General features: G+C 70.2%; 51 protein-coding genes, 1 tRNA gene and 2 pseudogenes (1 of these 54 running past the window's edge). 26 read left to right on the top strand and 28 right to left on the bottom strand.

Annotation, left to right across the window (positions count from 1 at the left end):
* Positions 1-86: 86 nt before the first annotated feature.
* Positions 87-1,232 (bottom strand): ALF repeat-containing protein, encoded by a 1,146-nt coding sequence (locus ACWCXB_RS11065; RefSeq protein ID WP_450721370.1) that lies wholly within the window; start codon positions 1,230-1,232, stop codon positions 87-89.
* 596 nt (positions 1,233-1,828) lie between these two features.
* On the opposite strand from ACWCXB_RS11065, the gene ACWCXB_RS11070 reads away from it, so the two are divergent.
* The gene (locus ACWCXB_RS11070) at positions 1,829-2,323 is read left to right on the top strand and encodes a hypothetical protein (protein ID WP_450721372.1); all 495 of its coding nucleotides are present in this window, start codon (positions 1,829-1,831) and stop codon (positions 2,321-2,323) included.
* A 79-nt stretch (positions 2,324-2,402) separates the two neighbouring features.
* Entirely contained in the window at positions 2,403-4,535 is a 2,133-nt protein-coding gene (locus tag ACWCXB_RS11075; protein ID WP_450721374.1) for an FG-GAP-like repeat-containing protein, read from the top strand.
* A 116-nt stretch (positions 4,536-4,651) separates the two neighbouring features.
* On the opposite strand, the gene ACWCXB_RS11080 is transcribed toward ACWCXB_RS11075, so the two are convergent.
* A complete protein-coding gene (locus tag ACWCXB_RS11080; RefSeq protein WP_450721376.1) occupies positions 4,652-5,305 on the bottom strand; it encodes a hypothetical protein in 654 nt (217 codons plus the stop codon).
* Positions 5,306-5,405: 100 nt separating this feature from the next.
* Complete coding sequence (locus ACWCXB_RS11085) at positions 5,406-7,463, bottom strand: RICIN domain-containing protein (protein WP_450721378.1); 2,058 nt, start codon at positions 7,461-7,463, stop codon at positions 5,406-5,408.
* 603 nt (positions 7,464-8,066) lie between these two features.
* On the opposite strand from ACWCXB_RS11085, the gene ACWCXB_RS11090 reads away from it, so the two are divergent.
* The 3 genes from ACWCXB_RS11090 to ACWCXB_RS11100 are packed head-to-tail and all read left to right on the top strand — an operon-like array spanning position 8,067 to position 10,591.
* Entirely contained in the window at positions 8,067-8,804 is a 738-nt protein-coding gene (locus ACWCXB_RS11090; protein WP_450721380.1) for a pyridoxamine 5'-phosphate oxidase family protein, read from the top strand.
* A 36-nt stretch (positions 8,805-8,840) separates the two neighbouring features.
* Complete coding sequence (locus ACWCXB_RS11095; protein ID WP_450721382.1) at positions 8,841-9,950, top strand: DUF2330 domain-containing protein; 1,110 nt, start codon at positions 8,841-8,843, stop codon at positions 9,948-9,950.
* Positions 9,923-10,591: an O-methyltransferase gene (locus tag ACWCXB_RS11100; RefSeq protein WP_450721384.1), complete on the top strand. Its 669-nt coding sequence runs from the start codon at positions 9,923-9,925 to the stop codon at positions 10,589-10,591. Before ACWCXB_RS11095 ends, ACWCXB_RS11100 begins: the two co-directional genes overlap by 28 nt.
* Here the strand turns inward: ACWCXB_RS11100 and ACWCXB_RS11105 are convergent.
* On the bottom strand, positions 10,518-11,795 hold the full coding sequence (locus ACWCXB_RS11105) for a serpin family protein (protein ID WP_450721386.1): 1,278 nt from the start codon (positions 11,793-11,795) through the stop codon (positions 10,518-10,520). The two genes, ACWCXB_RS11100 and ACWCXB_RS11105, sit on opposite strands and share 74 nt — an antisense overlap.
* 11 nt (positions 11,796-11,806) lie before the next feature.
* Between ACWCXB_RS11105 and ACWCXB_RS11110 the strand changes: the two genes are divergently transcribed.
* Both ACWCXB_RS11110 and ACWCXB_RS11115 read left to right on the top strand, forming a co-directional pair.
* On the top strand, positions 11,807-12,133 hold the full coding sequence (locus ACWCXB_RS11110; protein ID WP_450721388.1) for an antibiotic biosynthesis monooxygenase family protein: 327 nt from the start codon (positions 11,807-11,809) through the stop codon (positions 12,131-12,133).
* 50 nt (positions 12,134-12,183) lie between these two features.
* Positions 12,184-12,663: a GNAT family N-acetyltransferase gene (locus ACWCXB_RS11115; protein WP_450721390.1), complete on the top strand. Its 480-nt coding sequence runs from the start codon at positions 12,184-12,186 to the stop codon at positions 12,661-12,663.
* A gap of 91 nt (positions 12,664-12,754) precedes the next feature.
* On the opposite strand, the gene ACWCXB_RS11120 is transcribed toward ACWCXB_RS11115, so the two are convergent.
* Entirely contained in the window at positions 12,755-14,065 is a 1,311-nt protein-coding gene (locus ACWCXB_RS11120; protein WP_450721392.1) for a phytase, read from the bottom strand.
* Between the two features lie 298 nt (positions 14,066-14,363).
* Positions 14,364-16,451: a DHA2 family efflux MFS transporter permease subunit gene (locus ACWCXB_RS11125; RefSeq protein ID WP_450721394.1), complete on the bottom strand. Its 2,088-nt coding sequence runs from the start codon at positions 16,449-16,451 to the stop codon at positions 14,364-14,366.
* Positions 16,452-16,664: 213 nt separating this feature from the next.
* Between ACWCXB_RS11125 and ACWCXB_RS11130 the strand changes: the two genes are divergently transcribed.
* Positions 16,665-17,594: a peptidoglycan-binding domain-containing protein gene (locus tag ACWCXB_RS11130; RefSeq protein WP_450721396.1), complete on the top strand. Its 930-nt coding sequence runs from the start codon at positions 16,665-16,667 to the stop codon at positions 17,592-17,594.
* Between the two features lie 165 nt (positions 17,595-17,759).
* Positions 17,760-18,431, top strand: a complete 672-nt coding sequence (locus tag ACWCXB_RS11135; RefSeq protein WP_450721398.1) for an HAD-IA family hydrolase — start codon at positions 17,760-17,762, stop codon at positions 18,429-18,431.
* 256 nt (positions 18,432-18,687) lie between these two features.
* On the opposite strand, the gene ACWCXB_RS11140 is transcribed toward ACWCXB_RS11135, so the two are convergent.
* Positions 18,688-19,272 (bottom strand): TMEM165/GDT1 family protein, encoded by a 585-nt coding sequence (locus ACWCXB_RS11140; protein WP_450721400.1) that lies wholly within the window; start codon positions 19,270-19,272, stop codon positions 18,688-18,690.
* 718 nt (positions 19,273-19,990) lie between these two features.
* Between ACWCXB_RS11140 and ACWCXB_RS11145 the strand changes: the two genes are divergently transcribed.
* The 5 genes from ACWCXB_RS11145 (at position 19,991) to ACWCXB_RS11165 (ending at position 26,265) form a co-directional block, all read left to right on the top strand.
* Entirely contained in the window at positions 19,991-20,644 is a 654-nt protein-coding gene (locus ACWCXB_RS11145) for an HNH endonuclease family protein (protein WP_450721402.1), read from the top strand.
* A 106-nt stretch (positions 20,645-20,750) separates the two neighbouring features.
* Positions 20,751-22,514, top strand: coding sequence for an alkaline phosphatase D family protein (locus ACWCXB_RS11150; protein WP_450721404.1), 1,764 nt, complete (start codon positions 20,751-20,753; stop codon positions 22,512-22,514).
* Between the two features lie 67 nt (positions 22,515-22,581).
* The gene (locus tag ACWCXB_RS11155; RefSeq protein WP_450721729.1) at positions 22,582-24,648 is read left to right on the top strand and encodes an FAD/NAD(P)-binding protein; all 2,067 of its coding nucleotides are present in this window, start codon (positions 22,582-22,584) and stop codon (positions 24,646-24,648) included.
* Positions 24,649-24,704: 56 nt separating this feature from the next.
* Positions 24,705-25,184, top strand: coding sequence for a DoxX family protein (locus ACWCXB_RS11160; protein WP_450721406.1), 480 nt, complete (start codon positions 24,705-24,707; stop codon positions 25,182-25,184).
* A gap of 433 nt (positions 25,185-25,617) precedes the next feature.
* The gene (locus ACWCXB_RS11165) at positions 25,618-26,265 is read left to right on the top strand and encodes a DedA family protein (RefSeq protein ID WP_450721408.1); all 648 of its coding nucleotides are present in this window, start codon (positions 25,618-25,620) and stop codon (positions 26,263-26,265) included.
* Here ACWCXB_RS11165 and ACWCXB_RS11170 read toward each other — a convergent pair.
* The gene (locus ACWCXB_RS11170; RefSeq protein WP_450721410.1) at positions 26,231-26,482 is read right to left on the bottom strand and encodes a DUF2277 domain-containing protein; all 252 of its coding nucleotides are present in this window, start codon (positions 26,480-26,482) and stop codon (positions 26,231-26,233) included. The genes ACWCXB_RS11165 and ACWCXB_RS11170 overlap by 35 nt on opposite strands.
* 276 nt (positions 26,483-26,758) lie before the next feature.
* On the bottom strand, positions 26,759-26,983 hold the full coding sequence (locus ACWCXB_RS11175) for a hypothetical protein (protein WP_450721412.1): 225 nt from the start codon (positions 26,981-26,983) through the stop codon (positions 26,759-26,761).
* A 53-nt stretch (positions 26,984-27,036) separates the two neighbouring features.
* Here ACWCXB_RS11175 and ACWCXB_RS11180 point away from each other — a divergent pair, with 53 nt between their 5' ends.
* On the top strand, positions 27,037-27,675 hold the full coding sequence (locus tag ACWCXB_RS11180) for an HAD family hydrolase (RefSeq protein ID WP_450721414.1): 639 nt from the start codon (positions 27,037-27,039) through the stop codon (positions 27,673-27,675).
* Positions 27,676-27,743: 68 nt separating this feature from the next.
* Complete coding sequence (locus tag ACWCXB_RS11185) at positions 27,744-28,202, top strand: protein-tyrosine phosphatase family protein (protein ID WP_450721416.1); 459 nt, start codon at positions 27,744-27,746, stop codon at positions 28,200-28,202.
* A gap of 167 nt (positions 28,203-28,369) precedes the next feature.
* Here the strand turns inward: ACWCXB_RS11185 and ACWCXB_RS11190 are convergent, their stop codons facing one another.
* Entirely contained in the window at positions 28,370-28,735 is a 366-nt protein-coding gene (locus ACWCXB_RS11190) for a hypothetical protein (RefSeq protein WP_450721417.1), read from the bottom strand.
* A gap of 274 nt (positions 28,736-29,009) precedes the next feature.
* Between ACWCXB_RS11190 and ACWCXB_RS11195 the strand changes: the two genes are divergently transcribed.
* Positions 29,010-29,840 carry a S1 family peptidase gene (locus tag ACWCXB_RS11195; RefSeq protein WP_450721730.1) on the top strand — a complete coding sequence of 277 codons (831 nt, stop codon included), beginning with the start codon at positions 29,010-29,012 and terminating at the stop codon, positions 29,838-29,840.
* A 231-nt stretch (positions 29,841-30,071) separates the two neighbouring features.
* Here the strand turns inward: ACWCXB_RS11195 and ACWCXB_RS11200 are convergent, their stop codons facing one another.
* From ACWCXB_RS11200 to ACWCXB_RS11210, 3 genes are all read right to left on the bottom strand, one after another.
* The gene (locus ACWCXB_RS11200; protein ID WP_450721419.1) at positions 30,072-30,566 is read right to left on the bottom strand and encodes a DUF6083 domain-containing protein; all 495 of its coding nucleotides are present in this window, start codon (positions 30,564-30,566) and stop codon (positions 30,072-30,074) included.
* A 245-nt stretch (positions 30,567-30,811) separates the two neighbouring features.
* Complete coding sequence (locus ACWCXB_RS11205; RefSeq protein ID WP_450721421.1) at positions 30,812-31,852, bottom strand: CPBP family intramembrane glutamic endopeptidase; 1,041 nt, start codon at positions 31,850-31,852, stop codon at positions 30,812-30,814.
* A 374-nt stretch (positions 31,853-32,226) separates the two neighbouring features.
* The gene (locus ACWCXB_RS11210; protein ID WP_450721423.1) at positions 32,227-32,457 is read right to left on the bottom strand and encodes a response regulator transcription factor; all 231 of its coding nucleotides are present in this window, start codon (positions 32,455-32,457) and stop codon (positions 32,227-32,229) included.
* Between the two features lie 234 nt (positions 32,458-32,691).
* On the opposite strand from ACWCXB_RS11210, the gene ACWCXB_RS11215 reads away from it, so the two are divergent.
* Positions 32,692-33,204 (top strand): hypothetical protein, encoded by a 513-nt coding sequence (locus ACWCXB_RS11215; RefSeq protein WP_450721425.1) that lies wholly within the window; start codon positions 32,692-32,694, stop codon positions 33,202-33,204.
* 153 nt (positions 33,205-33,357) lie between these two features.
* On the opposite strand, the gene ACWCXB_RS11220 is transcribed toward ACWCXB_RS11215, so the two are convergent.
* The 4 genes from ACWCXB_RS11220 to ACWCXB_RS11235 form a co-directional block, all read right to left on the bottom strand.
* Positions 33,358-33,588, bottom strand: coding sequence for a response regulator transcription factor (locus tag ACWCXB_RS11220; protein ID WP_450721423.1), 231 nt, complete (start codon positions 33,586-33,588; stop codon positions 33,358-33,360).
* A 1,627-nt stretch (positions 33,589-35,215) separates the two neighbouring features.
* Positions 35,216-36,244 carry a hypothetical protein gene (locus tag ACWCXB_RS11225; RefSeq protein WP_450721427.1) on the bottom strand — a complete coding sequence of 343 codons (1,029 nt, stop codon included), beginning with the start codon at positions 36,242-36,244 and terminating at the stop codon, positions 35,216-35,218.
* A gap of 523 nt (positions 36,245-36,767) precedes the next feature.
* A complete protein-coding gene (locus tag ACWCXB_RS11230) occupies positions 36,768-37,112 on the bottom strand; it encodes a hypothetical protein (RefSeq protein WP_450721429.1) in 345 nt (114 codons plus the stop codon).
* Positions 37,113-37,183: 71 nt separating this feature from the next.
* Positions 37,184-37,579, bottom strand: a complete 396-nt coding sequence (locus tag ACWCXB_RS11235) for a hypothetical protein (RefSeq protein WP_450721431.1) — start codon at positions 37,577-37,579, stop codon at positions 37,184-37,186.
* 620 nt (positions 37,580-38,199) lie between these two features.
* Between ACWCXB_RS11235 and ACWCXB_RS11240 the strand changes: the two genes are divergently transcribed.
* On the top strand, positions 38,200-38,475 hold the full coding sequence (locus ACWCXB_RS11240) for a hypothetical protein (RefSeq protein ID WP_450721433.1): 276 nt from the start codon (positions 38,200-38,202) through the stop codon (positions 38,473-38,475).
* 435 nt (positions 38,476-38,910) lie between these two features.
* On the opposite strand, the pseudogene ACWCXB_RS11245 reads toward ACWCXB_RS11240, so the two are convergent.
* Positions 38,911-39,297, bottom strand: a pseudogene (locus ACWCXB_RS11245) (YdcF family protein); the annotation flags it as partial.
* 1 nt (position 39,298) lies between these two features.
* Between ACWCXB_RS11245 and ACWCXB_RS11250 the strand changes: the two are divergent.
* Positions 39,299-39,739: pseudogene (locus ACWCXB_RS11250) on the top strand (tyrosine-type recombinase/integrase); the annotation flags it as partial.
* A gap of 68 nt (positions 39,740-39,807) precedes the next feature.
* On the opposite strand, the gene ACWCXB_RS11255 reads toward ACWCXB_RS11250, so the two are convergent.
* Positions 39,808-39,882 (bottom strand) — tRNA-Val (locus tag ACWCXB_RS11255).
* Positions 39,883-40,145: 263 nt separating this feature from the next.
* On the opposite strand from ACWCXB_RS11255, the gene ACWCXB_RS11260 reads away from it, so the two are divergent.
* The 3 genes from ACWCXB_RS11260 to ACWCXB_RS11270 all read left to right on the top strand — a co-directional run bounded on the left by ACWCXB_RS11260 (position 40,146) and on the right by ACWCXB_RS11270 (position 42,523).
* Positions 40,146-41,537 carry a hypothetical protein gene (locus ACWCXB_RS11260; RefSeq protein WP_450721435.1) on the top strand — a complete coding sequence of 464 codons (1,392 nt, stop codon included), beginning with the start codon at positions 40,146-40,148 and terminating at the stop codon, positions 41,535-41,537.
* A gap of 191 nt (positions 41,538-41,728) precedes the next feature.
* Positions 41,729-42,298 carry a DUF4383 domain-containing protein gene (locus ACWCXB_RS11265; RefSeq protein ID WP_450721437.1) on the top strand — a complete coding sequence of 190 codons (570 nt, stop codon included), beginning with the start codon at positions 41,729-41,731 and terminating at the stop codon, positions 42,296-42,298.
* A gap of 9 nt (positions 42,299-42,307) precedes the next feature.
* Entirely contained in the window at positions 42,308-42,523 is a 216-nt protein-coding gene (locus ACWCXB_RS11270) for an FmdB family zinc ribbon protein (RefSeq protein ID WP_450721439.1), read from the top strand.
* Between the two features lie 26 nt (positions 42,524-42,549).
* On the opposite strand, the gene ACWCXB_RS11275 is transcribed toward ACWCXB_RS11270, so the two are convergent.
* From ACWCXB_RS11275 to ACWCXB_RS11285, 3 genes are read right to left on the bottom strand one after another with little or no spacing between them, the layout of a single operon-like run.
* Positions 42,550-43,476, bottom strand: a complete 927-nt coding sequence (locus ACWCXB_RS11275) for an HAD family hydrolase (RefSeq protein ID WP_450721441.1) — start codon at positions 43,474-43,476, stop codon at positions 42,550-42,552.
* Positions 43,473-46,001 (bottom strand): phosphoribosyltransferase, encoded by a 2,529-nt coding sequence (locus tag ACWCXB_RS11280; protein WP_450721443.1) that lies wholly within the window; start codon positions 45,999-46,001, stop codon positions 43,473-43,475. The genes ACWCXB_RS11275 and ACWCXB_RS11280 overlap by 4 nt, the downstream gene beginning before the upstream one ends.
* 38 nt (positions 46,002-46,039) lie before the next feature.
* Positions 46,040-47,203, bottom strand: a complete 1,164-nt coding sequence (locus ACWCXB_RS11285) for an HpcH/HpaI aldolase/citrate lyase family protein (protein WP_450721445.1) — start codon at positions 47,201-47,203, stop codon at positions 46,040-46,042.
* Positions 47,204-47,413: 210 nt separating this feature from the next.
* Here ACWCXB_RS11285 and ACWCXB_RS11290 point away from each other — a divergent pair, with 210 nt between their 5' ends.
* Positions 47,414-48,295 carry a TerD family protein gene (locus ACWCXB_RS11290; protein ID WP_450721447.1) on the top strand — a complete coding sequence of 294 codons (882 nt, stop codon included), beginning with the start codon at positions 47,414-47,416 and terminating at the stop codon, positions 48,293-48,295.
* An 81-nt stretch (positions 48,296-48,376) separates the two neighbouring features.
* On the opposite strand, the gene ACWCXB_RS11295 is transcribed toward ACWCXB_RS11290, so the two are convergent.
* From ACWCXB_RS11295 to ACWCXB_RS11320, 6 genes are all read right to left on the bottom strand, one after another.
* Entirely contained in the window at positions 48,377-49,117 is a 741-nt protein-coding gene (locus ACWCXB_RS11295; protein ID WP_450721449.1) for a TerD family protein, read from the bottom strand.
* Positions 49,118-49,365: 248 nt separating this feature from the next.
* Positions 49,366-50,490: a DUF475 domain-containing protein gene (locus tag ACWCXB_RS11300; RefSeq protein WP_450721451.1), complete on the bottom strand. Its 1,125-nt coding sequence runs from the start codon at positions 50,488-50,490 to the stop codon at positions 49,366-49,368.
* Positions 50,491-50,553: 63 nt separating this feature from the next.
* A complete protein-coding gene (locus ACWCXB_RS11305) occupies positions 50,554-51,129 on the bottom strand; it encodes a TerD family protein (protein ID WP_450721453.1) in 576 nt (191 codons plus the stop codon).
* 130 nt (positions 51,130-51,259) lie between these two features.
* Positions 51,260-51,835: a TerD family protein gene (locus ACWCXB_RS11310; RefSeq protein WP_450721455.1), complete on the bottom strand. Its 576-nt coding sequence runs from the start codon at positions 51,833-51,835 to the stop codon at positions 51,260-51,262.
* A 140-nt stretch (positions 51,836-51,975) separates the two neighbouring features.
* A complete protein-coding gene (locus ACWCXB_RS11315) occupies positions 51,976-52,434 on the bottom strand; it encodes a peroxiredoxin (protein WP_450721457.1) in 459 nt (152 codons plus the stop codon).
* 105 nt (positions 52,435-52,539) lie between these two features.
* A complete protein-coding gene (locus ACWCXB_RS11320) occupies positions 52,540-52,977 on the bottom strand; it encodes a DUF3052 domain-containing protein (RefSeq protein WP_450721459.1) in 438 nt (145 codons plus the stop codon).
* 362 nt (positions 52,978-53,339) lie between these two features.
* On the opposite strand from ACWCXB_RS11320, the gene aceE reads away from it, so the two are divergent.
* Complete coding sequence (gene aceE, locus ACWCXB_RS11325) at positions 53,340-56,087, top strand: pyruvate dehydrogenase (acetyl-transferring), homodimeric type (RefSeq protein ID WP_450721461.1); 2,748 nt, start codon at positions 53,340-53,342, stop codon at positions 56,085-56,087.
* A 51-nt stretch (positions 56,088-56,138) separates the two neighbouring features.
* Positions 56,139-56,249: the 5' portion of a potassium channel family protein gene (locus ACWCXB_RS11330; RefSeq protein WP_450721463.1), read on the top strand. Its footprint extends 702 nt past the window's final position; 111 of the gene's 813 nt are visible here — the first part of the coding sequence; its start codon is at positions 56,139-56,141; the stop codon falls past the right edge of the window.

Here is a 56,249-nt window from a genome sequence, read left to right on the forward strand (position 1 = left end):
ACGGTGCCGGTTGCCGAAGCGCTCGCCGGCTTCCCGCAGGTCCCGACGGAATTGACCGACGGACTCTTCGACGTGGACGACGACGCCTATGCGCCCGCGCGCGCGGCCGAGGCCTTGGAGGCGTCCTTGGAGGCGGCGATGGCGGCGTTGTAGGCGCGGGACGCGGCGTTGCCGGCCGCCGCGGCTGCGGCAGCGGCGGCCTGCGCGGCCTCGGCGGCGCGGCTGGAGGCGGCCTGGGCGGTGCGGGAGGCGGAGATCGCGGTGGAGGCGGCGTCGGCGGCACCGCGTGCGGCGCTCGCGGCGCTGTTCGCCGCCTTGGCCGACTTGGTCACGTCCTGCTGGGCCGCCCGCGCCTCGTCGGCCGCCTTCAGAGCGGCGGCCTTGGCCTTCTCGGCGGCCTCCTTCGCGCTGTTGGAAGCGGCGACCGCCTGCTCCGTCTTGAGCTGCGCCCGCTTGCCTTCCCGCTCCACGATCTCGACCAACTGCTCGATCGTCGCGGCCTCTTCGTCGCGAGCGCGGGCGATGTACTGGCCGGAGATGAGGAACTGGTGGATCGCCTCGGGCGATCCGTCGTTCAGGGCACGCTCCGCGTACTTCTTCACCTCCGGGGATGCGGTGCCGAGGATGGAGAAGACCTTCATCCGCTCGTCTTCCGCCTGTGCGGTGTGCTGGGTCGCTGCCAGGAACGTCCTCAGCGCCGCCGGGGTGTTCAGATCCAGTGCCTTGGTCGCCTCCCGCTTCACAGCGGTACCGCTGTTGTTCATGACGGTCAGCACCGCCGCCCGCAGATCCTCCTGGACCGACGCGCGGTAGCCGTCACGCAGATAGGTGGCGACCGCGTCATCCCCGGCGGCCAGTGCCGCGCCGGCCGTACTGCCGACCGCCCTGCCCGCGTAGGAGAGGCCGCCGAGGATGGCGAAGCGGTTGTCCTCCGCCTCCGCGGCGGGCAGTTCCTGGGTGAGGAATGCGGTCACCGCAGCCGGGGTGCCGGCGAGGGCGGCGGCTGCGGCCTCACGGACTGTGCGGCCTCCGGTCTTGTACGCCCATACGGCCTGGCCCCGCTCGGTGGCGGGCAGACCGTTGTCCGTGCCACCGGTGTCGGTTCCTGCGGCATGGGCGGGTGTGGCAGTCAGGGTGACGATGGAAGGCAGGGCGGGGACGGCGGCCGCCCCGGCGAGGGTCGTGAGTATCCGGCGTCTGCTCCACAGCGACGGTGACAGCGACGGTGACAAGGTGTGCATCCTTTCCGTAGGGAATACGGCCCGTGCCGACACGAATACGGCGCCCAACCGCCCTTCCTGGACAGTGGAATTGGGCCGTCGTTTCGAATCTGGCCGTACAGGCGGGCACACATTACCCGGTCGCCACTGATTCGCTATCCATTTCTCGGTAAGGGAGTTGGCGCCGCGGATGCCGTGATGTGCGCCGGGCTCCGCGCGTCCTGCACATGACGCCAGGTCTGTTACTCAGTCATTACAAAAGTCCGTACAACCCTCCGAATGGAGTGACGGAGGTCACAAAGGCGTCAACTGGCGCCTACCGCAACGCTGTTCACCGACTGGACAGGACGGCCGAACAAGGGTTTAGATCATGGGGATTGGAGCCACGGAGCACGGGTGAAAGTTCATTCCCGTTCGTGCCGCATGCCGAATTGGGGGACTCGGCGACCAGTTGAAGCTCCCGCTCGGGAGTTGGGGGGTCCATAAATCTCCGGTCGCCTTCACGCCCGTTTTGAATCACGTTCCGGCCGCTCGAACAACACCGACGAATTAGGACTGTCATGAAGGCACGCACCGCAATGGAAGCGAATCCGCAGCGGAAGAGATTGATGTGGCGCGCTCTGGGCATTGCGGCCGCGGGCGCCCTGGCGTGGGTCGCGGTCGGCGGGGCGGCGCCCACCGAGCGGGGCACCGCGTCCGAGGCGCTCACCTACGTCGCCGACGAGGCCCCCGGCTTTGCCGTCGAGGACTTCAACTACCCGCAGGCCGACAAGATCCTCGCGGAGAAGGGGATCACGCTCAAGCGCGGCGACGGCCACATCGTCCTCGCCGACTGCGCGAGCCAGACCGGCCTGCTCGAGGTCTGGGCCCGCAGCAAGGACAAGATCTGCTTCCGTGTCACCGGCGACTCCGGCTGGCTGACCCTGGAGATCCCCTCGGTCTACGGCATCAAGGGCAACGACTACGCGACCGAGGTCGACATGACCGTCGGCACCGAGGAGAAGTCCTTCGACGTGGCCCAGAACACCTGGACCCCGGTGGGCGAGAGCGCGGACCCCGAGGGTCGCGAGCACATGCTCGTGGAGATCAGGACCTCCAAGTAGCCCCTGTCCGCGGTCCCATCAGTCGTGCTGCCGCCCGGTGACCACCGGCGCCGCAGACTCTCACCAAGGAACACAAGCCATGGAACGCACCAGACCCATCCGCCTCACCGCACTGGCCGCGGCCCTGATCGCCGGGCCCGTGGCGCTGTGCACGGCGCCCGCGCACGCCGTCACCGGCACCCCTGTCACCGACAACGCCTACGCCTTCACCGCGAGGATCGAGATCGGCGACAGCGAGGACACCCTGCGTGCCTGCTCCGGTGCGCTGGTCGACGCCCAGTGGGTGGTGACCGCCGCGTCCTGCTTCACCGGCGGGCTCACCGAACTCGCGCCCGGCAAGCCTGCCGAGAAGACGGTCGCCACGATCGGCCGCGCCGATCTGACCGGCACCGGCGGCCACGTCAGCGAGATCGTCGACCTCGTGCCCCGCGCCGGCCGTGACCTGGTCATGGCCCGGCTGGCCACGCCGGCCACCGGCATCACCCCGGTGGCCATGGCCACCACCCCGGCAGCTCAGGGGGACACGCTCACGGTCGCCGGATACGGCCGTACCAAGACGGAGTGGGCGCCCCTCAAGCTCCACACCGCCGACTTCGCGGTCAACTCGGTCAACGGCACGGACGTCAACATCGCCGGCAAGACCGCCAACGACGCGATCTGCAAGGGCGACACCGGTGCCCCGCTCCTGCGCGTCACCAACGGCACACCCCAGCTCGTCGGCGTCAGCAGCCGTTCCTGGCAGGGCGGCTGCTTCGGCACCGACGCCGCCGAGACCCGCACCGACGCCATCGCCACCCGCGCCGACAACATCACCCTCGGCAACCGCCTGACCGCGGGCCAGCAGCTGCTCCCCGGTGACAGCCTCGTCTCCGCCATGGCTCGTCTGACCATGCAGAGCGACGGCAACCTCGTCGTCGCCTCCGCCGCCGGCAAGACCCTGTGGTCCACCGGCACCGCGGGCAACGCCGGGGCCAGCGCCAAGCTCGACACCACCGGCAACCTCATCGTCCGTAACGCCGCCGACACCGCGACCCTGTGGGAGTCGAAGACCACCGCCACCGGTGGCACCGCCGTTCTGCAGGAGGGCGGCGACCTGGTCGTCCGCGACGCCCAGGGCGCCTCCCAGTGGTCCAGCAACAGCGCCCCGCGCCACGACTACAACGGCGACGGCCGCAGCGACATGGGCGCCTGGTACGACTTCACGGCAGGCACCGACGCCACCTACACCTTCTTCGGCAACACCGACGGATCCATCAGCAGCTGGCTGAAGTCGTACTCGTCCCCCGTCGGCGCGTGGGAAGCCAAGAACCACAAGCTCGTCACCGGCGACTTCAACGGCGACGGCCGCGGTGACATCGTCGCCGTCTACGGCTACAGCGACACGAGCGTCAAGATCTGGACCTTCCTCGGCAAGCCCGACGGCGGCTTCGCCAACCCCGTCCAGGCCTGGAGCGGTCCGGCCGGCAGCTTCCACATCAGCTACATGACCCCGCAGGCCGGCGACTTCAACGGCGACGGCCGCGACGACATCGCCGTCTGGTACGCCTACGCCGACGGCACCACCAAGCTGTGGACCTTCACCTCCACCACCCAGGGCACCTTCAACGCCCCCGCCTCCTCCTGGTCCGCCCCCGCCGGCACCTGGACACGCAGCCGCGCCAAGATCATCACCGGTGACTTCACCGGCGACGGCCGCGACGACCTGAGCGTCTTCTACGGCCAGGGCGACAACTCCGTCAAGACGTACGTCTTCAACGCGCAGCCCAACGGCGGCTTCGCGGCCCCCGCCGTGTGGTGGGAGAGCGCGTCGCTCGACTGGAACCGGACCTACCCGCACTCCGGTGACTTCAACGGCGACGGCCGCGACGACGCCACCATCTGGTACGACTACGCCGACGGCAGCGACAAGACCTCCACCATCCTGTCGGAGAACGTCGACGGCAAGGACCGGTTCGGCTCCGCCAAGGTCACCCTCAACAGCGCGCCCGGCAACCTCGACGTCAAGCGCCTTCAGTTGATCGTCGGTGACTACAACGGCGACGGCCGCGACGACCTGGCCATCATGAACCACCAGGCCGACGACGCCGTCAAGATGTGGACCTGGACCGCACGTCCGGACGCCATGTTCAACGGCGCCGTGGCCGGCTTCACCGCCCCGGCGACCAGCTGGGTCTACGGCTCCACCAAGTTCGCAAACACCTACAACTACTAGCAGCACCGGAGCCAGCGAGGGCCCGGCGGCACCCGCCGCCGGGCCCTCGCACGCCTTGCTCGGGCAAGCCCGAAGTGCCCCCGTCACCGTCCAGTAGCCCCGAAACCGTCGCCGGGTCAGCGTGCGGCCCGCGCCCGAGCGCGCCGGGTACGCCATACGAGACCGGCCCCGGCCGCACCCACCAGCAGGACTACGCCCGCCACCAGGAAGGTGCCGGCGCCGGTCCCCGTACCGGAAGCAGCGGACCGAGCCGGGGCGGCAGCCGCGCCGGTCCCCTCCCCGCCTCCGGGGCGCTCGGGTTCGGTGCTCTTGGTGGTCCCGGGCTTCGCCGTGCCCGGTACGGCCGAGACGCCCGGCTTCGCCATGCCCGGTACGGCCGTCGGCGAGGCAGGGGTTCCCGGAGACACCGTGATCTCCTCCTCGTCACGGCCGAGCCCCGGATAGCCCGCTTCCACGGTGACCTTCCAGCGCCCGGGCGGCAGCGCCTCGGCGGTGGTCCAGCCGGTCGTCGCCGCCGGGTCGCGGACCAGCTTCCAGGGGCCGATGGTCCTTCCGTCGGCGCCGACCGCGTTCACCGTGGCGGCGACCCGCTCGTCGACCGGGTCGTTGTCGTTCTCCCAGACGACGATCGTCCGCACCCGGCCGAATTCGTGTCCGGTGATCTCCACCTTCAGGGTGTCACCGTGGGCCTGGGCCCCGGTGGCTGTGGTCAGGGAAAGGGCCGATCCCGCCAGGGCGGCGGCTACGGCCATGAGAAAGGCTCGGCGCATGACATGTGCTCCATGGAGGGTGAGTAGGGGTGTGGCGCGGTGAGGACGGCCGGCGGGCAGCAGGCCCGCCGGCCGTCCTCTGCGATGCGTGGCCAGAGGCTCAGGACGCCTTCTGGACCGTCCACACCTGGGCCGGTGCGCCCGCCCCGTTCTGCAGCTCGATCAGCCAGGACCCGTAGTACGGGCGGTTGCTGACGCCGAGGACGTAGCCACTGTCGCCGGCGGTCACCGTGACCCCGCTGCCGCTGCCGGCGATCCTCCACCGCTGGGCTGCGATGTCGCGGCAGGGCTGCTGCGCCACCCACATACCGGGGGCGGGGGCGCCGCCGACCTGGAGGCACTTGCCCGAGACGGCGGAGCGGATGCGGCTGTAGCCGTTGCCCGCGCTGTCGAAGTACCACTGCTGCTGGGCGTATCCGTTGCGCTGCGAGCCGACCAGGACGGTGTTGTCCGCGCTCCGGCCACCCCAGATCTCCGCGGCTGCCCCGGTCGCGCCGTTCATGAGCAGGTAGCGCGAGCCGGGCGTGGGCGTCGTACCGCCGCCACCGCCGCCCGCGGTACGGAACGAGGTCGCCTTGCCCCGGCCGCTGTCCCGGCCGGTGGTGTCACGCACCGAGACCGCGACGGTGTAGTCCGTACCCGGCTTCAGGTTGTAGATGCGGACACTGGTCGTCTGCACCCAGCCCAGGGCCTGGCCGTTCAGGAAGATCTGGTACCAGACCGCGCCGCTGACGGGCCTCCAGCCGGCGACGGCGGAGTCCGCGGCGATCTGGCCGACCGTGACCTCGGGTCCCGCGCCGGATCCGTTCGTCGGGGTGGGCTGCGGGGTGGGCCCCGTGGTCGGGGTCGGGCCGGGGTTCGGGGTGGTCCCGGTGGCGGCCCTCATCAGGAACTGGTTGTCGGCGATGTTCCAGTGCGTGGCCAGATAGCTGCCCGGCCTGGGGTTGGTGTGGAAGTAGTCGTCGTGGTTGCAGTCCAGACGGTTCTCGTACTCCCCGGCCTGGCAGATGCTGCGCATCCTGGGGTAGTACGGGCTGTCCGAGTAGCACATGACGTCCCACTCGTCCGTACAGTGCGCGCCCTGGCTGGTGTTGGGGGCGCTGTTGTTCACCGCACCGAGGTTGTGGCCGAGTTCGTGCGCCGCGGTGTGTCCGCCCCAGCAGCCGCTGTCGGTACGGCCGTAGGAGGGGCCGAAGTTGCTGAGGTTGCTCTGGCCGGGACGCTCGTCGCCGGCGAACGTGCCGATACCGCAGTAGACCTGAGTGTCAGCGAAGATCATGTACTTGCGGTCGCGGCGGTCGAGGCCCTTGCCGGCCAGCGCCCTGTTGGTGGCACTGAACTCGGTGAGCGCGGAGGCCGGGAGCTCGATGTTGAGCACCGTCGGCGTGCAGTCGGCGGCCGTCACATAGCGGATGTGCCGGACACCGCCGGTGTCCTTGGCGCTCTCCGAGTAGATGAGGTCGGCGTCGGCGGCCCACTTGCGGAACGACGGGAGGTACTCCGCGTAGCGGTCCCTTCCGGGGGCGTGCACATAGACGACCTGGACGCGGTTGCCGGTGTTGCCGTCGCTGTCGCACTGCACGGTCTGCCCGGCGGGACCGTTCGCCGCGGGAGCCTGCGATGCCGAACCCCCGGCGGCGGGAGGGCTGCCGGCCTTCCGGGCCGCGGCGTCGAGTGCGGGTGCGGCCGTGCGGGGAAGTTCACCCCCGGAGGACTTCGTGCTTCCCGCCTCGGTCGGATCCTCGGCGACCGCGGCCGCCTTCACCGCGGGCGAGGTGTCCTTCTTGATGTCGACACCCTTCGGAGGGGCGTCAGGGCCATGGGTGCAGTGACCGCCTGACGTGCGGTACACCCCCGCGCACGGATCCCCCTCGGGCGCGGGCTTCAACCCCTCGTAGACCATGCCCCGTTCCGGCTCGCTCTTCGGGGCCTCGTCGAGCGGATCGGGTTCCTTCTCGCGCGCCGGCTCCTTCGCCGGCTCCGAGGCCACGGCAGGCTCCCCCTGGGCGAGCGGCAGCGGGCGATTCTCCCCTCCCGGCTGCGCCACCTCGTATGCCAATCCGGCCACGACCGCCATCACGGCGACGGCGGCCGTGCCGAGTATCAGTCGGCGGGACCTACGACGCTGCGGCTTCTTGAGTCTTCGACGTCCGGGCAAGTTGCACCTCTTCCTTGGTCAGGGAACGGTGCGCGGAAGCTTGCCAGAACAAAAAGGTGAAGAATTCGGGCAATTGGGATCGACTTTTCCGAAGTCGTTCCGTTACCAACCCTATTGAATTGATGAACTGTCAACTCGCTTACAGATCAGGGCAGTTACGCGCGTCAACCCGCCGTGGTCCAGTCCTGTTCAAGGATGTCGTAATACGATCGAGATCTGGATCCGGGTTTGAATTGAGTTTCCGTCAATTACGTTACTTACAGGCCGAATTGCTGTGATCACAAACGGTACGGAACACCGGAACCGCTCATACTCCGGAACGGCCTGCGCGAAGGTCCACGCCCCTTGGGCCCGACACGTACACGCGCGGAGGCGGGGACCGCCGCCCCCGACTCACGCGTCCGGGTCAAGCACCAGACTGATCGAGTGGCGCAGGCGCCGCCGTGGGCGGATCCTGACTGAACGCGGCGATCCACCCGAGGGGGCGCCGGGGCTTCCGGTCCCGGTGCCCACTCGGGCCCGGCCGGTACGCATCCCTTGAACTCCCTCTTCGCGACTGAAACAGTTGTGATCCATCTACCACGCAACTGGATCAGTGGAGAAATGACTGCATCGGAACAGAATCAGCAGCATCTGGGCATCACCGACCGCACCCGCCACCGCCGGCTGCGCGACCAGGGCAGCACGCTGCGCGCCGACCTCGACGCCGTTCTGCGCGCCGGGTTCGTCTGCCATCTCGGGGTCGTGGTCGACGGGACCCCCATGGTCGTGCCCACCGTCTACGGCGTCGACCTCGACACCCAGACCCTCTATCTGCACGGCTCCGTCGCCAGCCGCAGCCTTCGCCGGTCGGCCGACGCCACCGTCTGTGTCACCGTGACTCACGTCGACGGCCTCGTTCTGGCCCGCTCGGTCTTCGAGCACGGCGTCAACTACCGCAGCGCCATGGTCTACGGCGTACCGCGCCCCGTCACCGACCGCGATGAGCTGCTGCACGGGCTGCGCGTACTGACCGAGCACTGCGCTCCGGGGCAGTGGGAGTACGCCCGCGGCCCCAACGCCAAGGAACTGGCGGCCACTTCGCTGCTCGCGCTCACCCTCGACGAGGCATCGGTCAAGATCGCTTCCGGCCCGCCGGAAGACGGCGAAGGGCCTGACGCGGAGCTGGGGCTGTGGGCGGGAGTGCTCCCGTACCGTCACGCCTTCGGGGCGCCGGAGCCCGACCCCGTGCTGCCCGCCGGGACCGCGGTGCCCTCGCACATCTCGGCCCTCGCGGCGGGCAGGTCCGCGGGCAGTCGGCGCGCTCCCGAGCACGCGGTGTCCCCGACCGCGCGCAAGTGACGGAACCGAACGCTCCACCCCGTCGTCCGACAGTGCATGCGGGGGATGCACAGGATTCTGTCAGTGGTGTGCGCGCTGTTCGCGCTGCAGCTCGGGTCGCTGATCGCGCCGGCGTACGCGTGCGGCTGCGGGGCGATGATCCCGGACGGGAAGTCGCGGATCCAGGTCGATCACGAGACGTCGGCGGTCCGCTGGGACGGCCGCACGGAAGAGATCGTCATGCGCTTCACGGTGGACGGGAACGCGCCCAAGGCCGCGTGGATCATGCCGGTGCCCAGCCGGGCCACGGTCGAGCTGGGGGACGGCGCGCTCTTCGACGAGCTGTGGGAGCTGACCCGGCCCGAGGAACGGACCCGGCACTACTTCTGGCCGCGCGGCGGCGACTGGCCGTTCACCTCGGGTGACGGCAGCGTCGGGGCCGCCGCTCCGCCGCCGGGCGCCTCGGCGCCACGGGTCGGGGTCGTCGGGCGTGAGCGGCTGGGCGACTTCGACGTGGCGCGGCTGACGGCCACCGATCCGGACGCCCTGCGCGGCTGGCTGGACGAGAACGGCTTCGAGCTCCCGGACCGCCTCGCGCCGGAGCTGCGGCCGTACGTCGACCAGAAGTGGGAGTACGTCGCCGTCAGGCTCGCCCCCGACCAGGAGAACGCGGTGTTGGGCGGGACGCTCGATCCGCTCCGGATCCGGTTCGCGAGCGAGCGGCTGGTGTATCCGATGCGGCTGTCCCGGCTCGCGCGGACGCCGCAGTCGCTGGGGCTGTACGTCATCGCGCCGCACCGGATGGAGCCGCAGAGCGGGATCGGCGGCGAGGAGCCCGAGGTGACGTTCGCGGGCGAGCTCCAGCGGCCCGGAGGTGCGGTCGGGCAGCTGACGGGAGGCGCACCGGCGTTCCTCACCGCGTTCGAGCAGGAGTTCCCGGTGCCGTCGCGGATCGACGGGGACCACGAGCTGCGCGCGGCCGCGGGCGACACACCGTACCGGCGCGTCGTCTGGGAGGACGAGCTGCTGGTGGTGGGCGGGGTGCCGGTGTGGCTCGCCACCGTGGCCGGGGGGATCGTGGCGCTGGTGACGGCCGTATTCCTGCGGACGCGAGCCCGTGAGCGCGGTACGTTTCCGGCATGTCCAATGACCAATGGAACGCCGTAGACACGTACTTCACCGAGCATCTCGCCCCGGACGACGACGCCCTGTCCGCCGCGGTCGCCGCGAGCGACGCGGCCGGGCTGCCCCAGATCGCCGTCGCCGCGAACCAGGGCAAGCTGCTGCATCTGCTCGCCCTGGCCCACGGCGCGAGGAAGATCCTGGAGATCGGCACGCTCGGCGGCTACAGCACGATCTGGCTGGGCCGCGCCCTGCCCGCCGACGGGCAGCTGATCTCGCTGGAGTACAACCCCGCGCACGCGGACGTCGCCCGTGCCAACCTGGCCCGCGCCGGTCTCGACAAGACCGTCGAGGTACGGGTGGGCGCGGCCCTCGACACCCTGGCGCAGCTGGAGGCCGAGGACGCGGGCCCGTTCGACTTCTTCTTCATCGACGCGGACAAGGTGAACAACCCCAACTACGTGGAGTGGGCGCTGAAACTGTCCCGCCCGGGCAGCCTCGTCGTCGTCGACAACGTCGTCCGCGGCGGCGCGGTGGCCGACGCGACGAGCGAGGACCCGTCGGTCCTGGGCACCCGCCGCATGATCGAGCTGATCGGGGAGCACCCGCGGCTCAGCGCGACGGCGGTGCAGACGGTGGGGGCGCGGGGGTACGACGGATTCCTCCTGGCCCGGGTGCAGGGCTGACGCCTCGGGGGGGACCCGGCGGGGGCGGTACAGGGGGGTGGGGCACGGGGGGAAAGGGCGGCGGGAGCAGGCCCTCGTACCCGGGCGTTCCGGGCGGGGTGGGCTCACCGGCCGGGGCGGTCGCCTGCCAGGCGGCGAACAGCGGGACCTCCCCCGTCCCGTCGAGGACCACGATCCCGAAGGGCCGGTCGTAGGCGATGCGTACCGCCCGCTGCGGGCGGTAGGCACTGCCCGCGCGCAGGGGTATCACGGTCACGGCGGCCGCTTCGACGCCCAGCTCGGCGACCTTGATCACCGCCTCCTGGACGACCTGCGAGATGGCCAACGGCTCGGGCGACAGCCCGGAGAAGTCGGCGGCCGGGGACGTGGCCCGGTGGATGCCGAGCGCGGGCAGCTGGGGCGTGACGTCCACGGTCGTACGGAGCGTCAGGCGCGGCAGGGCGAGGCTGACGACCTCCGCGTCGACGGGCCGGCACGCCTCACGCGGCGCCCAGGCGGCGGGCAGCACGTCCGCCGCCCCGGCGCCCGGCGCGCCGAGCACGAAGCGCACCCGGGCCGCGTCGGCCTCGCAGCGCAGCTCGACGACCGTGGCCGTGCCCGCCGTCCACGCGTCCCCGGGCCGCAGCTGCCGGTGCATCGTCGGCACCTCGTGCACGGCGCCCGTCGCGTCGGTGAAGGGCGCGTCGCGGGTGATGCGCGACTCGAACGGCGTCTGCCAACGGGCCTTCAGGGCCAGGGCGTTGACGAGCGCGAGGAGGGTGTCCTGCTGGATCCGTACGGGCAGCTTCTCGATCTGGCCGCCCGTTGCCTCCTTCACCCAGGCGTCGATCTCGTCCTGGCCGTCCTTGCCCAGGTGCCCGAACCCGATGTCCGGCAGCGCCTCCCGGTAGGCCCGGTAGACGGGAACCCGGCTCCACACGCGCGTGGCCACGCCCAGTGCATCGCTCACCGCGAGTTCCCGCGCAACCCCGGTCACCGCCTCGGCGGCCTGCTCGCCTGCGACCCCGAGCAGCCCCCGCAGCTCCTCCGCGGTCTCCCCGCGCGCCCCTGCCGCCACGGCCCCGAGCGCCAGCCACAGCCCGGCCGGCGAACACACGAAGTCGCCCCCGTCCCCGCCGCCACCGTCGCCCAGTTCGCGTATCCACCGCTCACCGAGCCCCCGCACGGCCCGCGCGTGTCCGACCAGTGCCACGCCCCGCCCCATATCCTGCCCCCATGAGTGTCGTGAAGATCAATGTCCTGACCGTCCCCGCCGACCGGCGCGAGGTCCTGGAACAGCGTTTCGCCGCCCGCGCGGGCGCCGTGGAGTCCTCCGACGGCTTCGAGTGGTTCGAACTCCTGCGCCCCGTGGAGGGCACGGACCAGTATCTCGTCTACACGCGCTGGCGTGACGAGGAATCCTTCCAGGCCTGGATGGAGGGCCCGATGAAGGCCGCACACCAAGGCGGCGGCGAGGGCGGCGAGCGCCCCAGGCCCGCCGCCGCCGACTCCACCCTGTGGTCGTTCGAGGTCGTGCAGCAGGCCGCGCCCAAGCAGGGCTGACCCTTCTATTCGTTCGCGCCCAGGACCACGGATCAGGTACAGAGAACGCCATGACGACCTGGTCCGTGCGCCCCGAGCGCTTCGACACCCCCGACGCCACCGCCCTGCGCCGTGACTACTACGACGAGGTCGCGAGCCGCTACTGGAAGCGGCCCGCGACCGGGGCGGAGATCGACGACGGACTCGCCGGCGACGGGGTGGAGAAACTCTCCGCCCCCACCGGCGAGTTCGTCGTCGGGCGCTACGACGGGAAGGCCGGGGCCTGCGGCGGGGTGCTCATGCTGGACGCGGGGACCGCGGAGTTGACGCGGGTGTACGTGCGGCCCGGTTTCCGCGGCACGGGCGGCGGGGGTGTACTGCTCGGCGCGCTCGAAGAGGCGGCGCGGGGGCTCGGGGCGGGGCGGACGGTGCTCAACACCCGGCTGGATCTCGTCGAGGCGCGCACGCTGTACGTGCGGAACGGTTACGCGGAGATCCCGGCGTACTGCGAGGGGCCGTACATGGAAATCTGGTACGGCAAGGATTTGTGAATCAGTCGTATGGGGCAGCACACCGCCGCTGATCCGGGCGGTGTGCGGCCCCCTCTGCGCGGCCCCTGTGCGCGGGCCCCTCTGCTCGGGCTCAGTCGTCGACGCTGTCCATAACGTCACCGAGGTCCACGAACTTGAAGCCGGTGGCCTCGCGTTCGCCGTCTCCCGGGGTGTCGTGGCCGTCCTGGACGACGAGGAGACCGTGCGGGTACCGCCGGCCGAGCGGGGCGTTGAGAACGGCGGCGCCGTCGCACTCCTCGGAGCCGTCGAGGCTCGCGGTGGCGGCGGCGACGCGGAAGCCGCCCTCGTACTCGTTGGCGTCCGAGATCTCGCGGTCGTAGAGGGCGAAGGTGTTGTCACCCTGGCTGGAGGCGAGGAGGTAGCCGTCGCCGTCGCGTTCGGTGAGCAGGGTCAGTCCTTCGACGTCGGCCGAGAGGCGCTTTCCGCCGTAGCCGGGGTCGGCGCCGGGGGTGCACTCCTCGGTCTGCTCGTCGTACGTCCCGGGGACGCCGTACTCACGGACCTTGTCGAGGAGCTTCGGCGTGCCGGTGAGGTCGGCCCGCATACGCCAGATGCCGACGTCCTCCTGGCCCGCGTAGAGCGTGCCGTTGGCCGGGTCGACCACCATGCCCTCGATCTGCGGCAGTTCGCCCGGTTCGGCGCACGGGGTCCAGGAGGTGCCGTTGGGGAGGCGGAAGGCGGAGGGCAGTTCGACGGTGCGGAGCTTGCGGTAGGTGACGGTGCCGGCGGGCGTCGGGATCAGTTCCAGCAGCGCGATGCCGGTGCGGTTGCGGCGGCTGGCGAGGGCGTACGCGCGGCCGCTCGCCGGGTCGGTCCACGTGGCGAGGCCGTAGGCGGTGGTCTGCTCGTTGATCTCGTCCTGGTCCGCCGAGAAGACCGGCGGGGCGGACGGGTCGGTGATCTCGGTGAGCGGGGCGCCGCTACGGCCCGGGGCGATGCGGTACACCCGCAGCCGGTCGGTCCCCCGGTCGGTGACCACGGCCAGGTCGGCGCGCTTGCCGGCCACCTTCAGACCGTTGACCAGATCGACGTTGTTGAAGCGCCCTGGCGCGTCGTCCGGTCCGGGCGCGGGAGGTGCGGCGATCGACTGCACCTGCCGGGCGTCGAGGTCGTAGACCCGCAGTCCGCCCTCCTTCGCCGTGGCGATCACCAGACTCCGGTCCGGGTCGGCGGCGTTGCGCCAGATCGCCGGGTCGTCCGCGTTGGCGTTGCCGCCCGCCTCGTCGTCGTAGAGCGTGGGCGCCTGCGCCCGGGGCGTCACGTCCGGAAGTGCACGGGAGGAGGAGGCCTGCGCTCCTGCGGGCACGGCCGCCGCGGTGAGTGCGGCGAGCGCCGTACCGAACACCAGCGCGGCGGAATGGACGGGACGATGCCGTCTCATGAAATCTCCTCACGGTCGGGAACACTGGTCGAGAGCACTGTCGGGAACATGGCAATTGCCGAGCGTGAGCGTCGACCGACAGGATGGCGGCGCGGCGTACGGCGATGGATGGACACATGTGCCGTTGATGAACGGACCGCGCGGCGGCAACTCGCCGGCAGATCGGAGTGGTGCGGGATTCGGAAGTGGTGCGGGATGCGGCTCCATCACGTCGTTGCCGTCGTGGTCATGGCCGCCGGCCGGGGGGCACCGCAGCCGGGGCCGGGGGCCAAGGGGCCGTCTGTGGCCCCGCGGCCCTTCACCGCCGCAGCGGGTGCTGCTGGTGCCACGCCTCGTGGTCGCGGTGCGGCTCACCGCTGTACGGGCGTTCGCCGTCCGAGCCGCACAGTTCGGCGGTGAGCTCCTTCACCAGCTGGATCAGGTCCGTCGACCGGTCCGGGCCCCACCAGTCGCCGAGCAGCTCGGCCAGGGAGTCCTCCCGCGCCGACGCCAGTTTCGCCGCCGCCTCGACGCCCTTGTCGGTGAGGATCAGCGACAGCCCTTCGCGCCTCGCCAGCCCGCGCCCCTCCACCTGCCGGGACGCCTGTGTGATCGTCTTCAGCGGTACGGGCGTGACGTCGGCGAGCCGGGACGGTTCGACCATGCCGTGCCGTCTGATGCGCAGCAGCAGCCAGCTCGCGGCCGGGAGCAGGTCGAGCCCGGCCTTCGCGGTGATCCTGTCGTAGATCGCCTTGCGGCCATCGCGCGACCCGAGCACCGACAGGGCCCGGGCGCACTCGTCGTACGAGGAGCGCTCGACGGGGTTGGAGGCGAACGTCTCGCTGACCTCGGGCGCGGTGACCGAGCCGCGCAGCTTGTCCTCCTTCAGGAACCAGGCGGTGACGAGCGCGACGAGGACGACCGGGGCCGCGTACAGGAAGACGTCCGTGATGGAGGTCGAGAAGGCGTGCAGGACGGACGGTCGCAGCTCGGGCGGGAGTTCGGAGATGCCCCGCGGGTCGGCGGCGAGTTGGTCCGGGCGGGTGCCGGGCGGCAGCGGGTGCCCGGCGAGCGCGAGGGCGAGCCGCTCGTTGAGCAGGGTGGTGAAGACCGTGCCGAAGATCGCGACACCGAACGACGCCCCGATGGAACGGAAGAAGGTCGCCCCGGACGTCGCGACGCCCAGGTCCGCGTAGCTCACGGCGTTCTGCACGGCCAGCACCAGCACCTGCATCACCAGACCGAGCCCGGCGCCGAAGACGAAGAAGTAGACGCTCGTCTCCCAGACCGATGTGGTCTCCCGGAGCTGGTGCAGCAGGAGCAGCCCGAGGGCGGTGATGGCGGTCCCCGCGATCGGGAAGACCTTCCACCGCCCGGTACGGCTGACGATCTGACCGGAGGCGGTGGAGGTGAGCAGCATGCCGAGGACCATCGGCAGCATGTGCACACCGGACATGGTGGGGGTCACGCCCTGGACGACCTGGAGGAAGGTCGGCAGAAAGGTCATCGCGCCGAACATCGCGAAGCCGACGACGAAGCTGATGACCGAGACGAGCGTGAAGGTGCGGATCCGGAAGAGCTTCGGCGGCAGTACGGGCTCGGCCGCACGGCGTTCGACGTACACGAAGGCGACGAGGAGCACGGCACCGAGGACCGCGAGGCCGATGATCCGCGCCGACCCCCAGGCCCAGGTGGTGCCGCCGAGCGAGGCGACCAGGACCAGGCAGGTGGCGACCGCCGCGATCAGGAACGTACCGAGGTAGTCGATGGTGTGTCGGGTCTCGCGCACCGGGATGTGCAGCACGGCGGCGATGACGAAGAGGGCGACGACGCCGATGGGGAGGTTGATGTAGAACACCCAGCGCCAGCTGAGGTGCTGGGTGAACAGCCCGCCGAGCAGCGGCCCGAGCACGCTCGACGCGCCGAAGACGGCGCCGAACAGTCCTTGGTACCGGCCGCGGTCGCGCGGCGCGACGATGTCGCCGACGATCGCCATCGACAGCACCATGAGTCCGCCGCCGCCGATGCCCTGGAGGGCGCGGAAGGCGATGAGCATGGTCATGCTCTGCGCGACGCCGCACAGGGCGGACCCGATGAGGAAAATGACGATCGCGACCTGGAACAGCTTCTTGCGGCCGTACTGGTCACCGAGCTTGCCCCAGAGGGGCGTGGCGGCCGTGGAGGCGAGCAGGTACGCGGTGACGACCCAGGACAGGTGCTCCAGACCGCCGAGCTCGCTGACGATGGTCGGCAGGGCGGTGGAGACGATGGTCTGGTCGAGGGCCGCGAGCAGCATGCCGAGCAGTAGCGCGCCGATGGCGACGAGAACGGTCCGGCGGCTGCGTCCTGTGCCGCGTCCGGGTATCGGGCCGGGGCTCACGTCCTGGCTGCTCGCATCCTGAGCCATGTGCACTCCTCGGGTCCGGTCCGTCAGGTCCCTCGTTTCACCAGGTCCTTTATGCCCCCTATGCCCCCACTCTCATTCCGCCTCATCTCCTCCCATCCTGGATGTTTCGTCCCGTTACGGCCTGCCGAAGCGGGGCGCGGCGGGGGACGCGGCGTCACCGGCCTGGACACGGGCTGCATAATCGGCGGCAGCTCAAGGGGAGGGGACCCACTCATGACAGGACCTGTATGTCCTGAATGCGGTACGCCACCGCCGGAGGTGTGCGGCTGCGCGGTGCGGGCCGAACGCACGGCTGAACGCTCCGCGGAGATCGCGGGGGCGGAGGACTTCGATCCGCTGCGCATCAGGCCGTACGTGACACTGCCGTCCCCGCCGGAGCCGGCGGGCCCGCCGCCCGAGGCGCTCGCCGCGGGGGCCTCGGGTGCGGACACGGATACCCAGGAGATCGCGTTCGAGTACGAGATCAGGGTGGCCGCGGACGCCGTGCCCGATCGGCCCGTACGACGGCGCGGCCCCGGCGTGCTCATCGCCGCCGCAGCCGTTGTGGGCGTGCTCGGAACCGCCGCGTTCGCGGGTGGGCTGCTCGGCACGGACGAGGGCGGGCAGGACCGGACGCTGCCGGACATCGAGACGATGGCGCCGTTCCTGAGCGCCGCACCGGACGCGCCCTCGTCCGCGTCCACCGACGCCACGGCGTCCGGGAAGCCGGGCACGTCGCCATCCGCTTCGGCTTCGGCCTCGCCGTCGGGATCGGCCTCGGCGTCGGGGACCGCGGTTGCCGGCGCGCCCGTCTCGCCGTCCGCCACGACCCGCGCGACCGGCCAGGTGTCGCAGGGCCCCGCCACCTCCGCCGCGCCGCTCACGCTCCGCCCGGGCGACGACGGCGCCGAGGTCGTCGAGCTCCAGGAGCGCCTCGACCAGGTATGGCTCTACGACGGGCCGCCCAACGGCCACTACGACGGCCGGGTCGAGGACGCTGTCGCCACGTACCAGGACTACCGGGGCATCGAAGGCGACCCGGAGGGCGTCTACGGCCCGGAGACGCGGCGCGCCCTGGAGGCGGAGACGCAGTACCCGTACGACGGCGGCGGCAGCTGGGACGACAACAACAGCGGCGGCGGCAGGGGCGGCCGCGGAGACTGAGCCCGACTCCAGGCCCGGCTCGGCCTGGCGGGCGGGAAGGGGGCTGGCGCCCGGACCACTTTGTTTTGTATCGTACAAAAACAAAGTGGTTCCCGCGCGCACTCCCTGACCGGCGCGCGGGAACCACTCTGGTCCACCCGCCCCCCGGAGCTGGAGCACACGCCGATGCCGGCCACCCCCACCCCGTCCGTACTGACCACCCACGCCCTCCTGCTCGACATGGACGGCACCCTCGTCAATTCGGACGCCGTCGTGGAGCGCGTCTGGCGCGACTGGGCCGTGCGGCACGAGCTCGACCCCGACGAGACGCTCAAGGTCGTCCACGGCCGCCAGGGGTACGCCACGATGGCCGTCCTGCTGCCGGACCGCCCGATGGCCGAGAACCACGCCGAGAACCGCGAGCTGCTCGCCCTGGAGACCGCAGACGTCGACGGCGTCGTCCCGATCGCGGGGGCGCCCGCCTTCATGGCCGCCATCGCCGCACTGCCGCACGCGCTCGTCACCTCGGCCGACGAGGCCCTCGCCCAGGCCCGGATGGGCGCGGCGGGGCTGCCGATGCCGCAGACGCGGGTGACCGCGGAGCGGGTCGGAGCCAGCAAGCCGGACCCGGAGGGCTTCCTGAAGGGTGCCGCCGAGCTGGGCTTCGCCCCGGCGGACTGCGTGGCGTTCGAGGACTCGGAGGCGGGCATCACGGCGGCGCGGACCGCCGGGATGCGCGTCGTCGGCGTCGGGCCGCGCGCCGCGGCGTTCGCGCCGGACGTGCACGTCCAGGACCTGACCGAGCTGCGGGTGGAGGCGGCGGCGGACGGGTCGATCCGCCTCCACGTCCCCGCCTGACCCCGGGGGGCTTCGCCCCCGGACCCCCGCGGACGCCCTGCAGGCCCGGCTTCGAAGCCGGGCGGCACCGCGGGGCCGCCCCGTGGGTCCGTCCTCGAACGCCGGACGGGCTTGAGCCCGCCCTGTACCGCGACGTGACCCGGCATGTCCGTCCTCGAACGCCGGACGGGCTTGAGCCCGCCCTGTACCGCGACGTGACCCGGCATGTCCGTCCTCGAACGCTGGACGCGCTGGATGCGCGCCCCGCACCGCACGCTCAGCCCGTGATCGCCTCGTACAGGCTGAAGCCCGCCAGCGCCAGCATCAGCGCTGCCGCCACCTTCGTGATCAGGTGCAGCGGCACGTACTTCATCAGCGTCCTGCCACCCACGATGCCGAGGCCGGCCACCGTCCACAGCGCCAGCACCGCGCCGAGGCCGACGGAGAGCGGGTTGTCGTAACGGGCGGCCAGGTTCGCGGTCATGATCTGCGTCAGGTCACCGAACTCCGCGACCAGGATCAGCATGAAGCCCGCGCCGGAGACCTTCCAGAAGGACTGGTCGGCCGGCGCCTTGATCTTCTCGTCGTCATCGTCGTCCTTCTTCAGCAGCAGCATCACCGCGCCCGCGAGGAAGAGAACGCCGACGACCGCCTGCACGAGCCGGTGCGGCAGCAGCGTCAGCACACTGCCCGCCGCGATCGCGAGCGCGACATGCACGGCGAAGGCCGCGGCGACCCCGGCGAAGACGTAGGAGGCCCGGTAGCGCGTGCCGAGCATCAGCCCGGCCAGGGCCGTCTTGTCGGGGAGCTCGGCGAGGAGGACGACGCCGAAGGTGATCGCCATGATCGTGAAACTGAGCACGGGAAGGGGTTCCTCAATCGGTCGGGCCCTGCCGCACCGAGAGACCTGAGAGCCGTTTCAGGGGTCGCTTCGGCGCGGCAGCGGCCATGAATGGTCATGGTCACTGCTGGCCGAAGGTCTCGCTGGCGGGCTGCGCGATGTCCACGCGGCGGCCGCCTCCGGGCGCCGGCCGAGCGAGCTCGGCAGTATGTCGACGTTCCGGCGAAGAGCTACTCCCCTTCTGCTCCCCACAGAGTACGTGAGGCCCGAGCCAACCCGTCAGGGACCTTGGTCCCTGACGGGGTGGACCACGGTCCCGATCCGGTCCTGGTCGGGTCGAGGTCCGGTCCTGGTCCGGTCCTGGTCCGATGCTGGTCCGGTCCTGGTCCGGTCCTGGTTCCGTCGAGGCCCGGCAGCAGCGCGTCGGGCGCCGCGTCCCACGCAACGTCAATCAGGCGTCCCGGTCGGGCAGCCCGAGCGCCGTCCGAGGGCGACCCCGAACGTGACATCGACCGGCAGCAGCATGCGCCAACCCCGGGCCGTGCGGGCCGATGTGGCGGGATGTCAGAACCGTGGTGCAAGTTTCGGACAGGGCGTCACAACCCTTGATGTGTCGTGTCCATGTCGCCACTCTGTTACCTGGCGCCCATCCCCAGGAAACCTGGCGCCGCCACGATGGCCCGGGCCCTGCCGCAGGGGCTCGCAACCGGCCAAGACCCCCACTCTCAAGGGAGCTCGCATGTCTGGTGTCTACGCGCGTCGACTGCCGCGCACCGCCGTGCTCGCCGCATCCGCGGCGCTCGCCTGCGCCACCACTCTGCTCAGCGCGCCTGCCGCCAACGCGGCTCCGCCCGCCCCCGTCAGCGCCTCCACCGCCCGTACGTACCTGAGCCAGCTCACGGTCAAGGCGGAAGGTTCCCTCACCGGCTACAGCCGGGACCTGTTCCCCCACTGGATCACCCAGTCGGGCGCCTGCAACACCCGCGAGGTCGTCCTCAAGCGCGACGGCGTGAACGTGGTCACGGACTCCAGCTGCGCGGCGGTCAGCGGCAGTTGGTACTCCCCGTACGACGGTGCCACCTGGTACGCGGCGTCCGACGTGGACATCGACCACATCGTCCCGCTCGCCGAGGCGTGGCGCTCCGGCGCCAACTCCTGGGCCACCTCCACGCGCCAGTCCTTCGCCAACGACCTCACCCGTCCCCAGCTCATCGCCGTCACCGACAACGTGAACCAGGCGAAGGGCGACCAGGACCCGTCGGAGTGGATGCCGTCGCGCTCCTCGTACCACTGCTACTACGCCCGGATGTGGGTGCACACGAAGTACTACTGGAACCTGTCGGTGGACTCCGCCGAGAAGTCCGCGCTGCAGTCGGTCCTCAACGGCTGCTGACCTGTTACTTCTGCCAGGAACCGCGCTACCCTCCCCCGTCGTTCCGTACCGTGCGGGGACGACCCGAACACGGGCGAACCGTTAGGCGGGCGACGGAGGAGGGCACATGGCAGCCGGGCTGCGCCTGGGACCACTGCTGCGGTACGTCGACTGGGAAGCCGGCGACCGCGCGACCGTATGGATCGAGGCCGACCGGCCCTGCACGGCCGAGGTGCGCTGCGCCACGGCCGGGGCCGGCGGCTCGGTGCGGACGTTCCAGATCGAGGGCCATCACTACGCCCTGATCCCGGTGACCGGCCTCACCTCGGGCTCGTCGACGGCGTACGAGGTCCTGCTGGACGGCCGCCGTGTCTGGCCGCTCGAGGGCTCCGGCTTCCCCGAGAGCACGATCCGCACCCCGGCGGTTCCCGCCGACGGGGTGCGGATCACCTTCGGCTCCTGTCGCTGGGCCGCGCCGCCCGCCGACGAGCACGACCCGATCGGACCCGACGCGCTGGACGCCGTAGCCGCCCGGCTGGCCGCCGACCCGGCCGCCGAGCGCCCCGACGTGCTGCTCCTGCTCGGCGACCAGGTGTACGCGGACGCGACGTCCAAGGCCACCCAGCGCTGGCTGGCCGCCCGGCGCGATCTGCGCGAGCCGCCCGGCGCCGAGGTCGCGGACTACGAGGAGTACACCCGGCTGTACGACGAGTCCTGGCTGGACCCCGAGGTCCGCTGGCTGCTCTCCACCGTCCCCAGCTGCATGATCTTCGACGACCACGATGTGATCGACGACTGGAACACCAGCGCGTCCTGGATGGCCGGGATGCGGGCCACGCCCTGGTGGCAGGAGCGGGTCCTCAGCGGCCTGATGTCGTACTGGGTCTACCAGCACCTGGGCAATCTCTCCCCGGCCGAGCTGGACGCGGATCCGGTCTACGCGGCCGTGCGGGACACCCCGGACGGGACCGATGCGCTGCGGCGCTTCGCGGCGGAGGCAGACGCCGACCCGGCGGCCGTCCGGTGGAGCTACCGGCGCGACTTCGGCAGGACCCGGCTGCTGATGACCGACACCCGGGCCGCGCGCGTCCTGGACGAGGACAAGCGGGCGATGCTCGACGAGGACGAGGCGCGCTGGCTCCGCGACCAGGCACTGGAGGCGCCAGGCTCGTACGACCACCTCCTCATCGGCAGCTCGCTGCCCTGGCTGCTGCCGCCCCTCATCCACGACGCCGAGAGCTGGAACGCGGCGCTGTGCCGGGGCGAGCGGGGTCCGCGGTGGGCGCGGTTCGGCGAAGACGTGCGCAGACGGGCCGATCTGGAGCACTGGGCGGCGTTTCCGGCGTCGTTCGAGAGGCTGACGCGGCTGGTCGCGGAGGCGGGCAGCGGGCCGGAGGCGCCGGCGACGGTGTTCGTCCTGTCCGGGGATGTCCACCACGCGTATGTGGCGGAGCCCGAGTGGCCGGACGGGGCGCCGGAAGCGCGGGTGCTGCAACTGACCTGCTCCCCCGTGCACAACGCGATCCACTCGTCGGTGCGGCTCGGCTTCCGGTTCGGCTGGAGCCGGGCGGGGCGGCGGCTCGGCCACGCCCTGGCCCGGCACGGGCGGGCGGGGCGGCCGGTCATCGGCTGGCGGCGGACCGGTGGACCGTGGTTCGGGAACCAGCTGATGACGCTCGTCCTGCGCGGGCGTTCGGCGACGCTGCGGCTCGACCAGGCGCGGGGGAACGGCAAGCGGGCGGCCGGCAACGCGGCGGGCGGCAACGCGGCAGGTGGCAGGGCGGCGGGCGGCAACGCGGCGGCCGGCAGGGGTTCGGGCGGCTACGGGGCGGATCATGCGCATACACGCCTCGTGACCGTGGACGAGCGGAACCTGACGAATGGTCCGTGACTCTGCCCACAGCGGGGGGTGATCCTCGCCCCGGCCCTTCGGCTCCCGCCGGGGCAACGGCATGATGATGCGGACGATCCACTTCCCGCACCTGCACGCCCCCCACATTGCCCCGGGAGTCACTGTCTTGTCCGCAGTTCGGCACGCGATAGCTCTGGTCGGCGCAGGTCCCCGCGGCACCTCGGTCCTCGAGAGACTCTGCGCCTCCGTGCCCGAACTGGCCCCGGACACCCCGCTGACCGTGCATGTCATCGACCCGGCGCCCGCCGGTCCCGGCCAGGTCTGGCGTACGGACCAGCCCGCCGAGCTGCTGATGAACACGGTCGCGTCCCAGGTGACGCTCTTCACCGACGAGAGCGTCGACTGCGAGGGTCCGATACGCCCGGGGCCGAGCCTGTACGAGTGGGCCGCGGCGCGGGCCGGCGAGGAGGGGCGGCTCGGTCCCGACGACTACCCGACGCGGGCCTGCTACGGCCGCTATCTGGAGTGGGCGTTCCGCAGGACCGTCGAGCGGGCGCCGCGGACGGTCCGGGTGGAGGTGCACCGGGCGCGGGCGGTACGGCTCGACGAACACGACGACGGCTCGCAGCGCGTGGCGCTGGACGACGGCACGGTCCTGGCCGGACTGAGCGCGGTGGTGCTGGCGCAGGGCCATCTGCCGGTCGTGCCGGGGGCCGTGTCGGCCAGGCTGGGCGAGTACGCGGCCCGGCACGGGCTGCGGTACTTCGCGCCCGCCAACCCTGCGGACCTGGACCTCTCCGCGATCGCCCCGGGCGAAACGGTCCTGCTGCGCGGACTCGGCCTGAACTTCTTCGATCACATGGCGCTGCTGACGACGGGCCGCGGTGGCGTGTTCGTCCGCGAGGGAGAGCGTGTGGCGTACCGGCCGTCGGGCCGCGAACCGCGCCTGTACGCGGGCTCGCGGCGCGGCATCCCGTACCAGGCGCGCGGGGACAACGCGAAAGGCGCGTCGGGCCGCCACCAGCCGCTCGTGCTCACACCGGACGTTATCGCCGTCTTCCGGAAGCGCGCGGACGCGGGCGATCCGCCGGACTTCCTTGGCGAGATATGGCCGCTGGTCGCCAAGGAGGTGGAGACGGTCTACTACGAGGCTCTGCTCGCGCCGGAGACGGGGGCGGGGGCGGGCACGTCGGAGCCCGGGGCCGACTCCGGGTCGGGGACCGAGTCGGGGTCCGGGACCGGGTCGGGGTCCGGGACGGAGACCGGGAGCGGCTCGCAGCTGCCGGGCTTCCGGGCACGTTTCCTGGACGCGCCCCACGGCAGCCCCGAGGAGGCCGCGGTCCTGGACGCGTACGGCTGCGCGGAGGCCGAGCGCTGGTCCTGGGAGCGGGTCTCGTACCCGCACCGGGGCGAGAACTTCACCGGCCCCGCGGCATTCCGCGGCTGGCTCCTCGCCCATCTGCGGCGGGACGCCGAGTACGCGGCGCTCGGCAATGTGGCGGGGCCGGTCAAGGCGGCGCTCGACGTCCTGCGCGACGTACGCAACGAAGTACGGCAGATCGTGGACCACGCCGGACTGTCCGGGACCTCGCGGCGCGACCACCTGGACCGCTGGTACACGCCGCTGAACGCGTTCCTCTCCATCGGTCCGCCGCGCCGCCGTATCGAGGAGATGGTCGCGCTGATCGAGGCCGGTGTGCTGGAGGTGGTCGGCCCGCGGATGACCGTACGGACGGAGGACGGGCTGTTCACGGCCGGGTCCCCCGATGTGCCCGGGTCCGAGGTGTCGGCGACGACGCTGATCGAGGCCCGGCTTCCGGAGCCCGACCTGCGGCGCAGCCGCGACGAGCTGCTTGCGCGGCTGCTGCGGACGGGTGAGTGCCGGCCGCACGCGGTCGACGGTTACGAGACGGGCGGTCTGGACGTGACGGAGCGGCCGTACCGTCTCATCGATCGTCAGGGGCGGGCGCATCCGCGCCGGTTCGCGGTCGGTGTGCCCACGGAGGGGGTGCACTGGGTGACCGCGGCCGGGGCGCGGCCGGGGGTGGACTCGGTGACGCTGTCGGACGCGGACGCGGTGGCGAGGGCGGTGCTCCGGGCCATGTCTCCCCGCTGTGAACTCCGGATGAAAAACGACCGCCGACCAAATGTTGAACTTGCAAGTATTGATTAGGCCTGCCTAACTTAGGGGCTCATCGGTTCACGTCCCCAGACCGAAGGAGTCCCCCCATGGCCTCTCGTGGCCTTTCCTCGCGGCTCGACCGGGCCCAGCCGTACGCGCTCGGCCTCTTCCGCATCGTCGTCGGCCTGCTCTTCGCCTGCCACGGCGCCGCGTCGCTCTTCGGCGTCCTCGGCGGCGCGATGGGCGGCGGCACCGTCCCCACCGGCACCTGGCCCGGCTGGTACGCGGCCGTGATCCAGCTCGTCGGCGGCGGCCTGGTGCTGATCGGCCTCGGCACGCGCACGGCGGCGTTCGTCGCCTCCGGCTCGATGGCGTACGCGTACTTCAAGGTGCACCAGCCCGAGGCGCTGTTCCCGCTGCAGAACGGCGGCGAGGCGTCCGCGATCTTCTGCTGGGCCTTCCTGCTGCTGGTCTTCACCGGCTCGGGTGCACTGGCGGTGGACCGGCTGTTCGCATCGCGCGGTGCGACGACGGATGAGAAGGAGAAGCAGCGGCACGAGGAGCCCGCGACGGCAGTCGCGGCGTGAGGCACATGCGCTGAGCGGCTTGCGCGGGGTTGTCCGGAGCGGCTGCCCGGGGGTCCGGGGTTGTCCGGAGCGGCTGCCCGGGGGTTCGGGGCTGTCCGGAGCGGCTGCCCGGGGGTCCGGGGTTGTCCGGAGCGGCTGCCCGGGGGTTCGGGGCTGTCCGGAGCGGCTGGCTGACCGGGTTCGCGCTGGGCCGCCCCGAGCAGTCGCTCAGGCTTGCTCGGGGTGGCCGTCGGGGTGACTGGCGGGGTGGCTGTCGGACGGGCCGGATTCGGCCGACCTGTCAGGCCGCGCCGCGTTCTCCCCCGCCCGCCCGGGTTTCACCCACCCTGCCGATCCGGCCACGGGACGCAGGCGTACGCTGTACAGCTGTCATGCCGCCCCTGCCGCTCCCCTGCGACGTCGCGGCGTTCTTTCGCGGAATCGGGGAGTCCAGGTGCTCGACAGCGTGGGGATGCTCACCGGAAGCCCCTGGATCTACGCCGTGGTGGCCCTCTCCGTACTCCTGGACGTCTTTCTGCCGGTGCTGCCGAGCGGCGTGCTGGTGATCACGGCGGCCACCGCCGCCGCTGCCGGATCCACAGCCGCCGCCGGGTCGGCGGCCGCGGCCGCCGGCCAGGTGCCACCGCAGGAAGTGCCCTCGCTGCTGGCGCTGCTGCTGTGCGCGACCACCGCTTCCGTGCTGGGCGACCTCGTCGCGTACCGCCTGGCCTGGCGCGGTGGCGCACGGCTGGACCGCGCGATCGCCAGGTCGCGCCGCCTCACCACCGCGCAGGAACGTCTCGGCGCCGCACTGGGCCGATGCGGCGGCCTGCTCGTGGTCATCGCCCGGTTCGCGCCGGGGGGCCGCTCGGTCGTCTCGCTGGGCGCGGGCGCGGCACACCGCAGAGTCCAGGACTTCCTGCCCTGGTCCGCCCTCGCGGCCGTGGCCTGGGCGGGCTACAGCGTCGGCCTCGGCTACTTCGGCGGCCAGTGGCTGGGCGCGACGTGGGTGGGCGTGGCGGTGTCGGTCCTCGCCCTCTTCGCGGCGGGCTCGCTCGCGGCGTACGTCATCCGGCGTCCGCGGGCTCCGGAACCCGCTTAGCCCCACCGGCCCCGCGCACCTCCAGCCCGTCGAGCAGCGCACGCGTCGCCTCCGCTATCTCGTCGACGGCCCGCTCGAACACCTCCCTGTTGTGCGCGGCGGGCGCCCTGAAGCCGGACACCTTCCGTACGAACTGCAGGGCGGCGGCCCTGACGTCGTCCTCGGTGGCCTCGTGCGGGAGAACGGGCGGGCGGAGGGTCTTGATGCTTCGGCACATGACTCCAGTGTGGGCCACGCCACTGACAACGCACCGCCCGCTCGGCGGGCCGTCACCGGGCAGGAACGGGAGAGGGCTCGTCGGCTCGTCGGCACGTCCGGCTCGGCGATGACGGAGGCGCGCCTTCCCGGCGAGCGTGGCCCGCGCCGACCGTCCAGCACATCCAGCGACGCAGTTCCCGGCGTGGCGTTGACGACCTCTCCGTACGCGGCAGCCTCGCCGCGCGCGTCACGGCATCACGCCATCACGGCATCACGGCGTCACGGCAAGACGCCGTCATGCTGCGTCGGCGACGGCGGGCCCCACGGCACCGGCGCCCCCACCCGCACCCGCACCCGCGTCGGCCTCGACCGCCGCGGCCCACTCCACCAACAGCCCCTGGTAGCGCGCCTCGTCCACGGCGGACAGCCGCCCGCCCGAACGGTCCCACAGCGCACGAATCTCCGCATTCACCACGGCAGCGGACCGCACGGAACCAGGCTTGCGAGGGTTGGGGGACATGCGCACAAGGCTACGGCTCCCCACTGACAACCGGCACCCGTAGTGTGGGTGCGGTGACGGAGACCATAGTTTTCGACATCGGCGGCACGCTCGTGCGTGACGACCGCTACTGGGCCTCCTGGGCCGACTGGCTCGACGTCCCCCGGCACACCCTGGCCGCGCTCGTCGGGGCCGTCACCGCCCAGGGCCGCGACAGCGCGGACGCCCTGCGGCTGCTGCGGCCCGGTATCGACATCGGCGCCGAGTACCGCGCCCGTGAGGCCGCCGGACTCGGTGAGCAACTCACCGAGGACGATCTCTACGCCGACGTACGCCCGGCACTCACCGCCATCCGCGCCCGCGGCATCCGCGTCGTCGTCGCCGGGAACCAGACCGCGAAGGCAGGCCGACTGCTGCGCGCCCTGGACATCCCCGCGGACGTGGTGGCCACGTCCGACGAGTGGGGCGTCGCCAAGCCCGCACCCGAGTTCTTCGCCCACGTCCTCACGGTCTCCCGCGCGGCCCCGCACGAGACCGTCTACGTCGGCGACCACCCTGTCAACGACGTCTTCCCCGCCAAACGCGCGGGCCTGCGCACCGCGCACCTCCGCCGTGGCGTATGGGGACACCTGTGGGCCGACGACCCCGAGGTGATCGCGGCGGCGGACTGGCGCATCGACTCACTCACCGACCTCACGGAACTCGTCGACTGACACGACGGTCAGGAGCACCGGTGCAGGACGCCGCGGCCCGCGCACCCGGGTGGTGAGGAGCCGTGGCTATGTTTGGGCACGTGACCGAGCCCTGGAATCCCGTCGGCCCCGGAATCCTCCGCCTGCCCTCCGGCCGCCTCGTCCGAGGCCGCGCCCTCCGGCGACCTCTCCCGCCCGGTCCCCCGCCCACGTACGCCCTCCACCTGTACGGCAAGAAGCCTCCGGAGGTCCCCTGGGCAGCCCACTGGCTCCGCTGGCCGGACTTCCGCCTCCCCAGTGATCCCGCGCACGCCCGGACCCTCCTCCACGAGGCATGGACCCTCGTCGCCACCGAGCGTGTCGAGATCGCCTGCGGCGGCGGCCGAGGCCGCACCGGCACCGCCCTGGCCTGCCTCGCGGTCCTCGACGGCGTTCCGGCCACCGAGGCGGTGGCGTTCGTCCGGCGCCACTACGACCGTCGGGCCGTCGAGACCCCCTGGCAGCGGCGGTACGTCCGGCGTTTCGGCGGTCGACCACGGACGTCGTAATGCTCCGACGGGCCACCGAAGCACGGGGCGATCCTGCCGGGATCGCCCTCGGTGCACAGTCACTTCGTCCCGGAAGTGAGTGACACCGGTCGCGGGGGCGCCGAACACCGGAGCGATGCCCGGCCACAGGTCTCAGGTCCCAGGTCCCAGGTCCCAGGTCTCAGGTCTCAGGTCTCAGGTGCCGTCAGACGCTCGGCGTGTGCTTCCTCCTCGGCGGTCACGTCACTGCGCCGACTGCTGTGCAGCCGCCAGCGGGTGACCGCCCCGTCCGGGCCCTGCATCTCGCCGGCGGACAGGGCGAGGTCGATGCGGTCGCGCACCACGTGCTCGGTGGCGGGTTCCGTCGCGAACAGCGTTCGCAGCACCACCCGGTCCCCCATGCGTTCTGCTCGGGTGTGGTGCGCGGCCAGCGGGCACGGCGGCGGGTGTTCCCAGTGTCCGCACAGCGCGGTGGTGATCGCCGCCCCTGGCGCCTGCAGGTCCGCGTCCGGCTGCATGACGAGGACCGCCTCGTGGACGTAGGTACGCCGCATCGGGTCAGTATGCCCATCTCCGGGGCGCCCGGACGCCTCTCGGGTGCCCCGGCCGCCTCTCTCCAGTGCCCGGCCGCCGTCGACGCTCTTGTGCCCGGCTCCGGACTGCCCGATACTCCAGCGCAGCGCTTGTCGGGGACACGTCACCAGCCCTCGGTCCCCGGCTGCGCCTCACGGGCCCCTCACCCCCCGGGCCCCTCCCATCCCCAGGAGGAGATCTGTGAGGAACGAGCGCACCACCACCCCCCGTGGCGGCACCGCGAGACGCATCCGGATGCTCGCTGCCGCGTTCGGCCTGGCAGCCGCCACCGCGGTCGCCCTGCCGAGCGCCCATGCGGCCACCCCGCAGACGTACAGCGCCGCCCAACTCGGCCGGGTCACCGCCGCAGTGGAGAAGGCCGACGTCGGCGGCACCGCCTGGCATGTCGACAACGCGTCCGGCCGCGTCGTCGTCACCACCGACAGCACCGTCTCCAGCGCCGGGATCGCCAAGATCAAGAAGGCGGCGGGCGCCGATGCGGGCGCCATCAAGGTCGAGCGGGCCTCGGGCGTCTTCACCCCGCTGCTCTCCGCGGGCGACGCCATCTACGGTGGCGGCTACCGCTGTTCGCTCGGGTTCAACGTCGTCAGCGGCAGTACGTACTACTTCCTCACCGCCGGCCACTGCGGTGACGTCGCCAACGCCTGGTACACCAACTCCGGCCTGACCACGCTCATCGGCCCGACCATCGGCTCCAGCTTCCCGGGCAACGACTACGCCCTCGTCCGCTACGACAACACCTCGCTCAGCCACACGGGCGGTTTCAGCGCCGCGAACGCCTACGTCGGTGAGCCGGTCAAGCGCACCGGCTCCACCACCGGGACGCACAGCGGCACGGTCACCGCGCTGAACGTAACCGTCCACTACAGCGGCGGCGGCACGGTCCGCGGCATGATCCAGACCAACGTCTGCGCCGAGCCCGGCGACTCCGGCGGCCCGCTCTACGACGGCAGCAAGGCGCTCGGCATCACCTCCGGCGGCAGCGGGAACTGCTCCTCCGGCGGCACCACGTTCTACCAGCCCGTCCCCGAGGCGCTGAGCAAGTACAACGTCAGCCTCTACTGACACCCTCCACCAGCGCCGTACGCACCAGCACACGCGACGGCAGCACCGGGCGAAGCCCCCACGGGCCCCGTGGGGGCTTCGCGCTGACGGCGCTCTGCGTCGGGCGGCGGCCGACTTCCGTTGCCGGGTGTCCTGCTGATGGCGGACGGGGTCGGTTGGCCTCACGACGATGAGGCTTCCGCCGCTTTCGGATCGCGCCCACGAGGCCCCGCCATGATCCGAGTGCTTTCGCTACAGGCCCCGGGCTCGTTCCTGCTCGACCTCGTCCATGGCATCCGGGTCGAGGCACACCGCCCGGTGGGCAGGGCGTACGAGGTCGCCGGGAAGGGGTTCGATTCCGCGGACCCGCACGGCCACGACGTCGATGGGGATGCCGGAGTGACGAGCCCGGAGGGTCACGAGCCGCCAGCGGTAGCGAGGAGGCACCTCTTTCACCGGGTGATCCCTGGTGGCGAGATGGACCCACCGGTCGTAGTTGGTGGGGTAGGGCAGGACCTCGGCGTTGCAGTGCGGGCAGCAGGGTGGCTCGTGCGGCGTCACGTCGTCCCGCTGCGGCCAGGGCCTGTCCGTGGCACCCTCATGGATGGCGATCTCGTTGGCGTACGCGTCCCAACAAGGTTCGCAGAGCAGGGCCATGAGACTGATACGGCCGCGTTCGCCCACCGTGGGGCCGTCGTCGCCGCACCGCTGACAAACGATCCCGTGATTGCCCCGAATCGCCCCCATGAATTCGAGAGTGAGCAAGGACGTTCAGGGCCGAAAGGGCGCGTTTAGGTCGCATCGGCGCGCGGCGGTTGACCGTTCCACTGACGTCAATTGCCGTCTGCTGACGTCGGATGCGCGTGCGCACGCGGATGCGGGGTGGATACGGAGGTGGGGTGGATGCCAAAGGCCCCGGCCGTGATCGGCTGGGGCCTTTTCGCTGGTGGGCGCGGACGGTTCCGTACCGTCGGCATCTGCTTCGTACATCCTCAGACCGCGGCGACGGGCACAGGCTCCGCCTGCCGGGGAGCGGGCTCAGGGGTGGTGCGTTCGATGCGGAATCGGCGACTCAGGCGCAGGACCGCCACCGCGTACAGCGGCATCACGATGGCAGTGGCCGCCAGTATGACCCACGGGGCTTCCGAGATGTTGACCCTGAGGGCACTGCCGATCCCGCCCACGAACATGACGGAAAGAAGGAGGACGAAGACGTTGTTGGCCACGTGGTAGGCAATGGCCGCCTCCAGGCCACCCGTACGGTTCACCAGCACGCCCAGGACGAGGCTGAACAGCAACAGGTCCGCGAAGCCCCAGGGCGTGCCAATGCCGTGCCCCAGGGCGAACAGCCCACCCGCCACGATGAGGCCGACCCAGGGGGTGCGCAGGTAGCAGCCGAAGATCTGGGGGATCCAGCCGCGGAAGACGTACTCCTCGGCGGCGGCCTGGAACGGCACCAGCAGGACGACGACCGCGGCTGCGGTCAGGAACGCCGGCCAGCCTGCCCAGACGACAGGCGGCGTCGGCTCGGACGCTCCGGGCCCGGCTACGGCGTCGAAGGCGACGGCCAGGCCGAACACGAGCACGACCGCGGCCACAGCCACACCCAGGCAGACCAGCAGCCAACGCCAGCGCAGCCGTCCGGTGACCGAGGACAGAGTGCCGGCGGGCCGGCGTTGCACGAAGCGCGCGGCTATCACCACCGCCGGGATCATCAGCGCGAGTACGAGCGTCAGAGCGGCGAAGTCCCACAGAGGCTCGGCGAACATCGTGTCGCCGCCCGCGGCCGGCTCGACCCCGGCCAGCAGGGCGACCTGGGCCACTCTGTCCACCGCGGGCGTCAGGAACAGCCACCAGACGACCACGGCGACCAGCATGGCCACCAGCGGACGCCACCAACGATGGAGCTCGGTCCGCGCCAACCGGGGATAGGACACTCCGGCCGGTGCGGCGATCAGTTGCGCGTTCGCCGGGGGTTCCTGGACGGCCTCAAGGGACGCTCCGCCCTCCTGTACGCGAACGAAAGTGCTCATGGATTCCACCTCGATGTCAAAGGCTTGGCTGAGGTCTCATCTCGTGATGCGACCTGTAGATCAGGAGACACGAAGCGGATGATGGCCGTCATGCCCCAAAAAATCGGGACTTGACGGGAGCCGATGCCTTTGCTGGGCGAGGGCCGGCGCGGGCGTCGGCGAGCCCAATTCGCCGCCGCAGCACCCGATATGCACGAAGGCGCCGGGGGACGACGATGCTCCTCGCTGCCGCGAGGGGGCCGCTCCCCGCGTCGCGGTCCGTTGGCGTCGGAGGCACATGGCAAAGCCCCCGGCCTTGATCGGCTGGGGGCCATTTCACTGGCGTCGCGGTTCGACTGCTCCTGCCCGGTCGGTCGGGCTCGGGTGGCCGGGTGTCACAGCCCGAGGGAGATGGCCAGTCGGGTGAGTTCGGCCGTGCTGTTGATGTTGAGCTTGGCCCGGATTCGGCGGAGATAGGCGTCGACCGTGTGCTTGGAGAGCCCCATGTGGCGGGCCGTCTGCAGGTAGGTGCGACCGGCGGCGATGTGCCGCAGCGTCTCCTGCTCACGCGGAGCCAGCACAGGCGCGGGGGCTTCGGTGGACGGCGTGGCGAGTGCGAGGCTCATGCGATTTCCTCCGACGGATCGGCTCGGTCATCACTGCTCACGACCTCGGAAGCAGGGGATACGTGTCTGAAGTGCCTGAATAGAGTCTTTTGTCCTCTTTCCAAAAGCCTGCCCGGGCGACTTCACCACGGTGTCCGCCGACTGTCACAGCCGCGTCACAGGGCACATCCACGTGGCGGCCACAGGCCATCACAGAGAAGAGTCAAATGGCTACAGAGGCGATGTGTTGACCCGATGGGCCTTTTCGACAAACTGACCGGCACCAAGCGCCCCAGCAGTGGTGTCGCACCGCATTCCACCAAGGAAGTCCGGGCGGCGCTGCTCAGGCTCAACCAGCCGGACGTGCCCTACGTCGTGCGCGACGGCACCCCGGAGGGTGCCGACTTGGTGGCGGAGTGGCGGATCCTGGAGCCGGCCTGGCAGACCTTCTTCGCTCGGACCCAGGTGAACCAGGCCCTTCAGATCCGGATGCGCTTGATCCCGGCGGACCACGAGGTCCGTGCCCTCGACCGGCAGTGGGAGGTCACGTGGGTCGGGGGCACGGCCAGACTGGCACTGTCGGCCGAGTACTCCCGCGGGCAAGTGAACACGGTGTCCCGGCGCTGGACGATCGGGCGGGGTGCCGAGGGCGGTCTTGAGGCGACGGAGACGTTCCGCTTCGACAACTCGACGCTGAAGGATCCCCTGCAAGACGCGGCCCTTGGGGCGGGATGGACCTGGCGCGGAGTAGTGTCCGGCAAGCTGTGATCGGACTGAAGGCGGTCTCCAGAAGGCCATTCCACTGCGTTTGCACTGGTCAGCGCGGGGGGTGCGGACGGTTTCGAACCGTGCAGCCATGGCGATACCGGTGCCGCGGATCGACTGCTCCTGCCCGGTCGGTCGGGCTCGGGTGGCCGGGTGTCACAGCCCGAGGGAGATGGCCAGTCGGGTGAGTTCGGCCGTGCTGTTGATGTTGAGCTTGGCCCGGATTCGGCGGAGATAGGCGTCGACCGTGTGCTTGGAGAGCCCCATGTGGCGGGCCGTCTGCAGATAGGTGCGACCGGCGGCGATGTGCCGCAGCGTCTCCTGCTCACGCGGAGCCAGCACAGGCGCGGGGGCTTCGGTGGACGGCGTGGCGAGTGCGAGGCTCATGCGATTTCCTCCGACGGATCGGCTCGGTCATCACTGCTCACGACCTCGGAAGCAGGGGATACGTGTCTGAAGTGCCTGAATAGAGTCTTTTGTCCTCTTTCCAAAAGCCTGCCCGGGCGACTTCACCACGGTGTCCGCCGACTGTCACAGCCGCGTCACAGGGCACATCCACAGGCGCGCCGCCCTGCTCACTCGCCGACTGCCGCCGCAGCTTCGGCGCCTGCCGCCCGGGCGGAGGTGCCGGTGGCCTGGAAGGTGCGGCGGTAGGCGAGAGGTGAGACGCCCGGTTCGGCGCTGCGCGCGGGCCCGCGGCTGTCTCGGTGAGGCAGATGCGCTGTTTGGTCAGAGGGTCCAGGCCTGCGTAGACACGGACCTCGAAGGTTCTCCGCGCCGCCTGCTGCTGCCCCGCTGTCGGGTCTGAGGATCATGCCCGGACCGTATTGATGGGCGTCGTGATGGGCATACGGAACCAGCCAGAGCGCCTGTCCGGCGTTCTGGCTGGTCAGCAGTGGTGGGCGCGGACGGTTTCGAACTTCGCCTTGCCAGCTCGCACCGCTGTTGACCGTCCTTCTCCGCCTGATCTGGTGTGCTTCTCGTGCGAGAGCCGTGCGCTGCCTGGCCGTGGTTAGCAGCGTCTCAAGCGCGGTTCATGCAATCGCGGGTGGCTTGTCGACGTCATGTCCTGGCGTGACCACAGGGAAGCCGGGGCGATTCAGCTGGGTCCCATGGGCAGCCTCGGCACTCTTCGGGGCTTCGATGGCTTGCGTCTCGTGGGAGTTGACTGTCTGGGCGCGTGCATATTGCGATGCAGGGTACGAAGCCGGCGGGCGCTTCGAGCTGACCATTCTGCTGGTGTTGATAGTGCCGCTCGGGGGCCTGTGCGGTGTGACAGCGTGGGCAGTCGGTCGGCTCGTGACGTTTCGCGCACCCAAGGTCCTACGAGTCTGTGTGTCGTTGATGTTGGTGATCGTCGTGACTCTCTCACTGGCCTGGTGGTTCTTCGCGACGAAGGGGACGCTGGACGGTTATCCCGGAGACTCCGGTCTCTGCCCCGCGACAAACATCCCTCCTCAGTGGCCCCACTGGATTCCTGCCTGACGCTCTAATCCGTGCGCACTGTCGATGTGCCTGCGCCCCGCTCGCGTCGGCACAGGGGGATCACCTCGATGCGAACTACGGGCGGGGCGGTCGCTGAGGTCTGCTGGGCTGGTCGCTCGGCCCCTTGGGTCGACGAGCAGATCAAGAAGGTCCGGCCGGCAGAGTCAGCTGCCGAAGGCCCCGACGGGGTATCTGGCACGTAAGTGGCACGACGCCTCTCCCCCCGCCCACATCGCGAAGGAACGAACAAGGCCCAGGCTTCCCGTTTGCTACCGGTGACCTGGGCCTTCGTCGTACTTCCTGCTGGTGGGCGCGGACGGTTTCGAACCGCCGACATCCGCTTTTGTAAGTTCGTTCGTACCCTGTCTATGACGCGCCGGGCTCATGAAGAAGAGGCCACGAGCGACTGCCAAGGGCTGTGAGCGTCCACCGTCGTTGATTTCAGCGGTAGATGTCACGCGCCTCTCGATGCGAGCTACAGGCGGGCGGAGCCTCACGCCACTTGTCGAGCCGCGGAGGCCGCGGGCTCCTAGTCCTCAGCCTCCACCTTGGCTACCTCAAGCGTCTGGAGCGTCGCGCCCCTCTCCTTGAGGCTTTCTGCCACAGCCTCGGTCTCGAAGTCCCAGGTGAGCACACCAACTGCTGCGTGACCTTCGTCGAGCTCGCGGCCGATGCGCTCCACGTCCTCGTTGGTCATCTTGAGGCCTTTGTGGAAGAACTCGCCGATGATCCCGCCTCCGACCCCGCTCGCGAGGGCACCCCCGACCAGCGAGAGACCGCCTGTGGGTATCGCCGCGATCACGCCGAGGGCTACACCGACACCCATGCCTTTCTTCCCGGCTCTCCGTCCGAGCTTGTGCTCCTTGATCTTGCCGTGCTCGTCCTTGACGAGCACGCCGATCGCGTCGACCTTCATGTACTCGCTGGCCATTTCCCAGCTCTTCAGCGCGTTGGCTGCCCGGTCGGCGGCGTCCTCGTCGGGGAAGAACGCGAGGACGAGTTGCTGCTTGTCTCCTCCCACGTCCTCCCTGAGCTTCCGCGGAGTCACAGCCTCTTCTCGCGAGATCCCATGACGCTCGAGGTACGCGAATATCTTCGCGCCGCCGTCGGACATCCCGTCCAACTCGGACTTGAGCCAGTCCCGCATCGCGTTCTCGTGCTCGAGCAGGTCCTCTGCGAGGGCCTTCAGCTCAGGGGTGTGGGCACCCTTGCCCATCTGCATGTACAGCGGATCGGCCTCTCGGGTCTCTTCGACCGCCACCTTTGCCACGCTTTTGAAGGAGTGAAGGCCTCGCGCGAGCGCCGCTCCTTCCCTCCCCAGCTTCTCGGCCTGCTCCAGGGTGACGTGCACGCCGGCATCGTGACCGAAGGGCTCGCAGTAGTGGACGTTGAACCATTCCATCGTCGCGCACGCCGTGAACAGCCTGGCGTGATCGGGATACATATCGGCCAGGGTCTCAAAAAGGCCCACACCGAAAAGCTCACCCTCCCAAGAGATCTTCATCAAGTCTCGCTCAGTCCGGCCCCCGGCGAATCGATGCTTCTCCACAAAGGTCATGTGCATGCGCCTCCGGATCTATCGCGCTCGCAACCTTCGCGGGGCTCCAGCAGGCGGCAACCCTTCGAGGGGCCTTCGGAATCGAAAGACACATGCGCGGCCAGTGGTCGGCCGAGACCGTCAGAATCAGACGGGCACCAGCTAACTCATTGCACCTAGCAACCACGCCACGTGATCGAAGCTCTCGACACACGCCGTAGCGAGCTACACCTCAGTTATCGCTTTGAGCCTCAGTACCAGTAAGACACCACCGCGTCGGCTTTACCACCGGCCCCCGGGCAGGTGATCTTGCCGCCGTAGCGTCGTAACCGCAGCGTGCCCGTCGCGGTCACCATGAGCGTCTACACGCAGGGACCGGCTGCTCAGGAGGCGGCCCGGCCGTGAGTAACCGCCACCTATGAGGCATCTGCCCAGCTCGTCCCGTCTGGAAGCCGCGACGGCCGTTGCGAGCGTGTGGGCCCCGTGGTCGCCCTCGATTGACCGCGGCTGACCGCTGGATCTGGCACGGATCTGGCACGCGGGCTCAGAGCTCGATGCGCTCTTCAATGGCGCGGTCGGCAGGTTCTCCGTATCTCAGCACGACGTGCGCCGGCCGAAACGGGAGCGCCCGCAGACCAGGCGCCATCACCCGGTACAGGGCGTCCGCATCGGGGCCGTAGGCCAAAAGCACAAACTCACCCCCACCGAACTCGTTGCCGTCGACCTCACCGACACCGGCGGCCTTGACCGTGGCTCCCATGGATCGTTCGGCTTCGAAGACCAAGGACCATTGATCAGGTTCGCCAAGGTCGTCGCCACCGAGTTGGAAGCGAGCGATCACGGCGTGCTCCGCGGGTGGCTCCGGCAAGTGGAAGAGTGCGTCCTGCATGGCAGCACCATCCAACCGGGCTCTGCACTCCCCTGTACTCGGGCTCACCTATGGGGCACAACCAGCCCTCGCTACCAAGACAGTCGCGGGTCCTGCTCGTGCTCGGGGGAATGCTGGGGCAGCCCGCGGTCCGGCCCGTCCGTCCGCCACAGGGATCCGGGCCGAGGGCTGTCGTCCCACCACGACGGCGGCGGGACGTGGACCCTCTGTGTGCGCGGGATCGACACCTCGACCAGCGCGCCGTCCTGGAACATCCACAGCCCGAAGCAATCATCGTCTTCGTCGTGGAGCATGACCTGGACACACTCCGGCCGGTTCCACGGCAGCGCCTCCAGGTCTGCGAGGACCCCGCGGCGCTGGCTCTCCCGGTAGAACTCGAGGTACCACCCGCCGACGAACCAGTCGGGTATCCGCTCGAAACTGCCGCGCCAGGTGCGCGTCTCGTCGGACCGCGTCAGCGGCTCCATCACCTCGTCCTCGACCGTTTCTACCCACGGCTCTTAAGCCTCTCGAGTCCGACACCGTCGCTCGTTTCTTCAGCTGCCAGCATCCGGCTCTTGGGCTGCGACACCCGCTTTGTAAGTTCGATCCGAACCCGCTCCGGAGGCCGTCGTCGACGGGTGCGACAGCCGGACAGGGGTGCTGGTGTACACCTTCGTCCGGCGTCGTTGATGTCAGCCGTGGATGTCAGAAGCCTTCTGATCCGTAGCTAAGAATGGATCGGTCATCCAGAGTCATTACGGCCGCTTTCGGGCCGCTGTCGACTTCATGGCGGGCGCTGTCGGTTGCTGTCGCTCCTGTACGGAGGGGGGCGTGCGCCTCATCATCACCAGAGCCACCAGCGGGGTAAGTGCCCTTGACCTGCCGTGGTGGTGCTTGTCGCGGTTGCTGGTCCAGGGCGGGGGAGCCCGTAGATGGCCGCGACTTACCAATAGGTCGGGCACGCATCGGGCACGCGTTCAGCTGCACGGGTTGACGCAGTCCAGGCCATGATCCTATTGTCCGCCTTGCGCGTGGTTGCAGCCGACGGCAATGAAAGCCGACCGGATTCTGATTAATGCCGAAATCTGAGTAAGTGAGGGTAGTCGTGGGGGTGCTGCTCTCGTACCTGGTCCTTTTCCTTATTGAATGCGGCTTGATGGCGCTGCAGATTGTCGGCGCGTTCCTGATCATGTTGAGTGCCGCTCTGTTTATCCGGCGCTTCGCTATTGCGCGCAAGCGTCGACCCGATGACCACTTCCCGAAAGCGACGCCAATGGCGCCATATGTGCTTGGCGGCATCGGCATTTGCTTGCTGGTTCCTACTTCGGCAGCGCTCTTCATCGGGAGGGAGTTGGGCATTTTTGAAACCTGGGCGATATAGGCCGAAACCGTTGTGGTCTGCGGGGGCATCGTCGGCCTGCCGAGGCTGGTAGCGGTCGGCTGCGGGCGCGGTGGTTGCTGGGAGCGCGCCACTGTACGAACGACCTGGACGCCAGGGCCCGTGTCTGTTCGGCTCTGCCTGGGTCGATGGCAGGCGGGATGGGAGCCCCCACGCTCACCACGACCGGCCCGCAGCCGCCCGCGGTCCCCCTCCATCCCGGAGCCTGAGCGCCCCCGCCGGAGGCATCGTTCTGACGTGAACGTGGAGCAATCGCCCTGACCAGACGGGCCTTCTCGTCCATCAACCCGAGCCGTCAGGTGTGCGGGCCGGTGCCCGGGCCGCCGCTGGCGAAGACATGAGCGGCGGCCCGGGCGCCGGGCCGCACGCGCCGCGCGTGCGCGGCGGGTGCCTTGAACCCGTAGAGAAGGTTTTTACTCACTCCGCCTGAGAGGCATCAGGGATAAGCCGACTCGTGAACCCCTGGGCACACAGGCGTTCGTAGGCGTCTTGGACATCCTGAGGGACCGCCTGGCTGATCATGAAGCCCTGGGCGGGGTAGATCAGCAGGCGCTGAAGCGCTCCGACCAGCATGTCGACGACCAGGCAGGCGTCGCCGATCGAGTCGATGTAGTCGGCCAGGGTCATGGGCGCTGACGCACTGACGAACTCGACGTCCGGCCACAGCTTGGGGGCCGTGGCGTAGGCCCGTCGCTCCTCGTACGGCTTGCTCACCAGCAGCACGGACGACACTGGGACGCCGTGCTCCTCCAGCAGTGCGCGCGAGAAACGGATGTTCTCTCCGGTGTTCCGGGCCTGAGGTTCCGGGGAGGTGTACGAGGACGATCCCAAGGGGCGCCGCCGCAAGCAGACACTTCCCCTGCCCGCCATCTGCATCGCTCCCCTGCGGTGGCAGCGCCTCAAGCAGGCCGCGATGCGCGAGCGTGCCGGGGAGAAGTGGGAGGACACCGGGTACGTCTTCACCACTCGGACGGGACAGCCGATCGAGCCCCGCAACCTCTACCGCTCGTTCACCCGCGTCGCGAAGAACGCCGGTCTCCGAGTCATCCGGCTCCACGATGCCCGACACGGCACGGCGACTCTCCTCACCGCCGCCGGCGTCCCGCCCCGGGTCGTGATGGAGATCCTCGGCCACAGCCAGATCGCTGTCACGATGAACGTGTACACCCACGTCGTACAGGACACCCAGCGTGAAGCGGTCGGCCATATGGACCGGCTGCTCAGGACCCGGCGCGACCGCTCCTGATCGTCCCCGTTGATGTCAGAAGTGGATGTCAAAGGCCCCTCGCCATGATCGGCGAGGGGCCTTTGTGCTGGTGGGCGCGGACGGTTTCGAACCGCCGACATCTGCTTTGTAAGAGCAGCGCTCTACCCCTGAGCTACGCACCCGGAATGAGGCAACAGCGTACATGGACCACCGGTGGGTGCCGCAAACCAGATCATGTCGGGGTCGGGTAGGAACCGGGGTGAGCCCTGGGGCCGTGGGGCCGTGGCGGGCGGACGACGAGGCGGTGGCGCTCGGCTTCGCCGTCGGACCGGATCAGCGACAGCGCGGAGAGGTTGTCGTACGAGCGAACTAACGGGCCCGTGTGTTCGTCCTTACCAGGTGGGAGAATGAACCGGGCAGGGCGGACACGGCACGGGAGAGGGATGTGACGGCGACACACGCGCGGCCGCACACAGGAGTGAAAGCGAAAGCGGGTGTCGCGCGGGGTCTGCGGGATCTTGTCGCCGTGGTCCTGCTGCCGCTGCCCTTGGTCGCCGTCGCGCTGCCGGGGGCCTTCGCAAGCGGGGGCAGCGGGGGGACACGCCGCTGGTTCGGCGGGGGGCGCGGGGAGAGTCAGCGGGCGGATGCGCAGGCCGCGAAGGACGCGGCCGCCGCGGCTTTCTACGAGCTCGACACGGCCCAGCGCGATCTGCGGATCTCGATCGAGACGATCACGGCCGTGGACAGTTCGCCGGGCGCGCGCCGGGCGGTGGAGGAGTTCGCCGCGCTGGGGCGGCGGATCGACGAGGTCAGCCACGGCTACATCACGGCGGTCGACGCGCACGACCTCGACCGGGACGGGCTCGACGCGTCGGTCGCGGCGCGGGCGCGTACGGAGCTGACGAAGGCGAAGGACGAGCTCGTACGGGTCAAGGGCGAGCTCGACCGGTTCGCGCAGGGGCTCGGGCCGCTGCTCGACAAGGCGGAGACCCAGCTGGCCCGGCTCGCGCCGGCGGTGGAGCGCGCGCGACAGGCGCTCATTGCCGCGAGCAATGCTCTCGATTCGGTGCGGGGCTCCGGACTGCGAGCAGACGATCTGGCCGCCCGCCTCGCCGCCCTCGCCCCCGAGCTGACGAGGCTCAACGAGGGCGCCGGCCGGCACGGCGTTGCGGACACGCTGCAGCGTGCCGACCGGGTCGTACGGGAAGCCGAAGCCGTACGGACCGAGGCCGAGCGGCTCCCCGAGCGTGCCGCCGAGATCGACAAGCGGCTCGTGTCGCTGCGCACCCGCGCCCAGGCCCTGACCACTCGTGCGGGCGGCGTCGAGCCCGTCCTCAGCGAGCTGCGCCGCCGCTTCACCGCCGCCTGCTGGCAGGATCTGCAGCCCGTCCCCGCGCAGGCCGCCGAGAACGTCCGCCGGGCCGAGGAGAAGCTCAAGGAGGCGGCGAAGGCGCGCGACGAGCAGCGCTGGCCGGACGCGACCGCCCTGCTCGGCACGGTCCGGGCGCTGCTGAACAGCACGGACGAGGCCGTCTCGGCCGCCGGCGACCGGCTGCGCCGTCTCGACGCCGTCGCGAAGGACCCGGAGCAGGAGATCCAGCGCACCCGGTTCGCCATCCGCGACGCCCAGCGTCTGGCCATGGCGGGCCGCAACACCCCGGACCCGCGCCACGCCCGGCCCCTGGACGACTCCGTCGCCCGGCTGGAGCGTGCCGTGGCCGGGCTCGAGGGCCGCCACCCCGACTACTGGCACTTCCTGACGGAGACGGAAGCGGTACGGCAGGCCGTGGCGCGCGTCGTCGAGCAGATCCGCGAGGAGCGCGGCGCACACGCTTGACGCAGGCGCCTGACTGCACGCGTGACCCAGGCGGCCGGCGCAGACGGCCGACGCAGACGGCCGACGCAGGCGGCCGGCACGACGGCCGGCGCAGGCGGCGGCACGACGGACGGCACGACGGCCGAGGATTTGTCGGGTCGTCGGCGCGGGCGGATGCTGGTGGATGTACGTACGCCTGTAAGGAGGCCACCGTGGCATCCACTCATGTACGCCAGACCGCGCACCACAAGAGCGGCATCCACGTCGTACTGGACGAGCATCTGCCCGTCGACCACCGCCTCAACCAGGTCTACCGCGTCGGCGCCGGGCTCATGGGGCTGGTCCTGCTCGCCTTCGGGATCCTCGGCCTGACCCACAACCTCGGGTTCTTCGACACCGGCAACAACACCGTCGGGGGCCTCAACACCAACGGCGCGCTGAGTGTGCTGTCCATCTGCGTCGGACTGCTGCTCTTCGTCGGCATGGTCATCGGGGGCAACTTCGCCTCCACCCTGAACATGGTTCTCGGCATCCTCTTCATCCTCAACGGCTTCATCGGCCTCGGCATGCTGGAGACGGAGTACAACTTCCTCAACTTCCGGATCCAGAACGTCCTCTTCAGCTTCGTCGTCGGGATCATGCTGATGTGGTTCGGGATGTACGGGCGCGTCGGCAGCGCCCTCCCCCACGACAATCCGTACTACAGGGCACGCCATCCCGAAGCGGCGGCCGGTGGGGCAACCGGTGAGGCAACCGGTGGGGCACGCGCCCGCCAGGGTTAATCTGTGCGCATGCCCCGTTACGAGTACCGCTGCCGCACCTGCGACGACACGTTCGAGGTGAGCCGGCCCATGGCCGAGTCCTCCGCCCCCGCCGCCTGCCCTGTCGGCCACGAGGACACCGTGAAGCTGCTGTCCGCCGTCGCCGTCGGCGGTACGCGTACGCAGTCGGCACCGGCACCTGCCGCGAGCGGCGGCGGGTGCTGCGGGGGCGGCTGCTGCGGCTAGGTCCCGTCGAACCTCGGCTCAGCTGCTCAGCGCGTCGCCGCCGTGTCTGCCGCGTCCGTCGTGTGCGGGGCCGGGGACGGGGCCGGGGACGGGGCCGGCAGCGGGACCGTCGGTGTCGTCGGCGCCGGCGCAGTCGTCACCGCCGTCGTGGTCGCCGTCGTCGCAAAGCGCCGCAGGATCTCCTCGCCGGCCGCGACCCCCCGCTCCGGGAGCACGGTGACATGCGGGGCGGACCAGCCCGTATCGGCCAGTTCGCCGTGGCCCGGGCGCCAGGCGTGGTCCGCGGTCAGCAGCAGGTCGGCGTCGAGGAGCGAGTCGCCCGCCGCGAGGACGCGTTCGGCGCCCGTGCGCCGGACGACCTCGTGGACCGCCGCGCTCTTGGTGAGCGGCTTCGGCACCACGTAGATCTTGCGGCCCTGCAGGGAGACGGTCCACCCCCTGGGCTCGGCCCATGCGGCCAGTTCCTCCGTCCAGCCCTCCGGCAGCAGCGAGCGCTCGACGACCAGATACACGAACAGGTCCTCGGCGACCCGCTCCTTGAGCAGCCACGCCGGGTCGGCCGCCGCGAGCATATGGGTGCGCACCTCGGCGAGCGAGGCACACTCGGCCAGGAGCCGGGCAGCCACCATCCGCCGCCAGCCGCGGTCGGTTTCGCCGTCGACCAGCAGATGCCCGCCGTTCGCGCAGATCGCGAACGCCGGTGTGGGGCCCGGCAGATTGATCCTGCGGTACTGCTTGCGCGTTCGCGTCGTGGTCGGGACGAAGACGGCGTCACGGGCCAGCTCAGCGAGGAGCCCGGCGGCAGTCTCGGTCATGTAGGACAGCGGCCTGCTCTCGTGCACCTCGACGCAGAGCAGCCGGGGCGCCTCGGCGTCGGGCACCGTCAACTGCAGTGCGGCCGCCGAGTAGATGAGCGTACGGTCGAGATCGCTGGCGATGAGGGAGAGGGTCACTGGCCCGCCACCGCCCTGCCGTCGGCGCCGGTCGCGCCGCGCGTGTACTGGGGGTGGATCAGCCCGACGCAGGTGTACGGAAGGTCGTCGACCTCCTCGACCGGTACGCCGCGCTGCCCTGCCAGCAGCCTTACGTGGTCGAGGTCGGCGCCCGCGCCCCGCTTGGCCAGGATCTTCCAGGGGACGCGGCGCAGCAGGACCCGGGTGGTCTCGCCGACGCCCGGCTTGACGAGGTTGACGTCGTGGATGCCGTACTCCTCGCTGATCCGCTCCACCGCGGCCCAGCCGGCCCATGTGGGCGCCCGGTCCGCCGACAGCAGCTCCTTGACCTCGGTGTCCACGGCGTCGGCGACCTCGTCGAAGCGGGCCTCGACGGTGTCCAGGAAGTGGCCGGAGACATCGGCGCCGGCGAGCTCGCGGTAGTACTTCGCGCCGTGGAAGTCGTCAGGGCCGACCAGGTCGGAGCGCAGCACCGTACGGGAGATCAGCCCGGAGACGGTGGAGTTGAGGCATGCGGACGGGATGAGGAAGTCCTCTCGGGTGCCGTACGTACGAACGCAGCCGCCCGGGTCGGCGAGGACCGCGATCTCGGGGTCGAAGCCGTCGAACTCGCCGAGCGCGGCGGCCAGTTCGCGGGTGATGGCGCCCTTTCCCGTCCAGCCGTCGACGAACACGACGTCGGCCGGGTCGTGGTGCGCGGCGAGCCAGCGCAGCGCGTTCGCGTCGATGCCGCGGCCGCGGACGATCGACACGGCGTAGTGCGGGAGGTCCAGGCCGCGGCGGTGCCGGGCCCAGCGCCGCATCAGCACGCCGACCGGCGTGCCGGCGCGGGCGAGTGAGACGAGGACGGGGCGCGCGGCCCGCTCGGCGAGCACGGTCTCGGTGACGGTGCCGACCGCGCGGGCGATGCGGGCGGCGGAGGTGTCGAGCGCGGCGCGGAACAGCTCCTGGTACTGGGCGCTCGGCTGGTACTCGACGGGCAGCGACTCGGCGTAGTGCGCGCCACCGCTCTGTATCGCCTCCTCGCGCTCCTCCGTGGGCGCTTCGAGCTCGACGTCCGAGAGGTCCTGGAGCAGCCAGCCGACCTCGTCCGGGGCGTAGGAGGAGAAGGCGGGTCCGCGGAGCGGATCGGGCAGCATGGGTTCCCTTCCGGGAGTCTCAGGAGCAGGGACGTATCCGGGAGTTTCAGGGGCGGGGACGTAGCTTTGAGTTTCAGGGGCCGGGACGTAGCTGGGGACGACGGCGAGCACGACGTGCGGTATGTGCTCGGCGAGCTGCGCCAGCAGCCCGTCGGGGGCGTGCAGTGCCTCGGTGTCGGCGGTGGAGTCGACGACGGCGACGACCGCGTCGAAGCCGCCGTCGGCCACGTTGTACGCGTACCGCTCGCCGGGCCCGTCGGCCGGGTCGTCGTGGGCCGGGAAGACCAGCCTGGTCCGTATCGCGTAGCCGGGGTCGTCCACGGCGAGGACGGGCGACCGGGTGGTCGTCGAGTACCGGACCTCGCTCGCACCCAGGGCCTCCAGCGCGTGGGCGAGCCGCAGGGGCGCGTACATCAGTTCCTCGCAGCCGAGCACGAGGATCCGTTCCGCGGGACCGGTCGCCTCGGCGATCCGGGCCGCCATCGCCGGCAGCTCGGCCTCGAGCGCGATGCGGTCGGCGGGGGTGAACCCGTGCCGTCCGCCGTCGGGGACACCGGCGGGCCAGCCGAGCTCCACGCGGACAGCCGAGCGCGCACCCGACGCCACGCCCGACGGCGCGCCGACGGCCATGCCCTCGTGCTCCGCCACCAGCGCCTGGCCCTTCTCCAGCACCCCCTCCGGGAGCCGTACCGTCCCCCCGGCCGTCGCCACCAGGTCGATCCGGGCGCCGATCTCCTTCGCGAAGTCCTCCAGGCGGCCTGCGTCGGCCGCCGAGCGCATGTCGACGAGGGCGACGACCACGTACCGCTCGCGGGGGTGGCGCTCGTGCAGGTCGCGGATCGTGTTCAGCACCGTGTTGCCCGTGGAGAACTCGTCGTCGACCAGCACCAAGGGGCCGGCTCCGGCCAGCAGCTTGGGGTCCTCCGGGAGCAGCAGATGGGAGGTGGCGTGCGAGTGCGACTCCTCGAAGCCGCCGGCCGGGGCGACGCCGTCGACGGGGCGGCGCGTGGAGTGGAGGTAGGGTGCGAGCCCGAGTCCGTCGGCGACCGAGTGTCCGAGGCCGGTCGCCGTCTCCGCGTAGCCGAGGACCACCGAGCGCGCGGCCTCCTCGTCGCCCAGCAGCTCGCGCACCCGCACACCGAGTGCGAACCCGTGTTCGTACACGGCAGCCGGGCTCTGCGGCACATGCTTGCCGAGCACATGCGACACCAGCAGATGCGCCCGCTTGGGGTTGCGCCGCAGGGCCAGGCCCAGCAGGTCCTTCAGCGCGTCGTCGCCGACGAGCTCGACTCCCAGCCGCTGGGCGACCCAGCTACCCGACCACACCACTGGCGTTCCGCTCTCCTTCGTCCTTGTCGTCTCTGCCGCGTTCGTCGTCTTCGCCATCAGCTTCGTCGTCCTGGCCGTTCTCGTCGTCCCCGGCATCAGCCGGCGAGCCCGGCGGTGAGCAGTTCCACGAATCCGACGTCCTCGCGTGCGACGCCGAACACCTCGGCGCGCTGGAGCGTGCGCTCCGCCCAGGCTCGGTGCGGCTTCACTTCGTTCATCTTGTTCGTGTACGCCGACCGCATCACTCCGCCACCTCCCCGCTCCGGGCGAAGGATGTCCTGCGCGTCGCTGAACTCCTCATGACTGACGACCGACAGCGCGTGCACGGGCAGCACATGGGAGGGGTGGATGCAGGTCTTGCCGAGCAGACCGTTGGCCCGGTCCAGCTCGATCTCCCGCAGCAGCCCGTCGAGGTCGTGCTCGATCAGTGCGGTACGCAGCTTCTCGGCCCGCACCTCGAGGAAGGGGCTGCGGCGGAGCTGGGGCTTGAACATGCGCTCCTGGAGCCTGAAGTACTCCCACACCGGGCCGGTGATGGTGAACCCGGTCCCGTCGGAGCGGCCGAGCACATTGACGACGTCGGCGATGACATTGGCGACGATCTGGACATCGTACGCCGTCATGTCGGGCGAACGGCGCAGTCCGTACGCCGAGCAGAAGTCGGTGACACCGAGCCGCAGCGCGAGCACCCGCTCCCGGTACTCGCCGACCGTCCGGGCGATCCCCTTCAGGGTCTCGGCCCTGGTCTCGAGATGGAGCAGCTCGGGGGACTCGAGCACCGGCATGGCGTACAACCGGCTGCCGCTCTCGGTCTCGGCCGCGGTGAGGGCCTCCAGGAAGGCTCCGCCGCGCTCCTGCGTGAACTTCGGCAGTACGAATCCGGACAGCAGCCGGACCGTTTCGCCAAGGCGCCGCACGAGGTCCGGAATCTGGCTCGCCCTACGGACCCGGATGAAGAGCAGCGGCACATCGGCGCCGCGCACGCCGAGGTCGGCGAACTGGCGGACCAGGTTCTCCTCGGCGTCCTGGACCTCGGCGTCATCGATGGAATCCTCCAGGCAGAGCACCATGGAGACCACCCCGCGAGCTGCCTGCTTCAGGATGTCGTCCGCGAGCCGGGGCCGCGTCGCGGGGCTGTAGAGCGTGGCCCCGAGGGCGGCCGAGAGCATGCGTGCGGGGGAGCCGGCATCGAACTCGCACGGCTCCTTGTGGAACAGTTCCTTACGTGCAGTGGCCGGGATATGCCCGAAATGACGCATGTAGATCCCCCGTACTGCCGTCGCGGCCCTGTTTTTGAGGTGGCCGGTAATAGTACGTAGGTGCAGGTGTCATGAGTTCCCCAAGCGCATGAAATCCAGGTAACTCGTCCGGTTTCCGGCCCCCGACTCAGGCTGCCCGCGTCCGGGCAGGTGCATGCCCTCCCTCCCCCGCGTTGTCCGCGCGGGGGACGGGAAGGCAGGATGACGGGCATGACGCATGCGATGCTGAAGGGCTCCAACGTTCCGCTCGGAGCGACGGCGATACGGGCCGTACTGCGCTGGTCTCCCGGTCCCGGGGTCCCGGACGTGGACGCCTCCGCCCTGCTGCTGGGGACCGACGGCCGTGTGCGTTCCGACGAGGACTTCGTCTTCTACAACCAGCCCCGCCACCCCTCCGGGCTGGTGCGGCTGCTGCCGAAGAAGCGCGAGGCCGAGGGGCTCACCGACACCGTCCAGGCGGACGTCGGATCGCTCGACCCGTCGGTCGACCAGGTGGTGCTCGCGGCGTCCTCCGACGGCGGCAGCTTCGCCGCCGTACGGGACCTGCGGATCATGCTGTACGACGCCGGGGCGGCGGACGGCGAGCCGCTGGCCGTGTTCGACGTACGGCCGGAGACCGGCGAGGAGACCGCGATCATCTGCGGTGAGCTGTACCGGCGCGGGGACGGCTGGAAGTTCCGGGCGGTGGGGCAGGGCTACCCGACCGGGCTGATCGGCCTGGCCACGGCGTTCGGCATCTCGGTGGACGAGACCGAGCCCGAGGCGCAGCCGGAGCCGTCCGTACCGTCACAGCCGCAGCCGCAGACACAGGCCGCCACGTCGCAGGCCCCGTCGCCGACCCAGCCGCAGCAGCCCGAGGCGCAGGTGCCCGCACCCACGTTCCCCGCGCCCACGTCCCCCGCGTACGGCTACCCGCAGCAGACCACGCCCCAGCCCGCACCGCAGCCTGCGTACGGCTACCCCCAGCCGGCCTCACCGCAGCCCTCGGCACAGCCCGCGTACGGCTATCCGCAGCCCGCCGCCGCTGCCGCCCCGGCGCCCGACCCGAATTTCCGGCTGCCTCCGATGGGCCCCCAGTTCGTCCGCCAGTGACCAGCGGCAGGCGTGGCAACGGAAAACAGGCGTGGCAACGGAAAAGGGGAGGCGTAGGACGGGGCGGAGGGGGACGGCGGCTCAGGCCTTGGTCTTGTAGCCGCGGCCCCACTGCAGTCCCCAGCCGTACAGGCGATCCAGTTCCGCCTGGAAGCCGTACACGAACTTCACCTCGCGGCGCACGACCAGCTCACCCTTGACGTTCTCCACGGTGAACACGGCGCACGAGCGGGCCTGTGGGGCGCGCTCGTCCAGCTCGATCTCCACGCGCGGCCCGTTGCTCGGGTACAGCGTGACCTTCGCGTGCGTACGGTCGAAGGCCGGCGTGCTGTCGTAGATGTAGACGAAGAACAGCAGCCGCTTGATCGAGTCGCGGTGGTCGAGATTGACGAACAACGTCTCGCCGGAAGGCGCGCCGAAGCGGTCGTCGCCGCTGAGCCTGACGTACGGCGGCTCGTTGAGGCTGCCGAAGAAACTGCCGAGCGGCTGCACCACGCCCTTGCTGCCGTCCATCAGCTCGTAGAGGCAGCCGAGGTCGAGGTCCACGTTGACGACGCCCTGAGTGTGCGCCTGGACGACCTCGGGCTTGAAGAGCTTGGAGGGGTTCCGCAGCAGCCGGCCGCTCTGCTTGGAGCGGCCCTCGATGTCGGAGGTCCGCATCCGCCACGACAGATTGACCCGGAGGTTGCCGGTGGCGGCGCCCTGCTTGGTGAGCGACACCTGGGGGTGCCGCCTCGTCAGCTGAATCGAGTTGGTCGAGGCGCTGCCCGAGTCGAACTGCGCCACTCCCCTGCCACGCCACCAACCGTCCCAGAAGGCCATGTCCCCACCCACCCCTGACTGCGCCCGGCCGGTTCTTTCCCCGGCCGGTCCCGATGCCTCGCGCGGCCCTGAAGGCCCGAAGCCCTCGAAGACCCCGATGTCCCCGGAGGCCCCGGAGACCCCGATGCCCCTGAAGGCCCTGAAGGCCCTGAACCGAAGTCCCGGAACACCGCGCGGGGCGGCCCGGAGGCCGGTGTGCCTCCTGGCCGCCCCGCTGAGAGCGTTCCTCAAACCCTGCGGCGTCACACTTACTCTGCCGCGAGCGCCTTCTCCTCGGTCTCCTCCGCCGCGAGGCGCCTGTTGCGCATCACGGAGGAGGTGAAGGACCAGGCGATCAGCACGACACCGACGAGACCGGTGATGATCTCGCTGATCTGGTGCTCGATGGTGACGAGCAGGATGACGGCGAGCGCACCGATCGCGTAGTGCGCGCCGTGCTCCAGGTAGACGTAGTCGTCGAGGGTGCCCTGGCGGACCAGGTAGACCGTGAGCGACCGGACGTACATGGCGCCGATGCCGAGGCCGAGCGCCATCCAGAAGATGTGGTTGGTGATCGCGAAGGCACCGATGACTCCGTCGAAGGAGAACGACGCGTCCAGCACCTCCAGGTACAGGAACAGGAAGAACGCGGCCTTCCCGGCCAGGCCCACCGCCGAGACCTGCTTGCCCTCGGCCTTGGCCTTCTCCTCCTCCTCGTGCTCGCGCTCCTCCTCTTCCTCGAGCTTGTCCTCGAAGTAGCCGGAGAGACCGCCGACGATCAGATACGTGATCAGACCGGCGACGCCGGCGAGCAGCACGGTGGCGGACTTGTCCGCGTAGCCGGAGCTGGTGTGGGCGTGGGTCGCGAAGGTCATCGCGCTGACCAGGAGGGCGATCAGGGCGATGCAGACCGACAGCATGTCGACCTTGCCGAGCTTGGCGAGCGGGCGCTCCAGCCAGGCGAGCCACTTGATGTCACGGTCCTCGAAGATGAAGTCGAGGAAGATCATCAGCAGGAACATGCCACCGAAGGCCGCGATGGCCGGGTGGGCGTCGGTGACCAGCGCCTCGTACTGCTCGGGCTCGTCCAGCGCGAGCTGGACGGCCTCGATGGGCCCGACCTTGGCGCTGATGGCGACGATGGCGACGGGGAAGACCAGCCGCATACCGAATACCGCGATGAGCACGCCGACCGTGAGGAAGATCTTCTGCCAGTAGGCATTCATCTTCTTCAGGATTCCGGCGTTGACGACCGCGTTGTCGAACGACAGCGAGATCTCGAGGATCGACAGGATCAGGACGATCCCGAACGCCTCCCACCCCCACTGCCAGGCGGCGAATGCAAGGCCGATCGCTGTAATGGCGAACGACCAGCCGAATGTTCTCAGGACCACTGCCTATCCCATCGGTTGTACGGGCCCCGTTGGTAACGGGTCTCCCCCGTGCCGCACGCGGCTTTACGAAACGTTGACCCCGAAGTCTAGAGCGATGCCCCGGAGCCCCGACGCGTACCCCTGTCCCACCGCCCGGAACTTCCACTCGCCCCCGTAGCGGTAGAGCTCGCCGAAGATCATCGCGGTCTCGGTGGACGCGTCCTCGCTCAGGTCGTAGCGCGCGAGCTCCTGGCCGTCCGCCTGGTTCACGACCCGGATGAACGCGTTGCTGACCTGGCCGAAGGTCTGGCCGCGGTTGTCGGCCTCGTGGATCGAGACCGGAAAGATGATCTTGTCGCAGTGTGCCGGCACCGCGGAGAGGTCCACGATCAGCGACTCGTCGTCCCCTTCGCCCTCACCCGTGAGGTTGTCGCCGGTGTGTGTGACCGAACCGTCCGGGCTCGTCAGGTTGTTGTAGAAGACGAACCATTCGTCACCGAGCACGCTCCCCGACTGGCAGAGCAGCGCGCTGGCGTCGAGGTCGAAGGGCGCTCCGGTGGTGGAGCGCGCGTCCCAGCCGAGGCCCACGAGGACCTGGGTGAGGTTCGGTGCGGCCTTGGAGAGGGAGACATTGCCTCCCTTGGCGAGCGTGACGCCCATGACGGTGGGTCCTCCCCTGTTATGTACGGAACTACAGGCGCGTCCGGCGCCGCACGGATGGTGTGCGGCGCCGGCTGCATTCCCCGGGGGACCGGCCCGGACCCCCAGCAGACAGGAATGTGCGACTGGCTCAGACGTTGACGCCGAAGTCCTGCGCGATGCCGCGCAGACCCGATGCGTAGCCCTGGCCGATGGCGCGGAACTTCCACTCCGCCCCGTTGCGGTACAGCTCGCCGAAGACCATGGCGGTCTCGGTGGAGGCGTCCTCGCTGAGGTCGTAGCGGGCGAGCTCCTCGCCGTTGGCCTGGTTCACGACGCGGATGAACGCGTTGCGCACCTGGCCGAAGGACTGCTGGCGGGTCTCGGCGTCGTAGATGGAGACCGGGAACACGATCTTCTGAACGTCGGCCGGGACGCCGGCCAGGTTCACCTTGATCTGCTCGTCGTCGCCCTCGCCCTCACCGGTGATGTTGTCACCGGTGTGCTCGACCGAGCCGTCGGGGCTCTTGAGGTTGTTGAAGAAGACGAAGTTCCCGTCGATGGCGACCTTGCCCTCGGCGTTCGTCAGCAGGGCGCTGGCGTCGAGGTCGAAGTCGGTACCGGTGGTCGTACGGACGTCCCAGCCGAGACCGACGGTGACCGCGGTCAGGTTGGGGGCGGCCTTGGTCAGCGAGACGTTGCCGCCCTTGCTGAGGCTGACTCCCACGAGTCCTCCCAAGTGGTGTTCAGGGGCAGCGCCCCCGTCGTGCGTTGGCATCGGATCAACGTCTGGATCCTAGTGACCGGTTCCCGGGCGAAACAGGCTTTCTGCCGGGGGTCTGTGGGTTGCCCCCCAGAAATATCCGGTCAGAGGGTGTCGAGCGCCTTGATGTAGTCGTTCAGGTCGCGGGCGTCCGGCAGGGCGTTGACGACGCTCCAGCGCACCACGCCTTCCTTGTCGATGATGAAGGTGCCGCGCACGGCGCAGCCCTTGTCCTCGGCGAAGACGCCGTACGCCCGCGAGGTCTCGCCGTGCGGCCAGAAGTCCGACAGCAGGGGGTACTCGAGGCCCTCCTGCTCGGCGAAGACCCGCAGGGTGTGGATGGAGTCGTTGGAGACGGCGAGCAGCTGCGTGTCGTCGTTGACGAACTTCGGCAGCTCGTCGCGGAGGGCGCAGAGCTCTCCGGTGCACACACCGGTGAAGGCGAACGGGTAGAAGAGGAGCACGACGTTCTTCTCGCCGCGGAATTCGGAGAGCGTCACCGTCCGCCCGTGGTTGTCCTTCAGCTGGAAGTCCGGGGCCTTGGTGCCGACCTCGATCGCCATGTCCATTCCATCCCTTCACGGATCCGGGTCCTGACCGTCGGCCCCAACCCTACGCACAGGGCCCCCGCCGACGGTGGTCGGCGGGGGCCCCGGGACAGCTGGTGCTCAGCGCTTGGACTTCGCCGCCTTGGGCGTGACCAGCCTGCTGCCGGTCCAGTCCTTGCCGGCGTTGATGCTCTTGGTCTGCGAGAGGCCCGCGGTCTGGGCGGCCTCATTGATGTCGCTGGGCTCGACATAGCCGTCACGGCCGGTCTTCGGCGTCATCAGCCAGACCGTTCCGCCGTCATCGACCAGTCCGATGGCGTCCACCAGTGCGTCCGTAAGGTCGCCGTCCTCGTCACGGAACCAGAGCAGGACGACGTCCGCCACGTCGTCGTAGTCCTCGTCGACGATCTCCTGGCCGGTGACGGCCTCGATAGCCTCACGGAGCTCCAGCTCGACGTCTTCGTCGTAGCCGATCTCCTGGACCACCTGTCCGGGCTCGAACCCCAGCCTTGCAGCCGGGTTGGTCCGCTCCTCCGCGTGGTCCGCGGTCGCGCTCACGGCTTGCCTCCTGATCTTGTTTCGGAAAATGCTTCAGCCGCGCGCGTACGCGAGGCGTTGGCCGTAGTCCACACGGGCGGGACGGATCGCGCAAGTACCCGGCCGCCGAGACCGCCGAAACGGTGACGTTTACGGCCGTCCCGCCCTCATCTCCAGGGAGTCCTGCGTCCGGGGCGGCGAAACGCCCCACCCTCTTCGCCACCTTTGTACGCTTCGGTGGCGCCGGTCCGCCAATCGAGGGCGGTTGGTTACCCATCGGTAGAGATGACGTAATTGCTCCCGGGGTACACGATGGGGAACGGCGCAATCACCGAGAACTTCACCGAGAACCCCACCCCGCAACCGAGCAGCGAAGGAACAGCGTGGCTTCCGGATCCGATCGCACCCCGATCATCATTGGCGGCCTGCCGAGCCAGGTCCCGGATTTCGATCCGGAGGAGACCCGGGAGTGGCTCGACTCCCTCGACGCCGCCGTCGACGAGCGCGGCCGTGAGCGAGCCCGCTACCTCATGCTGCGCCTGATCGAGCGCGCCCGCGAGAAGCGCGTGGCCGTGCCCGAGATGCGCAGCACGGACTACGTGAACACGATCGCGACCAAGGACGAGCCGTTCTTCCCCGGCAACGAGGAGATCGAGCGCAAGATCCTCAACGCGACCCGCTGGAACGCCGCGGTGATGGTGTCCCGCGCCCAGCGCCCCGGCATCGGCGTCGGCGGCCACATCGCCACCTTCGCCTCCTCCGCGTCGCTCTACGACGTGGGCTTCAACCACTTCTTCCGGGGCAAGGACGAGGGCGACGGCGGCGACCAGATCTTCTTCCAGGGCCATGCCTCGCCCGGTGTCTACGCCCGCGCGTTCCTGCTGGACCGGCTGAGCGAGACCCAGCTCGACGCGTTCCGCCAGGAGAAGTCGAAGTACCCGAACGGACTGTCGTCGTACCCCCACCCGCGGCTCATGCCGGGCTTCTGGGAGTTCCCGACCGTGTCGATGGGGCTCGGCCCGATCGGCGCGATCTACCAGGCGCGGATGAACCGCTACATGGAGGCGCGCGGGATCGCCGACACCTCCAAGTCGCACGTGTGGGCGTTCCTCGGCGACGGCGAGATGGACGAGCCCGAGTCGCTCGGCCAGCTGTCCATCGCCGCCCGTGAGGGCCTGGACAATCTGACCTTCGTGGTCAACTGCAATCTGCAGCGCCTGGACGGCCCGGTGCGCGGCAACGGCAAGATCATCCAGGAGCTGGAGTCGATCTTCCGCGGCGCCGGCTGGAACGTCATCAAGCTGATCTGGGACCGCACCTGGGACCCGCTGCTCGCGCAGGACCGCGACGGCATCCTGGTCAACAAGCTGAACACGACGCCGGACGGCCAGTTCCAGACGTACGCCACGGAGACCGGTGCGTACATCCGTCAGCACTTCTTCGGCGAGGACCACCGGCTGCGCGCCATGGTCGAGAACATGACGGACGACCAGATCCTGCATCTGGGCCGCGGCGGCCACGACCACAAGAAGATCTTCGCGGCCTACTCGGCGGCCCGCGCCCACAAGGGCCAGCCGACCGTGATCCTCGCCCAGACGGTCAAGGGCTGGACGCTCGGCCCGAACTTCGAGGGCCGCAACGCGACCCACCAGATGAAGAAGCTGACGGTCGACGACCTCAAGGGCTTCCGCGACCGGCTGCACCTCCCGATCAGCGACAAGGAGCTGGAGTCCGGCCTGCCGCCGTACTACCACCCGGGCCGCGAGTCGGAGGAGATCCAGTACATGCACGACCGCCGCAAGTCGCTGGGCGGGTACGTCCCGACCCGGGTCGTGCGGTCGCAGCCGCTCGTCCTGCCGGACGAGAAGACGTACGCAGCCGTGAAGAAGGGCTCCGGACAGCAGTCGATCGCCACCACCATGGCGTTTGTGCGACTGCTGAAGGACCTCATGCGGGACAAGGAGATCGGGCGGCGGTTCGTGCTGATCGCGCCCGACGAGTACCGCACCTTCGGCATGGACTCGTTCTTCCCGAGCGCGAAGATCTACAACCCGCTGGGCCAGCAGTACGAGGCAGTGGACCGCGAACTGCTCCTCGCGTACAAGGAGTCCCCGACGGGCCAGATGCTGCACGACGGCATCTCGGAGGCGGGCTGCACGGCCTCGCTGATCGCCGCCGGCTCTGCGTACGCGACGCACGGCGAGCCGCTGATCCCGGTGTACGTCTTCTACTCGATGTTCGGGTTCCAGCGGACCGGCGACCAGTTCTGGCAGATGGCAGACCAGCTCGCCCGCGGATTCGTCCTGGGTGCGACCGCGGGGCGTACGACCCTGACCGGTGAGGGTCTGCAGCATGCGGACGGCCACTCCCAGCTGCTGGCCTCCACGAACCCGGGCTGTGTCGCGTACGACCCGGCCTTCGGCTTCGAGATCGCGCACATCGTCAAGGACGGTCTGCGGCGGATGTACGGCTCCGACGCCGAGCACCCGCACGGCGAGGACGTCTTCTACTACCTGACCGTCTACAACGAGCCGATCCAGCACCCCGCGGAGCCGGCGAACGTGGACGTGGAGGGCATCCTCAAGGGCATCCACCGCTTCAAGGCGGGCGAGGCGGGCGGGATTCCGGCGCAGATCATCGCGTCCGGTGTCGCGGTGCCGTGGGCGGTCGAGGCGCAGCGGATCCTCGCCGAGGAGTGGAACGTACGCGCCGACGTGTGGTCGGCGACGTCCTGGAACGAGCTGCGGCGCGACGCCGTGGCGGTGGAGGAGCACAACCTGCTCCACCCGGAGGAGGACCAGCGCGTCCCGTACGTGACGCAGAAGCTCGGCGGCGCGGAGGGCCCGTTCGTGGCCGTCTCCGACTGGATGCGGTCGGTGCCGGACCAGATCTCCCGCTGGGTACCGGGGCGTTACACCTCGCTGGGCGCCGACGGCTTCGGCTTCGCGGACACGCGGGGCGCGGCCCGCCGGTACTTCCACATCGACGCCCAGTCGATCGTCCTCGCGGTGCTCACCGAGCTGGCGAGGGACGGCAAGGTGGACCGCTCGGTGCTGAAGCAGGCCGTGGACCGCTACCAGCTGCTCGACGTGGCGGCGGCGGAGCCGGGCGCTGCGGGCGGCGACGCGTAGTTCTCGTGTGGGGGGACGAGGTCCCCCCACACCCCCCTTTACGATGCGCCCATGAAGGATCGAACGGCGCAGATGCGCTGGGAAGCGCGTACCCAGGGGCCGCTGCTGGGGCTCGCCATCGCGTTCGGCGTCGCCTATGCCGTGCCGATCGTGGCGCCGGAC

Source organism: Streptomyces sp. NPDC001514, assembly GCF_053597075.1.

Coding starts and splice junctions, on each gene's coding strand:
- ACWCXB_RS11070 (WP_450721372.1), top strand. CDS start 1,829: ATGTGGCGCGCTCTGGGCATTGCGGCCGCGGGCGCCCTGGCGTGGGTC.
- ACWCXB_RS11075 (WP_450721374.1), top strand. CDS start 2,403: ATGGAACGCACCAGACCCATCCGCCTCACCGCACTGGCCGCGGCCCTG.
- ACWCXB_RS11080 (WP_450721376.1), bottom strand. CDS start 5,305: ATGCGCCGAGCCTTTCTCATGGCCGTAGCCGCCGCCCTGGCGGGATCG.
- ACWCXB_RS11090 (WP_450721380.1), top strand. CDS start 8,067: ATGACTGCATCGGAACAGAATCAGCAGCATCTGGGCATCACCGACCGC.
- ACWCXB_RS11095 (WP_450721382.1), top strand. CDS start 8,841: ATGCGGGGGATGCACAGGATTCTGTCAGTGGTGTGCGCGCTGTTCGCG.
- ACWCXB_RS11100 (WP_450721384.1), top strand. CDS start 9,923: ATGTCCAATGACCAATGGAACGCCGTAGACACGTACTTCACCGAGCAT.
- ACWCXB_RS11105 (WP_450721386.1), bottom strand. CDS start 11,795: ATGGGGCGGGGCGTGGCACTGGTCGGACACGCGCGGGCCGTGCGGGGG.
- ACWCXB_RS11110 (WP_450721388.1), top strand. CDS start 11,807: ATGAGTGTCGTGAAGATCAATGTCCTGACCGTCCCCGCCGACCGGCGC.
- ACWCXB_RS11115 (WP_450721390.1), top strand. CDS start 12,184: ATGACGACCTGGTCCGTGCGCCCCGAGCGCTTCGACACCCCCGACGCC.
- ACWCXB_RS11120 (WP_450721392.1), bottom strand. CDS start 14,065: ATGAGACGGCATCGTCCCGTCCATTCCGCCGCGCTGGTGTTCGGTACG.
- ACWCXB_RS11125 (WP_450721394.1), bottom strand. CDS start 16,451: ATGGCTCAGGATGCGAGCAGCCAGGACGTGAGCCCCGGCCCGATACCC.
- ACWCXB_RS11130 (WP_450721396.1), top strand. CDS start 16,665: ATGACAGGACCTGTATGTCCTGAATGCGGTACGCCACCGCCGGAGGTG.
- ACWCXB_RS11135 (WP_450721398.1), top strand. CDS start 17,760: ATGCCGGCCACCCCCACCCCGTCCGTACTGACCACCCACGCCCTCCTG.
- ACWCXB_RS11145 (WP_450721402.1), top strand. CDS start 19,991: ATGTCTGGTGTCTACGCGCGTCGACTGCCGCGCACCGCCGTGCTCGCC.
- ACWCXB_RS11150 (WP_450721404.1), top strand. CDS start 20,751: ATGGCAGCCGGGCTGCGCCTGGGACCACTGCTGCGGTACGTCGACTGG.
- ACWCXB_RS11155 (WP_450721729.1), top strand. CDS start 22,582: ATGCGGACGATCCACTTCCCGCACCTGCACGCCCCCCACATTGCCCCG.
- ACWCXB_RS11160 (WP_450721406.1), top strand. CDS start 24,705: ATGGCCTCTCGTGGCCTTTCCTCGCGGCTCGACCGGGCCCAGCCGTAC.
- ACWCXB_RS11170 (WP_450721410.1), bottom strand. CDS start 26,482: ATGTGCCGAAGCATCAAGACCCTCCGCCCGCCCGTTCTCCCGCACGAG.
- ACWCXB_RS11175 (WP_450721412.1), bottom strand. CDS start 26,983: ATGTCCCCCAACCCTCGCAAGCCTGGTTCCGTGCGGTCCGCTGCCGTG.
- ACWCXB_RS11185 (WP_450721416.1), top strand. CDS start 27,744: ATGTTTGGGCACGTGACCGAGCCCTGGAATCCCGTCGGCCCCGGAATC.
- ACWCXB_RS11190 (WP_450721417.1), bottom strand. CDS start 28,735: ATGCGGCGTACCTACGTCCACGAGGCGGTCCTCGTCATGCAGCCGGAC.
- ACWCXB_RS11195 (WP_450721730.1), top strand. CDS start 29,010: ATGCTCGCTGCCGCGTTCGGCCTGGCAGCCGCCACCGCGGTCGCCCTG.
- ACWCXB_RS11200 (WP_450721419.1), bottom strand. CDS start 30,566: ATGGGGGCGATTCGGGGCAATCACGGGATCGTTTGTCAGCGGTGCGGC.
- ACWCXB_RS11205 (WP_450721421.1), bottom strand. CDS start 31,852: ATGAGCACTTTCGTTCGCGTACAGGAGGGCGGAGCGTCCCTTGAGGCC.
- ACWCXB_RS11210 (WP_450721423.1), bottom strand. CDS start 32,457: ATGAGCCTCGCACTCGCCACGCCGTCCACCGAAGCCCCCGCGCCTGTG.
- ACWCXB_RS11215 (WP_450721425.1), top strand. CDS start 32,692: ATGGGCCTTTTCGACAAACTGACCGGCACCAAGCGCCCCAGCAGTGGT.
- ACWCXB_RS11220 (WP_450721423.1), bottom strand. CDS start 33,588: ATGAGCCTCGCACTCGCCACGCCGTCCACCGAAGCCCCCGCGCCTGTG.
- ACWCXB_RS11225 (WP_450721427.1), bottom strand. CDS start 36,244: ATGACCTTTGTGGAGAAGCATCGATTCGCCGGGGGCCGGACTGAGCGA.
- ACWCXB_RS11230 (WP_450721429.1), bottom strand. CDS start 37,112: ATGCAGGACGCACTCTTCCACTTGCCGGAGCCACCCGCGGAGCACGCC.
- ACWCXB_RS11235 (WP_450721431.1), bottom strand. CDS start 37,579: ATGGAGCCGCTGACGCGGTCCGACGAGACGCGCACCTGGCGCGGCAGT.
- ACWCXB_RS11270 (WP_450721439.1), top strand. CDS start 42,308: ATGCCCCGTTACGAGTACCGCTGCCGCACCTGCGACGACACGTTCGAG.
- ACWCXB_RS11280 (WP_450721443.1), bottom strand. CDS start 46,001: ATGGCGAAGACGACGAACGCGGCAGAGACGACAAGGACGAAGGAGAGC.
- ACWCXB_RS11285 (WP_450721445.1), bottom strand. CDS start 47,203: ATGCGTCATTTCGGGCATATCCCGGCCACTGCACGTAAGGAACTGTTC.
- ACWCXB_RS11290 (WP_450721447.1), top strand. CDS start 47,414: ATGACGCATGCGATGCTGAAGGGCTCCAACGTTCCGCTCGGAGCGACG.
- ACWCXB_RS11295 (WP_450721449.1), bottom strand. CDS start 49,117: ATGGCCTTCTGGGACGGTTGGTGGCGTGGCAGGGGAGTGGCGCAGTTC.
- ACWCXB_RS11305 (WP_450721453.1), bottom strand. CDS start 51,129: ATGGGCGTCACGCTCGCCAAGGGAGGCAATGTCTCCCTCTCCAAGGCC.
- ACWCXB_RS11315 (WP_450721457.1), bottom strand. CDS start 52,434: ATGGCGATCGAGGTCGGCACCAAGGCCCCGGACTTCCAGCTGAAGGAC.